We start from the raw sequence: 57423 nt of genomic DNA, 5'->3' as shown, positions 1-57423 counted from the left end.
ATGCGGCTTGGAACGATTTTGCCGGTCTCGGATACGTAGGCTTTCAGAGTGTTGAGATCTTTGTAATCGATCTCCTTCACGTCTTCAGCGGTGAAGCGGCAGAATTTACGACGACGGAAGAAACGTGCCATGTAATAGGCTCCTCAAAAGATCCGTGGATTACTCGTCAGCGTTATCGCTGTTGTCGCTGTCGCTATCGCTGTCGTCGCCGTCGGCGTTGACATCGTGCTCAGGACGCTCGCGACGCTCACGGCGCTCACTGCGGTTTTCTTCAGCCTTGAGCATCTCGGACTGGCCGGTGATGGCTTCGTCGCGACGGATGACCAGGTTACGGATCACAGCATCGTTGTAGCGGAAGTTGTCTTCCAGCTCGGCCAGGGCCTTGCCGGTGCACTCAACGTTCAGCATCACGTAGTGAGCCTTGTGAACATTGTTGATTGCGTAGGCCAGTTGACGACGGCCCCAGTCTTCCAGACGGTGGATTTTGCCGCCGTCTTCTTCGATCAGCTTGGTGTAACGCTCAACCATGCCGCCGACTTGCTCGCTCTGGTCAGGGTGGACCAGAAAGATGATTTCGTAATGACGCATGAATGCTCCTTACGGGTTGTAGCCTGCCGCTTGAAAACGGTCAGACAAGGAGTGAATGACACTAGTGGACTTGCCGGCGCGGGGCACATGCGTGCCTGCCGTCACAGCAAGGGGCGCAATTGTAGAGAAGGGGCTGCGCAGGCGCAAGGCAATTGGTGATTATTTGAACAACCCCTGCCCGGCGGCGCAATCACCGGCGACTCCCACAGGGCTGTGGGGCGAATGCAGAATCCGCGGTCACCGAAAAACCTGTGGGAGCGGGCTTGCCCGCGAAAGCGGTCTGTCAGCGACGTGTTTGTCGACTGAACCAACGCATTCGCAGGCAAGCCCGCTCCCACATTTATGGCCGAGTGGCTTAAGGCTTCTTGCCGACCGCCTTGGCCCGGCGCTGGCGCTGGGCCTCGAACAGGCACACGCCGGTGGCCACGGACACGTTGAGGCTGCTGACGCTGCCGGCCATCGGCAGGTTCACCAGATAGTCGCAGTGCTCGCGGGTCAGGCGACGCATGCCCTTGCCTTCGGCGCCCATGATCAGGATGGTCGGGCCGGTCAGGTCCTGGTCATACAGGCTGGTTTCAGCCTCGCCCGCCGTGCCGACGATCCACAGGCCGCGCTGCTGGAGCTTCTCCAGGGTGCGCGCCAGGTTGGTCACGGCCACCAGCGGAATCACTTCCGCCGCACCGCAGGCGACCTTGCGCACGACAGGGGTCAGGGTCGCGGACTTGTCCTTGGGCACGATCACCGCCAGCGCGCCGGCGGCATCCGCCGAACGCAGGCAGGCGCCGAGGTTGTGCGGATCGGTCACGCCGTCGAGCACCAGCAACAGCGGCGCGCCTTCGGTGCGGTCGAGCAGCTCGTCGAGCATCGCCTCGCCCCAGACCTGGCTCGGGCTGACTTCCGCCACCACGCCTTGGTGAACGCCCTCGACCCAGGCGTCCATTTCGCGGCGTTCGGCCTGGCCGACCGGAACGCGGCTCTCGTTGGCCAGCTCGATCAGCGGCTGCACCCGCGGATCATTGCGGCTTTCGGCCAGCCAGATCTGCTTGACGCGCTTGGGATGGTGACGCAGCAGGGCTTCCACCGCGTGCACACCGTAGATTTTTTCCAGCTGACTCATGACTTGGCCTTGGGTTTACGCGCCCCGCCGCTTTTGGCCGGAGCGGAGCCCGACTTCGGCGGACCCTTGCGGTGTTTGCTTGGCTTGCTGCCCGGTGCCGACCGTCCGGCCCTGCCCCCGGCTGGCGCCTTGCCGCCGCTCTTGGCTTCGGCCAGCAGCGCTTTCTTCATTTCGCGGCTTTTGCGCACTTCGGCGTTCTTGGCCACCGCATCGCTCGGACGGTAGGCATCGGAAGCCTTTTCCTTGGCCGGACGGCGGCTGGCGGTTTTCGCCGGGGCCGGAGCCGGTTCGGCGGCGGCCTTGGCGGCCGGCGCTGCGGTTTCGGTGCTGCGTTTCTTGCGGCCGACCGGTGCGTTGACGGTTTTCTCCGCCATTTCGAAATCGATCTTGCGCTCGTCGAGGTCGACGCGCATGACCCGCACTTCCACGGTGTCGCCCAAGCGGAAGCTGCGACCGGTGCGCTCACCGGCCAGGCGGTGGTGAACAGGGTCGAAGTGGTAGTAGTCGCCCGGCAGCGCGGTGACGTGCACCAGGCCTTCGACGTAGATGTCGGTCAGTTCGACGAACAGGCCGAAACCGGTCACGGCGGTGATCACCCCCGGGAACGATTCGCCCACGCGATCCTTCATGAACTCGCACTTGAGCCAGTTCACCACGTCGCGGGTCGCCTCGTCGGCACGGCGCTCGCTCATCGAGCACTGCTCGCCGAGCTGCTCCAGCGCCGCCTCGTCGTACGGATAGATGCGTGCCTTCGGAATGCTCATCGCACCGGCGCGGCGTACGTGCGGGGTGTTCTGCTTCGAATGGATCACGCTGCGGATGGCCCGGTGCGTGAGCAGGTCCGGGTAACGGCGGATCGGCGACGTGAAGTGGGTGTAGGCTTCGTAGTTCAGGCCGAAGTGGCCGTCGTTCTCGGCGCTGTACACCGCCTGGCTCAGGGAGCGCAGCATCACGGTCTGGATCAGGTGGAAATCCGGACGGTCCTTGATTCCCGCCAACAGGGCCTGGTAGTCCTTCGGCGTCGGGCCTTCCTTGCCTTTGTGCAGGGACAGGCCGAGCTCGCCGAGGAACGCGCGCAGCTTTTCCAGACGCTCCGGCGGCGGGCCGTCGTGGACGCGGTACAGTGCAGGGATCTCATGTTTCTGCAGGAATTCGGCGGTGGCCACGTTGGCCGCCAGCATGCATTCCTCGATCAGCTTGTGCGCGTCGTTGCGGGTGGTCGGACGGATTTCGGCGATCTTGCGCTCGGAACCGAAGATGATCCGGGTTTCCTGGGTCTCGAAATCGATCGCGCCGCGCACGTGACGGGCGGCCAGCAGCACCTTGTACAGCGCATAGAGCTGCTTGAGGTGCGGCACGATGTCGGTGTACTCGCCGCGCAGCTTGCGGCCTTCGGCGGCTTTCGGCGTTTCGAGCATCGCGCTGACCTTGTTGTAGGTCAGGCGCGCGTGGGAGTGGATCACCGCTTCATAGAAGCAGTAGTCGGTCATTTCGCCGGACTTGGAGATGGTCATCTCGCAGACCATGGCCAGGCGGTCGACGTGCGGGTTCAGCGAGCACAGGCCGTTGGACAGTTCTTCCGGCAGCATCGGAACCACGCGCTCGGGGAAGTACACCGAGTTGCCGCGCACCTGGGCCTCGGCGTCCAGCGCCGAGCCGATCTTCACGTAGCTGGAAACGTCGGCGATCGCCACGTACAGCTTCCAGCCGCCGGAGAACAGGCGCAGCTTGCCGGGCTTGGCTTCGCAGTAGACCGCGTCGTCGAAGTCCCGGGCGTCTTCGCCGTCGATGGTGACGAACGGCAGATGGCGCAGGTCGATGCGCTTCTCTTTGTCCTTCTCTTCGACTTCAGGCTTGAGCTTGCGGGCTTCCTTGACCACGGCCTCGGGCCAGACGTGCGGAATGTCGTAGGTGCGCAGGGCGACATCGATCTCCATGCCCGGCGCCATGTAGTTGCCGACGACTTCGATCACATCGCCCTGGGGCTGGAAGCGCGGGGTCGGCCAGTGGGTGATCTTCACCTCGACGAACTGACCGATCTGGGCATTGGCGTTGCGGCCCGGCGTCACCAGCACTTCCTGCTGGATCTTCGGGTTGTCGGCCACGACGAAACCGATGCCGCCTTCTTCGAAGTAACGGCCGACGATGCTTTCGTGGGCGCGGGAGACCACTTCGACGACCACGCCTTCACGGCGGCCGCGACGGTCGACGCCGGACACCCGTGCCAGCGCACGGTCGCCGTCGAACACCAGGCGCATCTGCGCCGGGCTCATGAACAGGTCTTCGGAGCCGTCGTCCGGCACCAGGAAGCCGAAACCGTCGCGGTGACCGCTGATGCGGCCCAGGATCAGGTCGAGCTTGTCCACCGGCGCATAGGTGCCGCGGCGGGTGTAGATCAGCTGGGCGTCGCGCTCCATCGCACGCAGGCGGCGGCGCAGGGCTTCGATCTGGTCTTCGGTGGTCAGACCGAACTCTTCGACCAGCTCTTCGCGGGCAGCGGGCGAACCCCGGTCAGCAAGGTGCTGCAGGATCAGTTCGCGGCTGGGAATGGGGTTTTCGTATTTTTCCGCTTCACGAGCGGCCTCGGGATCGAGGGACTGCCAATCGGCCATTAGAGAGTTTTCACCTTGTCTATATGCGGGCTAGTTTGGCATAGGCGCCATGAAACGGGAAATTTCACGCTATATATGGCCCATCTGAAGCCTTGTATCGACGCCGCCCAAGCGTTTTGAACGCCGCCGGTAAAAAAAACCATTTTTTTGCGCGCCAGGGGTTTACAGTTAAAAAGACGCTCCGTATAGTGCGCGCCATCGACAACGCAGACACGTTGACGAAGCTGCCCAGGTGGTGAAATTGGTAGACACGCCAGCTTCAGGTGCTGGTGACCTTACGGTCGTGGAAGTTCGAGTCTTCTCCTGGGCACCAATTTCGAGTCTCGTGACTCACACAAAAAACCCGCGAAAGCGGGTTTTTTGCATTCTGCCCTCCCGATTCGCAAAAGAAGATTTATTAAAATCAAATCAGGGGTTTACAGATCAAAATGCGCTCCGTATAGTGCGCGACATCAACAGCGACATCGCTGATTGAGAAGCCCAGGTGGTGAAATTGGTAGACACGCCAGCTTCAGGTGCTGGTGACCTTACGGTCGTGGAAGTTCGAGTCTTCTCCTGGGCACCAATTCAGATAAAACCCGCGAAAGCGGGTTTTTTCGTTTCCGGCGTTTGAAAATTCCTGTGACGAGGGCGCTAGGCTCCCGCTGGCGGACAACCCCCGCCTCGGTTTAGCCACAACGCCGAATGGCGACGGCTTCGCAGCCGAGCGGGAGCAAGCCCCTCACACCGGAATCTGCCCCCTCCCCCGCGCATAGCAAACCCTCGCTCCAACCTCAAGGCGCATTTGAGAACCAAACTCGTTTATCATTGTTGCAAGTTTTTGCAATGCGACAGTGAGGAACCCTGCGAATGATGCTTCGAAATACCCTGCGCCGCGGCTTGACCTTCACCCTGCTCGGCCTGGCGCTCGCCACTCCCCTCACCCAGGCTGCCGACCCAGTCGCCCTGACGCTCTATAACGGCCAACACAAGGAAGTCGGCGACGCGGTCGCCAAGGCTTTCGAAGCCAAGACCGGCATTCACGTCAACGTGCGCAAAGGCAGCAGCAACCAGCTCGCCAGCCAGGTCATCGAAGAAGGCGACCGCTCCCCCGCCGACGTGATCTACACCGAAGAGTCCCCGCCCCTGAACAACCTCGGCGAACTGGGCCTGCTGGCCAAGGCCGACGACACCACCCTGGCGGTGCTGCCCAAAGAATACGTGGCCGGCAACGGCACCTGGATCGGCATCACCGCGCGGGTGCGTGTCGTGGCGTTCAACCCCAAGCTGATCGATGAGAAAGACCTGCCCAAGTCAGTGCTGGACTTCGCCGATCCGCAGTGGCAAGGCAAGGTCGGCTTCGTCCCGACCAGCGGCGCCTTCCAGGAACAGGCCGTGGCGATCATCAAAAAGCACGGCCGCGACGCCGCCGAAGAATGGCTGACCGGCCTGCGCGCCTTCGGCAAGACCTACAGCAACAATATGGTCGCCCTCAAGGCGGTGGAAAACGGCGAAGTGGCCACCGTGCTGGTGAACAACTACTACTGGTTCGCCCTGCAGCGCGAAAAAGGCAAACTGGATTCGAAACTGCACTACTTCACCGGCGGCGACGTCGGCGGGCTGATCACCGTATCCAGCGCCGCGGTCCTCAAATCCAGCAAGCACCCCAAGGAAGCCCAGCAACTGCTCGCCTACATGGCCAGCGAAGAAGGCCAGCGCGTGATTACCCAGACCACTGCCGAATACCCGCTGCACAAAGGCATGGAATCGGACCGCGGGCTCAAGCCGTTCAGCGAGCTGGAAGCGCCGGACGTGACCCCGGCCGACCTCGGCAACGCCGAAGAGGCGCTGGACCTGGAACGTGAAGTCGGCCTGAACTGATGGCCGCCCCGCTCTCCGCCCCCGCCCGCGGCGGTTACTTGCCGCGGCGCAAACGGCCGTCGGTCTGGCTGTTGCTGCCGGTCTTGCTGCTGGCGGTGCTGAGCCTGCTGCCGCTGGCCTACGTCGGCCTGAAGGCCTGGCAGGCCGGCTGGGCCCAGGCGCTGCACTTGTTGTGGCGCCCCTACGTGTTCGGCCTGCTGCGCAATACCCTGGCGCTGATGGTCGGCGTGACGCTGGCCTGCGGCGTGATCGGCCTGTCGCTGGCCTGGCTGCTGGAACGCAGCAACCTGTCGGGGCGGCGCCTGTGGGGCGTGATCCTGTGCCTGCCGTTCGCGGTGCCGGCGTTCGTCAGCAGCTTCACCTGGGTGTCCCTCAGCGCGCAGTTCGAAGGCCTGGGCGGGGCGATCCTGGTGATGAGCCTGTCCAAGTATCCGCTGATCTTCCTGCCGGTCGCGGCGACACTGCGCAACCTCGACCCGTCCCTGGAAGAGTCGGCCCGCACGCTGGGACAGAGCCGCTGGGGTGTGTTCTTTCGCGTCACCCTGCCGCTGCTCTGGCCGTCGCTGCTGGCGGGTTCACTGTTGATCGCGCTGCACATGCTGGTGGAGTTCGGCGCGCTGTCGATCATCGGCCTGCAAACCTTCACCACCGCGATCTATCAGCAGTTCGAACTGGAATTCAGCAACGCCAACGCGGCCATGCTGTCGGCGGTGCTGCTTGCCCTGTGCCTGACCCTGCTTTGGCTGGAACTGCGCATGCGCGGCAAGGGCCGCCACGTACGCACCGGCCAGGGCGCCGCGCGCCGGGCCGAACAGGTGCGCCTCGGCGCCTGGGCGATCGCCGGCCAGTCGTACTGCCTGTTGCTGGCGGTCGTGGGCAGCGGCATTCCTCTCGGCATGCTGGGCTACTGGCTCGCCGTGGGGTCTTCGGCCGCGTTCCCGGTCGCCGCCATCAGCGAAGCGCTGCTGTCGTCGCTGGCGCTGTCACTGGGCGGCGCAGCGTTGTGCCTGGTGCTGGCGGTGCCGGTCGGGTTGCTGGTGGTGCGCCACAAGGGCCGCCTGGCGATCTGGGCCGAGCGCCTGCCGTACCTGCTGCATGCGCTGCCGGGACTGGTGATCGCGCTCACGCTGGTGTATTTCGCCCTGCATTACGTGCCTGCGCTGTACCAGACTTCGGCGCTGCTGCTGATCGCCTATGCCTTGCTGTTCCTGCCGCTGGCCCAAGCGCCGATCCGCACCGCGCTGAACAAGGCCGCGCCGCAGCTGGAAGAAGCGGCGCGCACGCTGGGCGCGTCGTCCTTCACTGCGTTTTGCCGGGTGACCCTGCCGATCATCTTCCCGGCGCTGGGCGCAGCGTTCGCGCTGGTCTTCCTGGATGCGATGAAGGAACTGACCGCGACGCTGCTGCTCAGTCCGACCGGACTCAACACCCTGGCGACCGAAGTCTGGGCCCATACGGCGAACGTGGAGTTTGCGGCGGCGGCGCCTTATGCGGCGCTGCTGATCGTGGTGTCGGGGTTGCCGGTCTATCTGCTGACCACCCGGATGTACCTGAGCCGCTGAGACCGCTCCCACATGGATTGGCGCCGGGCGCACAGCCTGTGGGAGCGGGCTTGCCCGCGAAAGGGCCCGCCCAGACAACCGCTAGGCCCGGAACTGCCCCAGACTCGCCTTGAGCTGCGCCGCCAACCCGTCCAGCACCTTGCCGCTGGCCGTGGTCTCCTGAACCGCCTGAGCCGCTTTCTCGGCCTGGGCATGGATCGTCTCGACCCGCCCGCGCACCGCCTGCGCGCCCTGCGCCTGATGCGCCGCCGCCTGGGTGGCCAGACCGATGGCCGCATGCACCTGCTCGACCGACGCCTGCACCGACTGCTGCAGCCGCGCGCTGTCGCGCAACACCAGCAAGCCTTCGCTGGCCTGGCGTCCGGCCTGGCCGATGGCGTCCACCGCCTCGCGCGCGCCCTGCTGCAAGGCCACGATGTGCGCCTGGATGTCGCCGGTGGAGCTTTGGGTCTTGCTCGCCAGCGCCCGCACTTCGTCCGCCACCACCGCGAACCCGCGTCCGGTCTCGCCGGCCCGCGCCGCCTCGATGGCCGCGTTGAGCGCCAGCAGATTGGTCTGCTCGGCGATGCCGTGGATCACGGTCAGCACCACTTCGATCTGCTCGCTCTGCTGGGCCAGCCGCTCGATGACCTTCGCCCCGGTGTCGACCTGCCCCGCCAACGCTTCGATCAGGCTGCCGACCTTGGCCGAGGTGCGGGTGTTCTCGTCGGTGGCCTGACGGATGTCGACCACCTGCTGCAGCGCCGCCTGCATCGCCTGGCTTTCCGACTGCGCCTCGTCGGCCATCTGCGACAGCGCCCGCAGGCTTTCGGCGACCTCATCGCGCTGCATGCCGGCCGCCGCGTCGGCCCCGGCATTGCGCAGGGTCATCGCGCCGATTTCCACGCCCGTGCGCTGGGCCACATCCCCCGCTTCGCGCACGATCGGCTGCAACTTATCCACAAAGCGGTTGACCGCCGAGGCCATGTCGCCGATCTCGTCCTTGCTGTTGATCTGCACACGCTTGGTCAGGTCGCCCTCGCCTGCCGCCAGGTCGTCCATCGCCGTATTGAGCATCTTCAGGCGGTTGACCACCCGGTGTCCCAGCACCACCGCCAGCAACAGCAGCACACCGCAACCGACCAACGCCAGGCCCATACCGATGCGCCAGCGCAGCGTCGCGGCGGCGTCCTGCACGGTGCTGGCGGTGTTGGCCTTCATTTCCGCGGCCGTGGTCTGCGCCGATTGCAGGCGCGCGCGCATGGCCGCGGCGCTGTCGGCGGCGGCGCCCTTGAGGCTGTCGCCGACCAACTGGTCGCTGCTGGCGATCAGAGCCGAGAAGCGCTGGTCGAGGGCGGCCAGGTCGGCATCCACCGACGCCGTCGAGACACCCATCAGCACCTTGCCGATCTCCACACCGTTGGGGTTGATCGAGGCTTCGAGGTAAAAGACCGACGGATCGCGCTTGGCCGCATCCAGCAGCTTGTCCAGCGCCCGCTCGCCCTGGCCTTTCTCCAGCAATGCCTTGTTGATCGGGTTTTCGCGGTTGAGGTAACGGGTCAGGTGCTGGCCGGTGGCGTCGTCGTAGACCACGAACAGCACGTTGGGATTGCGCTGGGCCCGGCGGGCGAACTCGGACAGGGTCGGCACGTCGCTGTCCCACATGGCGCGGGGCGCGACCGAGGCCAGCAACTGGGCCATGTCGTTGGCCGAGTCCTTCAGGTCCTTTTCCAGGGTCGCACGCAGCTGGGCCTGTTCGTCCTTCAGGCGCGAGGACAGGCCGGCGGTGAGCCGCTGACGGGTATTGGTCGAGAGCGTATCGAGACTGGAGGTGACTTCGCGCCCGGCCTGCTCCAGCTCGCCGGAGAGTTTCTGGCTGTCGGCGCCCAGGCGTGTGCCGAGGTCGGCCTCCAGCGCCGTGACGGTGCTCCGTGTCAGGGCGACGGCCACCAGCACTTGCACCAAAAGGGCGATACCGAGGGTAACGAACACAGGCCGCAGCAAACGGCTTTGTAACAGTGAGAGAACAGCCGACACTTTGAATCCCTCTACTTTGACGCCATTAAATTGATGGCACTTCTTGTGGGGATATTTGCAGCAAAGGTCATGCCGTCCAACAGGCATAAACGACAAAGGCCCCGATCAAGGGGCCTTTGTGTTTTTACATCAACGACTTATCAAGCGAACGGATGGCGCAGAACGATGGTTTCGTTGCGGTCCGGACCCGTCGAAATAATGTCGATCGGCGCGCCGACCAGCTCTTCGATGCGCTTGATGTAGTTGCGCGCAGCCTGCGGCAGCTCTTCCAGGGTCTTGGCGCCCAGGGTCGATTCGCTCCAGCCCGGCATCTGCTCGTACACCGGCTCCAGGCCGATGTAGCTGTCGGCGTCGGTCGGCGCGTCGATCACTGCACCGTCCTGGTTCTTGTAGCCGACGCAGATGTTGATGGTTTCCAGGCCGTCCAGCACGTCCAGCTTGGTCAGGCACAGGCCCGAGATGCTGTTGACGTCGATGGCGCGACGCAGGATCACGGCATCGAACCAGCCGCAGCGGCGGGCACGGCCGGTGGTGGCGCCGAACTCATGGCCGCGCTTGGCCAGGAACGCGCCGACGTCGTCGAACAGTTCAGTCGGGAACGGGCCCGAACCGACGCGGGTGGTGTACGCCTTGGTGATGCCCAGGATGTAGTCCAGGAACATCGGGCCGACGCCGGAACCGGTGGCGATGCCGCCGGCGGTGGTGTTGGAGCTGGTGACGTACGGGTAGGTGCCGTGGTCGATGTCCAGCAGCGAACCCTGGGCGCCTTCGAACATGATGTCCTTGCCGTCGCGGCGCAGGCTGTGCAGCTCGGCGGTGACGTCGAGCATCATCGGCTTGAGCAGCTCGGCGTACTCCATGCACTCGTCCAGGGTCTTCTGGAAGTCGATGGCCGGCTCTTTGTAGTAATTGACCAGCACGAAGTTGTGGTAGTCCAGCAGCTCGCCCAGCTTGGCGGCGAAACGCTCGCGGTGGAACAGGTCACCGATGCGCAGGCCGCGGCGCGCGACCTTGTCTTCGTAGGCCGGGCCGATGCCGCGGCCGGTGGTGCCGATCTTCAGCTCGCCGCGGGCCTTTTCACGGGCCTGGTCCAGCGCCACGTGGTAGGACAGGATCAGCGGGCAGGAAGGGCTGATGCGCAGGCGCTCGCGCACCGGCACGCCTTTTTCTTCCAGCTTGTTGATTTCCCGCAGCAGGGCGTCGGGTGCAACCACCACGCCGTTGCCGATCAGGCACTGCACGCCTTCGCGCAGCACGCCCGACGGAATCAGGTGCAAGACGGTTTTCTCGCCGTCGATCACCAGGGTGTGGCCAGCGTTGTGGCCACCTTGGTAGCGCACTACGGCGGCAGCATGTTCGGTCAGCAGATCAACGATCTTGCCTTTGCCCTCATCACCCCACTGGGTGCCCAGGACTACGACATTCTTACCCATAACACTTGTCCTCATTCGCGCAAACTTGGTGCCGGCACCTGCCGGCAGGAAAACTCAAGAAGCCAGTGGCGATACTTGCCAAAGCCCGTTCTGCTGGATCAATTGACGGTCGCAGTCCGCTTCACGGGCGGCGGCCAAAGGTTGCCCAGGCAAGGCCTGGACGACACGCTGACCCTCACTGCGCAACTGGCAGACCTGCTGCCAGAGTGCCGCATCCGTACTGTCAGGCATCCAGATACCGCCGGACGGTAGCTCGATCTCAGCACGCCCCAGGGTCACCAGGGTTTTCAAATCGGTGGAGAAGCCGGTGGCCGGACGGGCGCGGCCGAAGTCGGCGCCGATGTCGTCGTAGCGGCCGCCCTGGGCGATGGACTGACCCACGCCCGGCACGAACGCCGCGAACACCACACCGGTGTGGTAGTGGTAGCCGCGCAGCTCGCCCAGGTCGAAATACAGCGGCAGCTGCGGGAAGCGCGCCGCCAGGCGCTCGGCGATCGCCAGCAGATCCTCCAGCGCCGCCAGCACCGGCGCCGGCGCGTTGGCCAGGCGCTCGCGGGCGGCGGTCAGCACTTCACGGCCGCCGCACAGGTCCACCAGCGCGCGCAGCATGCCCGCCAGCTCCGCCGGCAGGCCTTCGGTCAAGGCTGTGACCTCGTCGATGGCCTTGCGTTGCAACGCGTCGAACAGCTGTTGCTCGACCTCGCCGGACAGTCCGGCAGCACGGGCCAGGCCGCGGTAGATGCCGACATGCCCCAGATCCATGTGCACGTCCGGCACATCGGCCAGCTGCAGCATGGCCAGCAGCAGGCTGATGACTTCGACGTCGCTGCTCGGGCTGGCGTCGCCGTAGAGCTCGGCGCCCAACTGGATCGGGCTGCGCGAGGACGACAGCGCACGCGGCTGGGCGTGCAGCACGCTGCCGGCGTAGCAGAGGCGGTTTGGGCCTTCGCGGCGCAGGGTGTGCGCGTCGATGCGCGCCACCTGCGGGGTGATGTCGGCACGGAAGCCCATCTGCCGGCCCGACTGCGGGTCGATGACCTTGAAGGTACGCAGATCCAGGTCCTGGCCCGCGCCGGTCAGCAAGGATTCCAGGTACTCGATATGGGGAGTCACGACGAACTCGTAACCCCAGCTCTGGAACAGATCCAACACCTGACGACGCGCCACTTCAATGCGCGCCGCTTCCGGTGGCAGCACTTCTTCGATGCCATCTGGCAGCAGCCAGCGGTCTACCGTTGCCATTACGCCATTCCCCTTTGATCCGGGCGGCCAGCCCGAGGGCGAGCCTTGAGTGAAGCAGAAAATGACTGGCCTGCGCAAAAGACACGCGCATGGGCGACGAAGCGAAAAGCCCTGTCACCGGCTTCGCCAATCACTTTCCTCGAAAAACCGTCGGGCCCTCGGGCCCGCGCCCTGCACCAAAAACAGCAATCAAACGTGCAGACGCAAAAAAGCCGGGAATTTCCCGGCTGCCGCATCATACACACGTTTTCCAAAAGGATCACCCCGCCCGAGGTTTTAGCCGCCGGGCGGAATGACGCAGGTCAACGTCGAATCAAGGCTTGGCCTTCTCCAGGTACTTGAAGAAGTCGCTGCTCGGGTCGAGCACCATGACGTCGGACTTGTTCGCGAAGCTTTCACGGTAGGCGCGCAGGCTACGGTAGAACGCGTAGAAATCCTGGTCCTGGCCGTAGGCCTTGGAGTAGATCGCAGCGGCCTGGGCGTCGCCGTCACCGCGAACCTCTTCGGACTCGCGATAGGCTTCGGCCAGCAGCACGCGGCGTTGGCGATCGGCGTCGGCACGGATGCCTTCGGCCAGCTCGTTACCCTTGGCACGGTGCTCGCGGGCTTCACGCTCGCGCTCTGTGCTCATCCGCTCGAACACGCTGCGGTTGACTTCCTTCGGCAGGTCGATGGCCTTGACCCGGACGTCGACCACTTCGATGCCCAGTTCCTTCTCCGCCATCTTGTTCAGCGACGCGGTGATGTCGGCCATCAGCGCATCGCGCTCGCCCGACACCACTTCGTGCAGGGTGCGCTTGCCGAACTGGTCACGCAGGCCCGACTCCAGACGACGGGACAGACGCTCGTCGGCGATCTGCTTGAGGCCGGAGGTCGCGGTGTAGAAACGCTCGGCGTCCTTCACCCGCCATTTGGCGTAGGCATCGACCATGACGGCTTTCTTTTCCAGGGTCAGGAAGCGCTGCGTCGGTGCGTCCAGCGTCATCAGGCGGGCGTCGAACTTGCGCACCTGGTTGACGTACGGCACCTTCACATGCAGGCCCGGCTGGACATCGGCCTGGACCACGCGACCGAATTGCAGCAACACCGCACGCTCGGTCTGAGCCACGATGTAGAAGCAGTTCCAGGCAGCGATCGCCACGACCACGCCGACGATAAGGGCGATCAGCGATTTATTGCTCATCAGCGACTCTCCCGGGTACGTGCCTGCTGTTGCTGCAGATCCGCTGCGGCACGCACATTGGCTTCATTGCTGGTGGCTGCCGCACCGCCGCTCACCGGAGCGCTGGTGTTGCGGCCACTTTCGACCATCTTGTCCAGCGGCAGGTAAAGCAGGTTGCTCTGGCCGTTCTTGTTGCCGGTCACGAGCACCTTGCTGGTGCTGCTGAAGACTTCCTGCATGGTGTCCAGGTACAGGCGCTGACGGGTGACCTCAGGTGCCTTGCGGTACTCGGCGACCAGCTTGGTGAAGCGGTCGGCCTCACCCTTGGCGCGGGAGATCGTCTCGTCGCGGTAGCCGTTGGCGTCCTCGATGATGCGCTGGGCCTGGCCACGGGCTTCCGGCACCACGCCGTTGGCGTAGGTCTCGGCCTGGTTGCGGGAACGCTGCTCGTCTTCACGGGCACGGATCACGTCGTCGAAGGCTTCCTGGACTTCGCGCGGCGCCGCGGCGCTCTGCACGTTGACCTGGGTGACGGTGATGCCGGTGCGGTAGGTGTCGAGGAAGCGTTGCAGGCGCTCCTTGATCTCGCTGGCCATCAGCTCACGGCCTTCGGTCAGCACCTGGTCCATGGCGGTGGAACCCACCACGTGGCGCAGGGCGCTGTCGGTCGCATGCTGCAGGCTGATTTCCGGCTGGTCGACGTTCAGCACGAAGTCCTGCAGGTTGCTGATCTTGTACTGCACGGTCAGCGGCACTTCGACGATGTTCTCGTCTTCGGTCAGCATCTGACCCTGCTTGGTATACGCACGCTCACGCGTGACGTTTTCCATGTACTTCTTGTCGATCGGCGGGAAATAGATGTTCAGGCCCGGGCCGACGGTCTCGTAGTACTTGCCGAAGCGCAGCACCACGGCCTGCTCCTGCTCGTCCACCACGTACACCGCGCTGTACAGCCACACGGCCGCCAGCACGACCAGACCGATGCCGAGCAGGCCGCCGAAGCCGCCGCCCTTGCCCGATCCGCCCCCGTCGTCACCCCGTTTCTTGCCACCACCGAACAACCCGTTAAGGCTTTCCTGCAGCTTGCGGAAGGCCTCGTCGAGATCCGGCGGGCCCTTGCGGTCGCCATTGTTGCGACGCTTGCCACCCCAAGGATCCTGATTGTTCGAGTTGCCACCCGGCTCATTCCAAGCCATAGCGCTCTCCATCTGATAAAGCAAAGACGCGCCCACGGCGCGCCGCCCCATGCTACAGAATGCCTGTCACCGCGGCACAACCGCTTTTTCAGGCTTTTATTGCAAAGTGTGTTGCTCGATGAAGTCCACCGGCTGCAATCCTTCGCGGCTCACCAGCCGGTTCAGCTCGATCCGCGGCAACCGGACGGCCAGCAGGCTGGCGCCTTCGTCGTCGTGTTCTTCTTTCTGCACTGCGCCCAGTTCGAAGAACTGCGCGCGCAACCTGGCGAAACGTTGCGGCAAGCGCAGCGTGCCGACGAACAGGTCATCGCCGAGCAGCTCGGCCACCGCCTGCTTGAGCAGGTCCAGGCCGGAGCCGTCCCGCGCCGACAGCCAGACCCGCTGCGGCCGGCCATCGGCGTCGCGCTGGATCTGCGGCTCAACGCCCTCGAGCAAATCGAGTTTGTTGTATACCTCCAGGATCGGCAAGTCTTGCGCCCCGATCTCGTCGAGCACCACCATCACCTGCTCGATCTGCTCCATCCGGTCCGGCTCGTGGGCGTCGATCACGTGCAGCAGCAGGTCGGAGTTGCTCGACTCTTCGAGCGTAGCCCGAAACGCCTCGACCAGTTTGTGCGGCAGGTGACGGATGAAGCCCACGGTGTCGGCCAGCACGATCGGCCCGAGGTCTTCCAGATCCAGACGGCGCAGGGTCGGGTCGAGGGTGGCGAACAGTTGGTCCGCCGCATACACCTCGGACTCCGTCACCGCGTTGAACAGCGTCGATTTGCCGGCGTTGGTGTAGCCCACCAGCGACACCGTCGGGATGTCCGCGCGCTTGCGTCCGCGCCGCGACTGCTCGCGCTGGCTGCGCACTTTCTCCAGCCGGGACTTGATCTGCCGCAGACGAACCCGCAGCAGGCGCCGGTCGGTCTCGAGCTGGGTCTCGCCCGGGCCGCGCAGGCCGATGCCGCCCTTCTGCCGCTCAAGGTGGGTCCAGCCGCGCACCAGCCGCGTGCTCATGTACTCAAGCTGGGCCAGTTCAACCTGGAGCTTGCCTTCATGGGTGCGGGCGCGTTGGGCGAAAATATCGAGAATCAGACCCGTGCGGTCGATCACGCGGCACTCGAACTCGCGCTCGAGGTTGCGTTCCTGACTGGGTGAGAGGGTGTGATTGAAAATCACCAGGTCGACCTGTTCGGCCTTGACCAGGTCGCGCAACTCCTCGACCTTGCCACTGCCAATCAGGGTCTTGGCGGTTGGCCGATGACGCGGCACGCTGAAAAACGCGACGGTCTCGGCGCCAGCCGAAAGTGCCAACTCCTGAAACTCCTGCGGATCTTCGCGCGCCTCAGGGTCCTGACCATCCAAGTGAACGAGAATGGTTCGTTCACCACCACCGTGGCGCTCAAAGAACAAAGGAGACTCCTATCAGGCGTTACCAGGCTCTGCGTCACCTGCATCGGATTCGGTTGCGCTTGGCAGACGAATTGGACGGACCGGCACGACGGTAGAGATAGCGTGTTTGTAGACCATCTGGCTGACGGTGTTCTTCAGCAGGATGACGAACTGGTCGAACGACTCGATCGTACCTTGCAGCTTGATGCCGTTGACCAGGTAGATGGAAACCCCCACTTTCTCTTTACGTAAAGTATTCAGGTAAGGGTCTTGTAGCGAATGCCCTTTTGACATGTGCCGCACTCCTTTAAGGATTCAATAATAAAAAAATAGGTAAACGGGTGGCTTTTGCCGCCACACCCCCAAGGATAGACGGCAATTGCAGGGACTCAGCTCAATATGGAGATCGTCCCAAGGTATTTCAAGGCGCGTGGCAGATTGTCGCAATCCAGACTGTCGAGCCAATGCAAACCATCCCAGCTGCGCAGCCAGGTGAACTGGCGTTTGGCCAATTGGCGCGTGGCGATGATGCCCCGCTCCTGCATTTCGGCCGACGTCAGCTTGCCGTCCAGATAATCCCAGACCTGGCGGTAACCCACCGCACGTATAGACGGCAACCCGGCATGCAGGTCACTTCTATTGCGCAGGGCTACGACCTCGTCGATGAATCCCTGTTCCAGCATATTTGTGAATCTTTGTTTAATGCGCTCGTGCAGTACCTGGCGATTTGCCGGAGCGATCGCCAGATTCGCGACAGTATAGGGCAATTGTTGCCGCCCCGATGCGGCTGCGTCGGCACTTTGCGCAGATTGTTGCTGGCGCAGCGCGGTCATGCTCTGACCGCTGACCCGGTAGACCTCCAGCGCACGACTCAGGCGCTGCGGATCGTTCGGGTGAATCCGCGCCGCCGACACCGGGTCGATGGCCGCCAACTGCTCGTGCAGGGCCTGCCAGCCAAGGCGCGCCGCCTCTTCTTCGATCTGCGCACGCACTTCGGGATCGGCCGCCGGCATGTCGGCCAGGCCCTCGACCAGCGCCTTGTAGTAGAGCATGGTGCCGCCCACCAGCAGCGGGATCTTGCCCCGGGCGGTGATGTCGGCCATGGCGATCAGCGCATCACGGCGGAAATCCGCAGCCGAGTACGCCTCGGCCGGATCGAGGATGTCGATCAGGCGGTGGGGAAACTCGGCCAACAGTTCCTTGGACGGCTTGGCGGTGCCGATGTCCATGCCGCGGTAGACCAGCGCCGAGTCGACGCTGATCAGCTCGCACGGCAGCACCTTGGTCAGCTCGATGGCCAGGTCGGTCTTGCCCGCAGCGGTCGGGCCCATCAGGAATATCGCTGGAGGAAGCTGGCTCATCAACGACCGCGCAAAAACAGTTTGTCCAGGTCGTCCAGGCCCAATTGGGTCCAGGTCGGCCGGCCATGGTTGCATTGACCGCTGCGCTCGGTGTTTTCCATGTCGCGCAGCAGGCCGTTCATTTCCGGCAGGGCCAGGCGCCGGTTGGCGCGGACCGCGCCGTGGCAGGCCATGGTGCCCAGCAGTTCGTTCAGGTGCGCCTGGATCCGGTCGCTGGTGCCGTACTCCATCAGGTCGGCCAGCACGTCGCCGACCAGCCGGTTGGCCTCGGCCTGTTTGAGCAGCGCCGGAATCTGCCGGATCGCCAGGGTTTCCGGGCCCAGGCGCTGCAGTTCGAAGCCCAGGCGCTGGAACCACGCCGCGTGCTCTTCGGCGCAGTCGGCCTCGCGCTGGCTCACCGCCAGCGACTCCGGCACCAGCAGCGGCTGGCCGCTCAGGCCTTCACTGGCCATGGCGATCTTCAGGCGCTCGTACATGATTCGCTCATGGGCGGCGTGCATGTCCACCAGCACCAGTCCCTGGGCGTTCTCGGACAGGATGTAGATGCCCTTGAGCTGCGCCAGCGCGTAGCCCAGCGGCGGGATGTCGCCCTGACCGCTCGGCAGCGCATTGCCGCCGGCCGGGGTTGCGGTTTCCGGCAGCGGCGCGAAGAACTCGCGGTAGGCGGCCTGGGCTTCGGCGGCCGGCACGGCGGACTGCGGACGCGGCGTGTACTGGTACTGGTAGCCCGCCCCGCTGCCGCCGCCGGCCGGCGCGTTGAACGACGGCTGCGCCTGGGGTTGCTCCAGCAGGGTGTTGGACGCCAGGCGCATCTCGCCCTGGGGGCCGAACTCGCCGGCTTCGAGGCCGGTCGGGCGGACGAATCCGCTGGAGGCGACCGGCGCCGCCACCTGATCCTCCGGACGCACATCGCCCAGCGCCCGGTGCAGGGTGCCGTAGAGGAAGTCGTGCACCATGCGCCCGTCGCGGAAGCGCACTTCGTGCTTGGTCGGGTGCACGTTGACGTCCACCGCCGCCGGATCGACCTCGAAGAACAGCGCGAAGGTCGGATGACGGCCATTGAACAGCACGTCGCGGTAGGCCTGGCGCACCGCGTGGGCCACCAGCTTGTCGCGCACCGCGCGGCCGTTCACGAAGAAATACTGCAGATCCGCCTGGCTGCGGTTGAACGTCGGCAGGCCGACCCAACCCCACAGGCGCAGGCCGTTGCGCTCGATCTCGATCGGCAGCGCCTGCTCCAGGAAGCCCGAGCCGCAGATCGCCGCCACACGCCGGGCGCGGGCCGCGTCGTCGCGGGCCTCATGCAGGCTGAGGATGGTCTTGCCGTTGTGACGCAAATGGAAAGCCACGTCGAAGCGCGCCAGCGCCAGACGCTTGATCACTTCTTGCAGGTGATCGAATTCGGTCTTTTCGGTCTTGAGGAACTTGCGCCGCGCCGGTGTATTGAAGAACAGGTCGCGCACCTCCACCGAGGTGCCCACCGGATGCGCCGCCGGCTGCACCCGGGGCGCCATGTCGCGGCCTTCGGTCTCCACCTGCCAGGCCTGGTCGGCGTCGCGGGTGCGCGAGGTCAGGGTCAGGCGCGCCACGGAGCTGATCGACGCCAGCGCCTCGCCCCGGAAGCCCAGGCTCATCACCTGTTCGAGGTCTTCGAGGTTGCGGATCTTGCTGGTGGCGTGCCGGGCCAGCGCCAGCGGCAGGTCATCGGCGGAAATGCCGCTGCCGTCGTCGCGCACCCGCAGCAGCTTGACGCCGCCCTGCTCGACGTCGACATCGATGCGCCGGGCGCCGGAGTCCAGGCTGTTTTCCAACAGTTCCTTGATCACCGACGCCGGGCGCTCGACCACCTCGCCGGCGGCGATCTGGTTCGCCAGCCGGGGGCTGAGCAGTTCAATGCGGGCCGAACTCAACACTTGGTTCATTCCTTGGACGCCAGTTCAGTGCCGGGAATGGTCAGGTGCTGACCGACCTTGAGCTCATCGCTGCTCAGGTTGTTGGCGCTGCGCAGCGTGGCCGGCGACACCTGATAGCGCACGGCGATCATCGCCAGGGTTTCGCCCGGGCTCACCCGGTGGTCGCGCGGCCCCTGGGCGATCTTGCCCGAGTCACGCAGCCAGGCGATGTAGGTGCCCGGCGGCGGGTTCTGCTGGAAGAACTGACGCACGCCGCTGCTGATCGACCGCGCCAGCGCCTGCTGGTGGCTCGATGCCGCCAGCTTGGAGGCCTCGTTGGCGTTGGAGATGAAGCCGGTCTCGACCAGGATCGACGGGATGTCCGGCGACTTCAGCACCATGAACCCGGCCTGTTCCACCCGTTGCTTGTGCAGCGGCGTGACCCGGCCGATGTTGCTCAGCACCTTCTGGCCGACGTTGAGACTGGAGGTCAGCGAGGCGGTCATCGACAGGTCGAGCAGCACGCCGGCGAGCATTCGGTCCTTGTCGTCGAGGCTGACGTTGCCGGCACCGCCGATCAGGTCGGAACGGTTTTCGCTGTCGGCCAGCCAACGGGCGGTCTCCGAGGTGGCGCCACGGTCGGACAGGGCGAACACCGACGCGCCGAACGCGGCGGCCGAAGGTGCGGCGTCGGCGTGGATCGAGACGAACAGGTCGGCGCCCTTCTTGCGGGCGATCTCGGTGCGGCCGCGCAGCGGGATGAAGTAGTCGCCGGTGCGGGTCAGCTCGGCGCGAAAGCCCTTCATGCCGTTGACCTGACGCTGCAGCTCGCGGGCGATCTGCAGCACCACGTCTTTTTCACGCTGGCCGCGCGAGCCCGAGGCGCCGGGGTCTTCGCCGCCGTGGCCGGCGTCGATCACCACGATGATGTCGCGTTTGCCGGCCGGGGCCGGCGGCAGCTTGATCGCCGGTTCCGCCGGGGTCACCGGCACGGCCGGCACGGTGGCCACCGACGGCGTCGGCGCAGGCGGCGGCGCGGCGTCGGCCGGGTTGTCGAACAGGTCGACCACCAGACGGTTGCCGTACTGCGCATTCGGCGCCAGGGAGAAGCTTTTCGGGGTGACGGCCTTCTTCAGGTCGATGACCACCCGCAGGTCGGTCGGCGTACGCTGGGCCGAGCGCATGGCGGTGATCGGCGTGTTGGCGGTCTGTACGTTCAGCGGCGCACCGAGGGTGGCGCCGTTGATGTCGATCACCAGCCGGTCCGGCGCGGTCAGGGTGAACACGCTGTGCTGCACCGGGCCGCTCAGGTCGAACACCAGACGCGTGTTGTCCGGCGCCCGCCACAGGCGCACGCTGTTGACCTTTGTGTCGGCCACAGCGCTGACGGTCACTGCCATCAACATCAGCCCAGCGGCAGCCACCAACGCGCGAAAGCGCATACCTAACCCCATCATTTATTTGGATTCCAACGCCAAAGCGGCACACCAGGCCTCGCCGCGCGAGCCCTGGGACAAAATGGTCAGCGAACGCCCGCTGTCTTGCGGGCTAATGGTAATGGTCAGGTCAGGCTTTGGCAAAAAGCCTGCACCTTTGTCGGGCCACTCGATCAGGCACAGGGCATCGTCTTCGAAGTAGTCGCGGATGCCGAGGAATTCCAGCTCCTCCGGGTCGACCAGCCGGTACAGGTCGAAGTGGAAGGCGCGGATGTCGCCGATCTCGTAGGGCTCGACCAGCGTGAAGGTCGGACTCTTCACCGCGCCCTGGTGGCCCAGGCCCCGGATCAGCCCGCGGGACAGGGTGGTCTTGCCCATGCCCAGGTCACCCACCAGGAAAATCAGGCCATGCCCCCCGGTGATGCGGGCGATCCGTGCGCCAAAGTCGGTCATGGCCTGTTCATCGGCCAGGTACAGGGTTACTTCAGACACGGTGCATGCTCCTCCAACAACTGACGAATGGCTGGAATCAGATCACTGGCCGCCAGCCCACGGCCGAATTCACCTTGTTGCAGACCCGCATTGGCATGCAGCCAGACCGCCAGGCAGGCGGCCTGGAAACTGTCCATGCCTTGGGCCATCAGTGCGCCGAGCAACCCGGCCAGCACATCGCCGAGGCCGGCGGTCGCCATCGCGGGGTGGCCCTGATGGCACACGGCCAACCTGCCGTCGGGATGGGCGATCAGGCTGCCGGCGCCCTTGAGCACCACTACCGCTGTATATTTTTTGCTCAACGCCAAGGCCGCCGCCGGCCGGTCGGCCTGCACTTGCGCGGTGCCGATCCCGAGCAAACGGGCCGCCTCCCCCGGATGCGGCGTGATCACGCAATCCTTCGGCAAGCTCACCCGGCCTGCGGCCAGCTGGTTCAGCGCGTCGGCGTCCCACACCTGGGGCAACGGCGCATTGGCCGCCGCCGACAGCAGGCTGCGCGCCCAACCGGCCTGGCCCAGCCCCGGCCCGACCACCAGCACCGAAGCCTTCTCCAGAAGCCCCATCAACTGATTGGCCGACGATACGCCCAGGGCCATGGCTTCCGGCACCCGGGCCAGCGCCGCCGGCACATGCTCTGCCCGGGTCGCCAGCGACACCATGCCCGCACCGCTGCGCAGCGCGCTTTCGGTGCTGAGCACGATCGCCCCGCCGAAGCCGTGGTCGCCGCCGATCAGCAGCACATGACCGAACCGGCCCTTGTGCGCCGTCGCTGCGCGAGGGACCGGCCGCGGCAGGTTAGCGACCTCGAGACGACGGGCGGCAACGGGAATGTCACTGAAGGTTTCGGCCGGCGCCTGAAGATCGTTGAACGCCAGTTCACCGACATGGTCGGCGGCATCGCCGGTGAACAGCCCCAACTTGAGGCCGATGAACGTCACGGTGAGGTCGGCACGCACCGCCACGCCCAGCACCCGCCCGGTGTCGGCGCACAATCCGGACGGCACATCCACCGCCGCCACCGACAGGCCGCTGGCGTTGATCCCGTGGATGGCCGAGGCATACGGCTCGCGCACCTCGCCGCTCAGGCCGGTGCCGAGCAGCGCATCGAGGATCACGCCGCGCAGTTCGCTCTGCGCATTCCAGCCCTGCACGGCCACCCCTTCGGCCAGGGCCTGCCCATGGGCCTGCGCCGCATCCCCCTGCAAACGCTGCGGATCGCCGACAGCCAGCACCCGCACATGCCAGCCGGCACGGTGCGCCAGCGCCGCCACCAGATAACCGTCGCCGGCGTTGTTGCCGTGGCCGGCCAGCACCGTCAGTTCGTTGGCCGCCGGCCAGCGGCGCACCAGCGCGCGCCAGGTCGCCCGGGCGGCGCGGTGCATCAGTTCCAGGCCCGGCGTGCCGGCAGCGATCAGCCGCGCGTCGATGTCCCGCACCTGCGCGGCGCGGTACAGCGCGTCGGGTAAATGATCTTTCGTGTGCGGCATGCGTCTTCGGGCTCCGATGTCTGGCAGAATTATACGCACCTCAGTTCCGGTTTCTCTCGCCTCATGTCCGCCATCACCACAGACCTCCCCGCCCTGGCCCAATCCATCAAGGACTGGGGCCGCGAGCTGGGCTTTCAGCAAGTCGGCATCAGCGGTCTGGACCTGGCCGAGCACGAGGGGCACCTGCAGCGCTGGCTCGAGGCCGGCTACCACGGCGAAATGGACTACATGGGCGCCCACGGCAGCAAGCGCTCGCACCCCGAAGAGCTGGTGCCGGGCACGCTGCGCGTGGTCTCGCTGCGCATGGACTACCTGCCGGGCGACACGCACATGGCGCATCTGCTCGCCCAACCGGAAAAGGCCTACATCTCCCGCTACGCCCTGGGCCGCGACTACCACAAGCTGATCCGCAAGCGCGTGCAGCAACTGGCGGACCGGATCCAGGCGCAGATCGGCCCGTTCGGCTTCCGCGCCTTCGTCGACAGCGCCCCGGTGCTGGAGAAGGCCATCGCCGAACAGGCCGGCCTGGGATGGATCGGCAAGAACACCCTGGTCCTGAACCGCAAGGCCGGCAGCTATTTCTTCCTCAGCGAACTGTTCGTCGACCTGCCGCTGCCGGTCGACCCGCCCCACGCCACCGAACACTGCGGCCGGTGCAGCGCCTGCCTGGACATCTGCCCGACCAACGCCTTCGTCGGCCCCTATGTGCTGGACGCCCGGCGCTGCATTTCCTACCTCACCATCGAGCTGAAGAACGCCATCCCCGAAGACCTGCGGCCGCTGATCGGCAACCGGGTGTTCGGCTGCGACGATTGCCAGATCGTCTGCCCGTGGAACCGCTTCGCCCGCGCGTCCGGGGAAAGCGACTTCAAGCCCCGGCACAACCTGGACAACGCCGAACTGGCCGAACTGTTCCTGTGGGACGAAGACACGTTCCTCAGCAGCACCGAAGGCTCACCGCTGCGCCGCGCCGGCTACGAGCGCTGGCTGCGCAACCTGGCAGTGGGGCTGGGCAACGCCCCGTCGAGCATTCCGGTGCTGCAAGCGCTGAAGGCACGCCGCGACCATCCGTCGGAACTGGTGCGCGAACATGTCGAGTGGGCCCTCAGGCAGCATGCCGCACGCAGCGCATGAAATCCTTAAAGCTTTTTCCACTTGGCGCTGCGTCCCTTCCCTGTCGACTCGATCAATCCCTCAGCCTTCAGCGAACGTAAAACCATCCGCACGGTATCGCGACTGATGCCAGGGCAGGACACCTCTATCTCTGTGATGGAGAACGGCAGACTGCGCTTCAAGGCTTCGCCCCTGACTCTATCGCTCTTACCCCCACGACGCTTTTCTATCGTACCGACACGTTCTTCGAGTTCCTTATATGCCCTGAGCAGCGTCCCCCAGAAGTAGTCAATCCATGGCCGAACGTCGTGCGTTGCGTCGTGCCACCCCTGGGAACTCAATTCGAGCGTTGAGTAATAGCTTTCCTTCGAATCTTCGAATATTCGCTCAAGGCTTATGAAGCGCCCGACGCGGTAATCAAATTGGTAAAGCAGCAACAATGTCAGCAACCGGGCAACCCGCCCGTTGCCGTCGGAAAAGGGATGAATGCAAAGGAAATCGAGGATGGTCAGCGGAACCAGCACCAAGGGATCCGTCAGATTCAGCTCCAGCGCCTGGCGATAACGCACCATCATTTCGCTCATGGCGATGGGCACCATGTGTGCGGAAACCGGCTGAAAGCGGATACGTGACGATCCGTCCGTGCGGCGCTCGATGATGTCGTTGTTCGTTGCCTTCCAGTCACCCCCGTCCTGCGGCAGGTAACGGTAAAGCAAGCTGTGCAACTGCCTGACCACACCTTCGGAAAACGGCATACCCTCAGCCGCTTCATGGATCAGTGCGAGGGCGTCTCGATAGCCCGCGATTTCCTGCTCGGATCGACTTTTCGGTTCAGAGTGTTTGCTCATCAAGGACTTCAAGCGAGCGGGCGCCACGGTCACGCCCTCAAGCCTGTTGGACGACTCGGCTGATTCGATCACTGCGATCTGCCTCAAGCCATGCAGCACTTGAGGCGATTGCGCAATGAACAACTGTTGCTTGCCCCGGAACTCACCTAGCGTCCGAAGCGTTGAAATCTGTAATCCGTCGTAGCGCAAATCGCTGAGGTACCGGGGCGTCAGTGAGTGCATCTCAAGGCATCCTGCAAAATAGGGCACAGAAGACAAATAGGGTAATGAAGAGTCAATTAACCCCCTTTAAGCTTCTTTTTACCCCATTCGATCAGCCCCAACTATTCAACAAGTCCGACAGGATGTTTCCGCCGGCCAAGCGATACCGCCCTCAATGCTCGTCGTTATAGACGAACTTCGGCATTTCCCAATGAAACCGGATAGCCAGCAGCCGCAGCAGGAAGCCGCCGAACAGGGTGATCAGGATCGCCTGCTCGCTCGGTACGTTCAGGAACAGGCAGAGCATGTAGCACCATGCGGCGGCGAAAGAGACGCTGGCGTACAGTTCGCGCCGGAAGATCAGCGGGATGTCGTTGCAGAAGATGTCCCGCAGGATGCCGCCGAACACCCCGGTGATCACGCCGCTGACCGAAGCCACGAGCATGCCGTGGCCCATTTCCAGGGCGGTCATGCAGCCGATCAGGGTGAACGCCACCAGGCCGACAGCGTCGAGCACCAGGAACAGTGAGCGCAGGTGGCGCATCCAGCGTGCGGTGAACACGGTCAGCATCGCGGCGGCCGAGGTCAGCACCAGGTATTCGGGATGCTTCACCCAGGTCAGCGGATAGTGCCCCAGCAGCACATCGCGCACCGAACCGCCGCCGAGCGCCGTGACGCAGGCGATCAGCACCACGCCGAACCAGTCCATGCCGCGTCGGCCGGCGGACAGGGCGCCGGTCATGGCTTCGGCGGTGATGGCGATCAGGTAGAGCATCAGCAGCATGGTGGCGGTCCTGGCAGGAAGGCGCGCAGTCTAGCCATTTCGCGGCCGCACCAGAAGGGGGCGGATGCGCCGTGGCGAGGGAGCTTGCTCCCGTCGGAGGGCGGAGCACTCCCATGCACCCTTTCAAGCAGGACGCGCCCGCGGGGACTGCGGCGGCTGCGCAGCCGAGCGGGAGCAAGCTCCCTCGCCACAGGGGCCCGCTGCGGCGGATCAGAACTTGATGAAGTGCTCGCGGTAGTGGCGCAGCTCGGCGATGGACTCGCGGATGTCGTCCAGCGCCAGGTGGGTGCTGCCTTTCTTGAAGCTGTCGCGCACGTCCGGCGCCCAGCGGGCGGCCAGTTCCTTGAGGGTCGAGACGTCGAGGTTGCGGTAGTGGAAGTAGCTTTCCAGCGCCTTCATGTGGGCGAACAGGAAGCGCCGGTCCTGGCAGATGCTGTTGCCGCAGATCGGCGACTTGCCCTTCGGCACCCACTTCTCCAGGAAGGCGATGGTTTCGGCTTCGGCCTCGGCCATGCTCACGCGGCTTTCGCGCACACGTTGGGTAAGGCCCGAATTGCCGTGGGTGCGGGTGTTCCATTCGTCCATGCGGGCGAGGACATCGTCGCTGTGGTGGATGGCGATCACCGGGCCTTCGGCCAGGGTGTTCAGGTCGCTGTCGGTGACGATGGTGGCCATCTCGATGATGACGTCGGTGTCCGGGTTCAGACCGGTCATTTCCAGGTCGATCCAGATCAGGTTCTGCGGGTTCTGCATGATTCGTCTCCTAAGCAATGGTGCGCAGTTTAGCCTAGGCGGGTGGCCGGGCGTGCTAAACTCGCCGCCGTTTTACCCATTCGCTGCATTCTTTTTATTACGGAACACCCATGGCCAAACGCCAACTCAACCGCCGCCAGAGCTGGCGCATCGAAAAGATTCAGGGCGAGCGCGCCGCCCGCGCCGCCAAACGCGAGTCCTCGGCCGTCGAGGCCCTGGAGGGCGGCGACCTGGGCCCGGAACAGCACGGCCTGGTGATCGCCCACTTCGGTGTGCAGGTCGAGGTCGAGGCGACCGACGGCGACCAGGCCGGTCAGGTGTTCCGCTGCTACCTGCGCGCCAACCTGCCGGCGCTGGTGACCGGCGACCGGGTGGTCTGGCGCGCCGGCAACCAGGGCATCGGCGTGATCGTCGCGCAGCTGCCGCGCAGCACCGAGCTGTGCCGCCCGGACAGCCGCGGCCAGCTCAAGCCGGTGGCGGCCAACGTCGACATGATCGTCATCGTCTTCGCCCCGCTGCCCGAGCCCCACGCCAACCTGATCGACCGCTACCTGGTGGCGGCCGAGCACGCCGGCATCCGTCCGCTGCTGCTGCTCAACAAGTTCGACCTGATCGACGAGCAGAACGCCCCGGCGCTCAATGCGCTGCTGGCGGTGTACCGCACCCTCGGCTATCCGGTGCTGGAAGTCTCGGCCCACCACGGCAACGGCATGGAACAGCTGCAGCAGTTGCTCGACGGCCGCATCAGCGTGTTCGTCGGCCAGTCCGGCGTCGGCAAGTCGTCGCTGGTCAACAGCCTGCTGCCGGAGGTGGAGACCCGCGTCGGCCCGCTGTCGGAATGGTCCGGCCAGGGCCAGCACACCACAACCACCGCGCGCCTGTTCCACTTCCCCGGCGGCGGTGAGCTGATCGACTCGCCGGGCATCCGCGAATTCGGCCTGGGCCACGTCAGCCGCGCCGACGTCGAAGCCGGCTTCATCGAGTTCGAAGACCTGCTCGGCACCTGCCGCTTCCGCGACTGCAAGCACGATCGCGAACCCGGCTGCGCCCTGCTCAAGGCCCTGGAAGACGGGCGCATCCAGCAGCAACGGATGAACAGCTACCGCTCGATCATCGCCAGCCTGCCCGATAACGGCTACTGAACCGCCGGACACAAAAAAGCCGCGAGATCATCGCGGCTTTTTTGTGGGTCACTGCTTCGGCGCGGGGGCTGCGGGAGCCGCCGGTGCCGGAGCGGGCGCCGGAGCCGGAGTCGGCGCATGGGTGCCCGGCTCGGCTGGTTTCGGCAACGGATCGTCGAACAGGTTCAGCCGTTCGCGCAACTCGTGCGGCGCCACCGGTTGCTGATCCGCCGGCAAGGCGTTCGGATCGGCCGGGGTGGCCGGCGCGGCGCCTTCCTGGCCGTCGGCCGGCTTCGCCGGGTCGGCGCCCTGAGAGCCTTCGATGGCGGCCTGGGCCTTCTTGGTCAGCACCACGATGTCGATGCGGCGGTTGACCGGGTTGAACGGGTTTTCCTTGTCGAACAGCGCCGACGAGGCATAACCCACCACCCGCGCCACCTGCGACTCCGGATAGCTGCCCGCCACCAGTGCACGCCGGGCGGCGTTGGCGCGGTTGGCGGAAAGCTCCCAGTTGCCGAACTCGCCGCTGCCGGTGTACGGCTTGGCGTCGGTGTGGCCGCTGATGCTGATCTTGTTCGGCACCGCCTTGATGGTGTCGGCCATGGCCAGCAGGATGTCCTCGAAGTACGGCTTCAGGCGCGCGGAGCCCGAGTCGAACATCGGCCGGTTCTCGGCGTCCATGATCTGGATGCGCAAGCCGTTCGGGGTGATCTCGAACAGGATCTGATCCTTGAACTTCTGCAGCTGCGGGTTCTCTTCGACCTTGTTCTGCAGTTCCTGCAGCAACAGTTCCAGGCGTTCCTTCTCGACCTGCTCGGCCATGCCCTCGACCTGCTCGGTGTCGACCGTGACCTTGTCCGGCTGCGGCTGCGACTTCACCTCAGGGTTGAGGGTGTTTTCCGGCGCCAGGGTCGGCGTGCCGCCCAGGTCGATGATGTACGGCGTGCCGCTTTCGGAGAAGCCGACCGGATCCTTGAAGTAACCGGCGATGGCGATCTTCTGCTCGGGCGTGGCGGTGGACAGCAGCCACAGCACCAGGAAGAACGCCATCATCGCCGTGGCGAAGTCGGCGAAGGCGATTTTCCAGGCGCCGCCGTGATGTCCGCCACCGTAGCGCTTGACGCGCTTGATGATTATCGGCTGGTTGTTTTCCATGGCTTAACGACCGCGAACCGCTTGTTCCAGCTCGGCGAAGCTCGGACGGTGCGCCGGGTACAGGACCTTGCGGCCGAACTCCACGGCCAGCGACGGCGGCATGCCGGAAGCCGAAGCCACCAGCGAGGCCTTGATGGCTTCGTAGACGTTCAGCTCTTCCTTGGCGTCATGGGCCAGGGAGTGGGCCAGCGGGCCGAAGAAGCCGTAGGCCGCGAGAATACCGAAGAAGGTACCGACCAGCGCCGCACCCACGTGCAGGCCGATGGATTTCTGATCGCCTTCGCCCAGGGAGGCCATGGTCACCACGATACCCAACACCGCCGCGACGATACCGAAGCCGGGCATGCCGTCGGCGATGCCGTTGACCGCGTGGGACGGGTGCTCCAGTTCTTCCTTGAGGCTGAACAGTTCCATGTCGAACAGGCCTTCGAGCTCGTGCGGGGCCATGTTGCCGGAGGACATGATGCGCAGGTAGTCGCAGATGAACGCGGTCATGCGCTCGTCTTTGAGCACGGCCGGGTACTTGGCGAAGATCGGGCTCGCGGCGGCGTCTTCGATGTCGCCTTCGATGGCCATCATGCCTTCGCGGCGGCTCTTGTTGAGGATCTCGTAGATCAGGCCGAGCACTTCCAGGTAGAAAGTGTGGCTGAAGCGCGAACTGAACATGCCCAAGGCTTTCTTGAACACGTGCATCGTCATGTAGCCGGGGTTGGCCTGAAGGAAGGCGCCGAGGGCCGCGCCGCCGATGATCATCACCTCGAAGGGCTGGATCAGGGCCGCGATCTTGCCGTGGGAGAGCACGTATCCGCCGAGCACGCTCGCGAATACGACGATGATGCCGATAATTTTAGCCATAGATAGAAAGTACTTGTTTAAGTCGGGTTCAAGGTCATATTCGGAAGTTAAAAAATCTCTTCTTCTACTTATCGGCAAAACTGCGCCAGACTATAGGCAGTTCAGGCGAAAAGCCAATTTAGCCCATGCCGGGCGCGTCTTTCGAAGATCAAGATCCCGTCCCGACATGGCTAATGAAACGAACGTCCCACACGCAACACCGAACACCCTGGAAGGCTGGGTCAAGCTGCTCGACGGCGTCCGCCTGCCGGTGCCGCAGTCGGCCCACGACCGCGTCTGCCGGGCGATCCGCGACAACCGCAGCTCGCTGCGCGACATCGCCGGCCTGATGCAGGACAGCCCGGCGCTGGCCCTGAGCATCATCCGCGAAGCCAACCGCCACACCCAGGGCAGCATGGCGGAGCCGGCGGAAAACCTCGAAGTCGCCATCAACCGCCTGGGCCTGGCCCGCACCGAAGAACTGCTCGCGCGCCTGCCCGCCGAGCCTGACGGGCAGATCCCCCAGGCCCTGCGCCAGCTGCAGATGATCAGCCAGCACGCCACGCAGCAAGCCAACGGCTTCTTCGCCGGCCGCCTGGCGCGGCTGTGGCAGGACATCCACTGGGGCAGCCTGCTGTTCCTGTCGCCGCTGTGGCCCCTGGCGCTGACCCACCCCAAACTGCTTGAGGAATGGGAACTGCGGGTGATCCACAAGGGCGAATCGGCCCGCGACGTGGAACGGCAACTGTTCGGCGTGCGCCTGCTGAAGATCGGCCAGGCGCTGGTCGATGCCTGGCGCTTGCCGATCTGGGTGCAGCAAGGCTACCGGCTGTTGCTCAACGAGCGGCGCGAACTGGTCAAGGTGCTGCGCATCGCCCGCGACAGCGAGCATCCGCTGCGCCAGCAGAACCGCCTCGACGACGACCCGACCCTGCGCCATTGGCTCAACCAGCCGGCCAACACGGTGCTGCTGGCCAACGGCCTGGCGCTGTCGGCACAACAGGCTTGGGACTGCCCCCACAGCGAGCGCTGGCAGTACCTGACCAGCCTCTATCTGCAGATCCCCATGGACGAGGTGCAGCAACAACTGCACCAGCAGGCCGCCATCAGTGCGCGCCAGCACTTCATGCCGGACCTGTGGCACCCCGCGGTATCCCTGCTCTGGCCCTCGGGCACCCGCCGTGTCCCGGCCGGCCTGCTGCCGCCCGCCGCCCCCAGCGCCGAGGACCTGGCCAAGTGGCGCCGGCAATGCGCCGAGCTGCTGGCCGAGCCGAGCCGCTTCACCAACGCCATGCACCTGACCATCGCCGCCCGCGACGCCCTGGTCGCCAGCGGCCTGCGCCGGGTGATGATCCTGATGGCCGACCGCACCCATTCCAACCTGCGCGTGCACCAGACGGCCGGGCTGCCGCCGGAGGCCGCCGCGCTGAATGTCGCGGTCAGCCAGAGCACCGTGCTGCAGCGCCTGCTGGCCCAGCAGGCGCAGGTGCGCATCACCCCGGACAACAACGCGCAGTTCTCCGCCCTGCTGCCGCCGGCCCTGCGCGCGCTGTTCCGCGGCGAGCACCTGTTCCTGCGTTCGCTGGTGAACAACGGCCGGGTGATCATGATCGTGGTCGCCGACCAGGGCGGCGGGCCGTTCGCCGACGTCACCGTGCAGGCCTTCGGCAAAACCGCGCAGTGCATCGAGAAAGCCCTGCACAGCTTTAGCCACCGCCGCCAATGACGGCTACAATCGTTTCCCTTTGTGCTCTGGAGACCTCACATGTCTGACTTCTCTGGCCTGGCGCTGGTGATCGAGCCGAGCGACCTGCTCCCGCGCCTCGATGCCCCCAACCTGATCCTGGTGGATCTGACCAGCCCTGCCCGCTATGCCGAGGGGCACATTCCCGGCGCACGCTTCGTCGACCCCAAGCGCACCCAGCTCGGCCAGTTGCCGGCGCCGGGGCTGCTGCCGTCCAAGGACAAGCTCGAAGAGCTGTTCGGCGAGCTGGGCCACCGCCCGGACGCGGTCTACGTGGTCTACGACGACGAAGGCGGCGGCTGGGCCGGGCGCTTCATCTGGATGCTCGACGTGATCGGCCACCGCCACTACCACTACCTGGACGGCGGCCTGCCGGCCTGGCTGGCGGAGGGCTCGCCGATGTCGATCCAGGTGCCGCAGCCGGGAGACGGCCCGGTGACCCTGACCCTGCACGAAGAGCCCACCGCCACCCGCGAATACCTGCAAAGCCGCCTCGGCGCCGCCGACCTGGCGATCTGGGACGCCCGCGGGCCGCTGGAATACTCCGGCGAGAAAGTGCTGGCGGCCAAGGGCGGGCACATCCCCGGCGCGGTCAATTTCGAATGGACCGCCGGCATGGATCGGGCGCGCCAGCTGCGCATCCGCACCGACATGCCGCAAATCCTGGAACGCCTCGGGATCACCAAGGACAAAGAAATCATCACCCACTGCCAGACCCATCACCGGTCGGGCTTCACTTATCTGGTGGCCAAGTCCCTCGGTTATCCGCGGGTCAAGGGCTACGCCGGTTCCTGGGGCGAATGGGGCAACCACCCCGACACGCCCGTCGAGCTTTAAAGGTTTTTAAGGACAGTCAATGAAAGAGCGTTTGTTCATCCTCAGCCAGTACCTGCTGCCCCATCACCTGCTGTCGCGCCTGGCCGGCTGCATCGCCGAGTGCCGTGTGCGCTGGTTCAAGAATGCCTTCACCACCTGGTTCGCCAAGCGTTATCAGGTGGACATGTCCCAGGCGCTGGTGGAGGACGTGACGGCCTACGAGCACTTCAACGCCTTCTTCACCCGGGCTTTGAAAGACGGCGCACGTCCGCTGGACACCACACCAGGCGCGATCCTCAGCCCTGCCGACGGCGCCGTCAGCCAGCTCGGCCCGATCGAGCACGGCCGCGTGTTCCAGGCCAAGGGCCACAGTTTCAGCGTGCTGGAACTGCTGGGCGGCGACGCGGCCAACGCCGCGCCGTTCATGGGCGGCGACTTCGCCACCATCTACCTGTCGCCGAAGGACTACCACCGCGTGCACATGCCGCTGGCCGGCACCCTGCGCGAAATGGTCTACATCCCCGGGCGCATCTTCTCGGTCAACCAGACCACCGCCGAGAACGTGCCTGAGCTGTTCGCCCGCAACGAGCGCGTGGCGTGCATCTTCGACACCGAGCGCGGCCCGATGGCCGTGGTGCTGGTGGGCGCGATGATCGTCGCGTCGATCGAAACCGTCTGGGCCGGCCTGGTGACCCCGCCCAAGCGCGAGCTGAAGACCTTCCGCTACGACGAAGCCGCCCGTGCGCCAATCTACCTGGAAAAAGGTGCGGAACTTGGGCGCTTCAAGCTGGGTTCCACCGCGATCGTGCTGTTCGGCCCGGATCAGGTGAAATGGGTCGAATCCCTGTCCGCCGGTTCCCCGGTGCAGATGGGTCAGGCCCTCGCCCTGCCGTCCGCCTGAGCCTGACGCCGCGCCCTTTCGCACCGTTGCGAAGGGGCGCGGCGCACCTTGCCTTCCCGCCTGCCGGCTCGCCTCCCGAGCGCAAAAAACCTTCCGCACACCGGCGAAGCAGAACACACCTGCTAGAGTTCTGGGCATTGCCCCATTCGCCGCCGGAGGCCGTCACGGCATGAGCGAACCTCGACTCCAACCGCAGTTGCAGGCCCCAGTCCCGACCCAATTGCGCCTGACCTTCTGCGCCCCCGCCCCACGCGACCTCAAGCGCTGGATCGCCGCCCTGCCCAAGGCCAACATCGGCGAGTCCGCACGCCAGCTCTACCAAGGGCTGGGCGAGCTCAACCAGTTGCTCACCCCCAGCGACAACCGCCTGCAACTGCTGGAACTGCTGCGCCCTGAGGTGTATTTCGTCTGTCAGCACCTGGAGCGGCACTTTCTGCACCAGGCGATCATGCTCGACGACCGCTCGCGCAAGATCAGCAACCTGTGCCAGGCCCTCCAGGGCCAACTGGCGACCGGCTACAAACAGATCGTCCTGCGGATCGCGCCGAAATACGCCAGCCCTCGCGCCGCCCTGCTCAGCGCCGCGCTGCAGCGGGCCACCCATGCGCTCAAGGGCCAACTGCTGCGCGCGACGCAGCTCTACAGCCCCGCGCCCGAGGGCCTGTGGTTCGAGCTGCATCAGCTGTTCCTCACCGCTGCGCGGCTGCAACTGCAGCATCGGCGGGTGCGCGACGACCTGGCCAGCCTCACGGCGGAGCTGAGCGTCGAACAGACCTACATCGCCGCCCTGCTGCTGGGCAGCGCCCGCTGCAACCAACTGCGCCAGAACCAGATCGCCCGGCTCGCAGAAGTGCTGGAGCCGTGGGCCGCCTGGCTCAAGCTGCATCCCGGGGTGACGGGCGAAGGCCTGTTCGCCGTTTCGGCCGAACTCGACACAGGGCCGCGCTACCGCAGCATGTTCCGCAGCGAGCAGCAGGCCGGCCTGCTCGGCTTCGACCCGCAGCCCCTGGTGAACGCCATCGAAGCCCATCTGCTGCACCAGGACACGCCGAACCCGCTGCCGGTGCCGTCGGGCCTGAGCCACGACAGCCTGCAACACCTGCACGCCACTTGGGGCCAGACGGCCGAACGCAGCTTCCAGCGCACCGTCGGCCAGGGCAACCTGACCGTGTGCATCGGCATGAGTGCGCTGCATTTCTATTTAGGGGGCGAGCGCACGTTCAGCGAGTTGCTCAGGCATCCCGGCGCCCGCACGGCGAACTTCAGCCAGGCGGTGGCCCGGAGCGAAAAGGACAGTTGGAGCCAGGCGTTCGACGCAGCGCCCCAGAGCCCGTCCGACGAATTGCTGCCGTATGAGGAAATCAACTACGAACCGCTGGCCGACGACAGTGACGACGCCGACAACCCGCCGCATTACCCGACCTACGCCTTGCCGGTGATCAACCACAGCCCCGGCGGCTATTGCCTGGCGTGGCCCAAGGAAGTGCCCGCCGAATTGCAGGCGGGTGAAATGGTCGGCATCCAGGACAGCGCGAACCAGGGCTGGAGCATCGCCGTGGTGCGCTGGATCCGCCAGGTGCGCGACGGCGGCACGCAGATGGGCATCGAACTGGTGGCGCCCCATGCCCAGCCCTGCGGGCTGCAACTGGTGCGCACCCGGGACGACCACAGCCATTACCTGCGCGGCCTCTTGCTGCCGCAGATCAGCGCGATCGACCTGCCGGCGACGCTGCTGGCGCCGCGCCTGCCGTTTCAGGAGGGCAACAAGGTGCTGATCAATACGTTGGGGGAAGAGCACCGCGCCGGGCTGGACCGGCGGGTGGCCAGCACCCACAGCTTCAACCAGTTCGCCTACCGCTCGCTGGAAGCCGCGCAGAACGGCGGGAGCGAGGAGGATTTCGATTCGTTGTGGAAGTCGCTGTGAGGCGGCAAGGCCTTGGGGCGAGGGAGCAGGCTCCCCCGCCACAGGCCCTTCCGGACACCGTGCCCGTCAGAGCTGCCCGTCGCGGTCGCGGAAACCCAACAGGTACAGCACGCCGTCCAGGCCCAGGGTGGAGATCGCCTGCTTGGCCGACTGCTTGACCAGCGGCTTGGCGCGGAACGCCACGCCCAGGCCGGCGATCGCCAGCATCGGCAGGTCGTTGGCGCCGTCGCCCACCGCAATGGTCTGCTCCAGGCGCAGGCCTTCCTTCTGCGCCAGCTCCTTGAGCAGGTCGGCCTTGCGCTGGGCGTCGACGATCGGCTCGACCGCCACGCCGGTGCACTTGCCGTCGACCACTTGCAGTTCGTTGGCGAACACGTAGTCGATGCCGAGCTTGGCCTGCAGTTGCTTGGCGAAGTAGGTGAAGCCGCCGGACAGGATCGCGGTCTTGTAGCCCAGGCGCTTGAGCTCGGCGAACAGGGTTTCGGCGCCTTCGGTCAGGCGCAGCGAGGCGCCGATGGCGTCCAGCACGCTGACGTCCAGGCCCTTGAGCAGCGCCAGGCGCTCCTTGAAGCTTGCCCGGAAGTCCAGTTCGCCGGCCATCGCCCGCTCGGTGATCGCCGACACTTGTTCGCCGACGCCGGCGGCCTTGGCCAGCTCATCGATGACTTCGGCCTCGATCAGGGTCGAGTCCATGTCGAACACCGCCAGGCGGCGGTTGCGGCGGAACAGCGAGTCTTCCTGGAAGGCGATGTCGACGTTCAGTTCCTGCGCCACGCTGAGGAACTCGGCGCGCAGCGCCTGCGGATCCGCGGCCTCGCCGCGCACGGAGAACTCGATGCAGCCCTTGCCCTTGTCGTCCGGGGTGTCCAGCGGCATGCGCCCGGACAGGCGGTCGATGTGGTCGATGTTCAGGCCATATTTGGCGGTGATCGAGCTCACGGCCTGCAGCTGGCCGGCGGTCACCTTGCGGGTCAGCAGGGTGACGATGTGGCGCTGCTTGCCCTGGTTGCCCACCCACTGCTGGTAGTCCGCTTCGGACACCGGGGTGAAGCGCACCTGCTGGTCCAGCTCGTAGCCCTTGAACAGGATGTCCTTGAGCACGGACTTGCCCTGCTCGCTGTCGGGGATCTCGACCAGGATGCCGAACGACAGGGTGTCGTGGATCACCGCCTGACCGATGTCGAGGATGTTAACGCCACCCTGGGCCAGAACGCCGGTAATGGCCGCGGTCAGACCCGGACGGTCGGACCCTGTGATGTTAATCAGGACGATTTCGCGCAACGCGCACCCCCGCAACTGGAAAAAAACCGCATTCTACCCATTTTCAGTGACCATCGGGCACCGCAGGCGCTTTGCCGGTCTGGGGCCTGTCGCTATACTGCGCGTCAACTTCACGGACTAAAGAGCCGAGCTCAGTGAACCGGCCCACGCCAGTAAAAACCGACAACTTCTTCCTGCTGATCTTCCGTGCGCTGCGCCACCGCCGTGTGCCGATCGCATTGCGCATCGCCAGCCATAACGTGATCCTGGTCGCCCTGGCCCTGGTGATCTACGCCTGCGTGATGGGCCTGCAGTTCAAGCAGGCCATGCACGAGCAGGCCGACGCCCTGGGCGAGAGCCTGACCACGCAGACCGCCACCTCCGCCACCGAGCTGCTGGTGTCCAACGACATCCTCAGCCTCAATGTGCTGCTCAACAACCTGACCAAGAACAAGCTGGTGGCCCACGCCGCCATCTACAGCGTGGACAACCGCATCCTCGCCGAGTCCGGCCAGCGGCCCAAGCACGGCCTGCTGGGCGAAGCCGAGGGCATGTACCAGAGCAAGATCACCTTCCAGGACGTGACCGCCGGCCAGTTGCGCATCAGCCTGGACATGGATCAGTTCCAGCAGCCGATGACCATCAGCCTGCAGAGCATGGGCATCCTCAGCGCAATCCTGCTGGCGCTGTCCCTGGCCCTGAGCCTGCGCCTGGGCCGCCACCTGTCCACGCCGCTGCTGCAGCTGCGGGTGTGGCTGCGCAACATCGACGAATACACGCCGGGCACCGACCGCCAGGACGAGATCGGCGACCTGGCCCGCCAGCTGCACGCCAACTTCGCCCCGGAGCCGGCCGCGCCGCCGCCCGAGCCGGAACCCGAGTTCGAGGACGACGACGTCGACCCGGCCTTCGAGGTGCGCAACCTGCGTGATCCGAGCTTCGACGAAAGCCGCCCGGTGGAGGCCCGCAAGCCGGCGCCCCGGCAGGTGGTCAGCACCGTGGAAGACGACGAGGACGACGAAGACCCGTTCGCCGACCTGCGCAACGACTCGCTGAACGGTTCGGCCCAGCCGGCCACCCGCAAGGCCACGCCGAGCGTGCCCCAGCACAGCGCGGTGCTGGCGGTGCAGCTGGGTTCGCAGGAACAACTGCGCCGCCTGCCCCGGGCCCGCCTGGAAGAACTGCTGGACCGCTACCGCGATTGCCTGGACCAGGCCGCTTCGCTGTACCAGGGCGAGATCGAAACCCTGAACGACGGCAGCACGCTGATGCTGTTCCACACCGAAGACAGCGGCGACGATTACCTGACCAACGCCATCTGCTGCGGTGAGCTGCTGCGGGCCTTGAGCCATCAGTTGCAGATCGAAGTCGCCGACAGCGGCATCACCCTGCAATTGCAGCTGGGCCTGACCCTGGGCGACGAGCTGTTCGGCCTGAGCCAGATCGACCTGCTGCTGACCGACTCGGCCCAGGACGCCCTGGCCCTGTCGCAGCACAGCCGCAACCTGCTGCTGGTGGAGCGCAAGATCAGCGATGACGCGCTGATCCGCCAGCGCGCACGGATCCGCCCGATCGCCAGCCCCGAAGGCGCCTGCTGCGTCGAACGGCTGATGGAGCCTTACCCGTCGATGCTGGAGCGGCAACTGGCGCGGATGCACGAACGCCGGGCGTAAGCCTCAGGCCCGATGCAAAAAGCCCGCAGGCAAGTCATTGCCTGCGGGCTTTTTGTTGCCCCACAAAAGGTGAGGTCGGCACTGCCGAATTCTGTGGAGGCCGATCCACCGCTATCGCCAGCAGGCTGGCTCCCACGGGGATCCGGGGTGATGACAGGTTCTGTGCCCACCCCAAAAACCTGTGGGAGCTTGCCTGCAAGCGATGAGGCCGGCACTGCCGACATCCCTGTTGCCTGACCCACCGCCATCGCTGGCAGGCCAGCTCCCACGGGGAATTGCGGCGTCATCAGAACTGAACCGACAGGCAAGAAAAAGCCCGCACTTGGCGGGCTTTTTATCGGAGCGGGGCGACCTCAGAAGCGGAACACTTCCATGTCGGTGCGGATCGGCGAAGCCATCGGGATCTTCGGCTGCTTCTCGGCTTCCGCCGCCGGCGCTGCCGGTTTGGGGGCCGGCTTGCGTGGCACTTCAGCCACCGGAGGCTGGTTGGCCAGCGGCTTGAGCGCCACCGACAACTGCTCCGCCAGGCGCTGCAGCAAGATGCCCTGGGCCTGGACCTGCGAAGCGGTGCTGCCGGCGTGCAGCTCTTGCAGATGGACGATGCGGTTGTCCCGCACCTGGCCACGGCGGTCGAGCAGACGCCATTGCGCATCGAGGATCGCCGGCTGCGAAGTGCCGGAATCCAGCCGGGTGATGGTCAGCAGCACCTGCACGTCCGGGGTGAAGCCCTGGGTGGCGGGCGCCAGCACCACACGCTGGCTGTCCAGATGGCCGGCGACCTGGCGCAGCAGCAACTGGTCGATATCCGACGAAAGGCTACCGGCCCAGCGGCCGTCGGTGGCGGCCTGCAGGCTGCCGTCGGGCTGACGCTGCAGCAGGGTTTCGCGTTGCAGGTAGTCGGCGACCACCACAGGGCCCAGCAAAACCGCCATGCCCGCGCTTTGCGCAGGCTGAGCCGGACTTCCGCTGTCCAGCTGATACAGCGACACCGGTTGGTGAACGCTGCAGCCCGCCAGGCCGAGAACGCCGGCGAGCAACAAAATTAGAGGAAGGCGCAGAGCAGTCATCGTCCCGTCCAGGTGGCCGCCACAAGGCTGACCACAGTGAAAATACTCAATAAACATGAAGAACGCGCGGCCACGCCGGCGCTTGAAAGGCCATATCATCCGTGAATATGCGTTCCGACTCCAGCGCCAAAGCGTCGATCCACGCGTTAAATCGTGGATCGGGCGCTCTGGGACGCCTCATTGAGTTATTCGACGAGCAGCGCATCCACCCGCTGGAAGCCACGCGGCAACTTGTTGCCCCGCCGGCCGCGCTCACCTTTGTAGTGTTCGAGGTCGTCGGCCTTCAGCGACAAGGTCCGTTTTCCGGCCTGCAGCACCAAGGTGGCGCCTTCCGGAAGGACGGCGATGTCCGTGACGTATTCTTCGCGGCTGGCCACGCGCTCACCGGGGATGCCGATGATCTTGTTGCCCTTGCCCTTACCCAATTGTGGCAGATCGCTGATCTTGAAGATCAGCAGGCGACCCTCGGTCGTCACCGACGCCAGCCAGTTCTGCTCGCGGTCGGCCACCGGACGCGGCGCGATCACCTTGGCGTTGTTCGGCAGGCTCAGCAGGGCCTTGCCGGCCTTGTTCTTGGCCTGCAGGTCCTCACCCTTGACCACAAAACCGTAGCCGGCGTCGGACGCGATCACGTACATCGCATCGTCTTCAGGCATCAGCACGCATTCGAAGGTGGCGCCGGGCGGCGGCGTCAGACGGCCGGTCAGCGGTTCGCCCTGGCCCCGGGCCGACGGCAGCGTGTGCGCGGCCAGCGAGTAGCTGCGACCGGTGGAGTCAATGAGCACGGCGAACTGGTTGGAACGCCCCGCCGCCGAGGTCTTGAAGCCGTCGCCGGCCTTGTACGACAGGCCGGTGGCGTCGATCTCGTGGCCCTTGGCCGAGCGGATCCAGCCCTTTTCCGACAGCACAACGGTCACTTTCTCGTTCGGCAGCAGGTCGTGCTCGGTCAGCGCCTTGGCCTCGGCGCGCTCGACGATCGGCGAGCGGCGGTCGTCGCCGTAGGTCTCGGCGTCCTTGAGCAGTTCGCTGCGCACCAGTTTCTTCAGCTTGGCTTCGCTGCCCAGCAGGGCTTGCAGCTTGGCCTGCTCCTTGAGCAGTTCGTCCTGCTCGTCGCGCAGCTTCATCTCTTCCAGCCGCGCCAACTGGCGCAGGCGGGTGTCGAGGATGTAGTCGGCCTGGATCTCGCTGAGGGCGAAACGCTCGATCAGCTTGGCCTTGGGCTGATCCTCGGTGCGGATGATGTGGATCACTTCATCCAGGTTGAGGTAGGCGATCAGCAAACCGTCCAACAGGTGCAGGCGGCGCTCGACCTTGTCGAGGCGGAACTGCAGGCGGCGACGGACGGTCTGCACGCGGAATTCCAGCCACTCCACCAGCAGCGCGCGCAGGTTCTTCAACTGCGGCCTGCCGTCCAGACCGATGATGTTGACGTTGACCCGGTAGGTCGATTCCAGCTCGGTGCTGGCGAACAGGTGCTGCATCAGCGCTTCGTGGTCGACGCGGCTGTTGACCGGGATGATCACGATGCGGCACGGGTTCTCGTGGTCGGATTCGTCGCGCAGGTCGGCGATCTGCGGCGCCTTCGACGGCTTGGCCTGCATCAGCGCGGCGATCTGCTCCAGCACCTTGGCCCCGGAGACCTGGTGCGGCAGCGCGGTGATGACGATGTCGCCGTCCTCGACGTGGTACACGGCGCGCATGCGCACCGAGCCCTTGCCGGTCTCGTACATCTTCACCAGGTCGGCGCGCGGCGTGATGATTTCCGCTTCGGTCGGGTAGTCCGGGCCCTGGATGTGCTCGCAGAGTTGCTCGACCGTGGCCTTCGGCTCATCGAGCAGTCGCACGCAGGCGCTGGCGACTTCGCGCAGGTTGTGCGGCGGCACGTCGGTGGCCATGCCCACGGCGATGCCGGTGGTGCCGTTGAGCAGGATGTTCGGCAGGCGCGCCGGCAGCACCAGCGGTTCCTGCAGGGTGCCGTCGAAGTTCGGGCCCCAGTCCGCCGTGCCCTGGCCCAGTTCGCTGAGCAGCACCTCGGAGTAGCGCGACAGGCGGGCTTCGGTGTAGCGCATGGCGGCGAAGGACTTCGGATCGTCCGGCGCACCCCAGTTGCCCTGGCCGTCCACCAGCGTGTAGCGGTAGCTGAACGGCTGGGCCATCAGCACCATCGCTTCGTAGCACGCCGAGTCGCCGTGGGGGTGGAACTTGCCGAGCACGTCGCCGACGGTGCGCGCCGACTTCTTGTGCTTGGCGTCGGCATCCAGCCCCAGCTCGCTCATGGCGTAGACGATACGCCGCTGCACGGGTTTCAGGCCGTCGCCGATATGCGGCAGGGCACGGTCCATGATCACGTACATGGAGTAGTTGAGGTAGGCATTTTCGGTGAAGTCAGCCAGCGACCGGCGTTCCACACCGTCCAGGCTGAGATCAAGGGAGTCGCTCATGCGGGCCTCATCGGTTCGTTGTCTGGCGCAGCAGCATGGTGCCGCCGCGCTGGGTGAATTCAAGTTTGTTCAGGGCGCTCATGCCGAGCAGCACCTGTTCGCCGTGCAGGCCGGGCGCCACCAGTGCGCGGACGTCCCGCAGCACGATGTCGCCCAGTTGCAGGCGGTCGATCCGGGTACGGTAGCCCTGGCTCAGGCCGTTGGCCGTGCTCAGGGTCACGCCGAACCCCTCTTCCAGTTTCAGGCGCGCGGCCAGGTCCGCCGGGATCGACACGTCGGTCGCGCCGGTGTCGAGCATGAACTCCACCGTCTGACCGTTGATCTGGCCGCTGGCGACGAAATGCCCTTGGGCATTGCCGGCCAGTTTCACCTCGATGTAGCCGTCGCCCTGTTCAGAGCTGACCACCACGTTGGGGTTCTGCTGACGCTCTTCCCACTGGCCGAAGAACCGCGTGGCCAGAAACAGCGCCGCGCACCAGGCCAGGATCATCATCACCCGGCCGGCGCGCTTGCCCGGCGGCTGCGGGCTCATGGCTTGGCGCTCCAGCCGCCGTCGGGGGCGGCAAAGCGCCAGACGATCGGACGCTTCTCGCCGTCGGCGCGGGCGCCGTCGTTGTTGTCGAGGCCGATCCAGGCGCCCTGGGCGTCGATCACCAGCGCCTCCGCCAGCCCGTAGGGCTGCGGATAACGGCGTTTTTCCTGCAAGGCGTCTTCGGCGAACGACCAGCAGCGCTCGACCTTGGCCGTCTCCAGGTCGCGCCGGCAGATCTGGAACGCATTGCGCTCCAGGGTGAACAGCTTGCCGTCGAACAGCGACAGGTCGGCGAAGTCACGGGTGACCGCCCGGGCCTTGGGAAACTGCGGCGGCTGCATCTCGACGCCGGCTTCGCTGAGCAGCACGCAGCCGCCGTCGCAGTCCCACACCGTCTGCTGGCGCTTGATCCGCAGCAGGCCGCGGCGCTCACGCTCGGCGGCCAGCCACATCCGGTCGCCCGCCGGGTTGATCGCCAACCCTTCGAACAGGGCGTTGAAGTGCAGCAGCATGCCGCTGGCCCGGGCCTCGCGCACCAGCAGCGGCGAGATCTTCAGCCACGCGGCCTGCCCTTGCGCCGGCACTTGCAGCACCGCCGCATGGGCCTCGCTGACGACGTAGCGGTTGCCCGCGCCGTCGCAGGCGATGCCTTCGAAGTCCAGGTCGCCGCCGCGCACGAACGAAGCCGCCCAGGTGCGCGAACTGATGCCCCACGGCAGGCCGCTGTCCGGCACCGGCGGAGGGTCGATGCGCACGGTTTCCGCGCGCCAGACCGGGTCGCGGGTGTCGAGGCGGTAGATCTGGTCATCGTCGCGGTCCGACACGGTCCACAGCTCGTTGCCGCACAGCGCGAGCCCCGACAGGTTGCCGCCGCGCATGCCTTCGACCGGGTGCTCGGCCAGCAGCCGCAGCTGCGGCGCCGGCTCGGCGGACGCCATTGTCCAGGCAAACGTCGAAGCCAGCAGCAACGCACCCGCCAGGATCCCGCCAAACCGCATCAGGCCTGCACCTCGGCAAGGTTGCCCTTGGACTCCAGCCAGGTCTTGCGGTCGCCGGCGCGTTTCTTCGCCAGCAGCATGTCCATGATTTCCGAGGTCTGGGCGTAGTCTTCGCCCAGCGTCAGCTGCACCAGGCGCCGGGTGTTCGGATCCATGGTGGTTTCACGCAGCTGCGGCGGGTTCATCTCGCCCAGGCCCTTGAATCGGGTGACCTGCGGCTTGCCGCGCTTCTTCTCGGCCACAAAGCGGTCGAGGATCCCGTCGCGCTCGGGTTCGTCCAGGGCGTAGTAGATCTCTTTGCCCAGGTCGATGCGGAACAGCGGCGGCATCGCGACATAGACGTGGCCGGCATCCACCAACGGGCGGAAGTGCTGGACGAACAGCGCGCACAGCAGGGTCGCGATATGCAGGCCGTCGGAGTCGGCGTCGGCGAGGATGCAGATCTTGCCGTAGCGCAGCTGGCTCATGTCCTCGGCGCCCGGGTCGACGCCGATGGCCACCGCGATGTTGTGCACTTCCTGACTGGCCAGCACTTCGCTGCCGTCGACTTCCCAGGTGTTGAGGATCTTGCCGCGCAGCGGCAGGATCGCCTGGAATTCCTTGTCCCGCGCCTGCTTGGCCGAGCCGCCGGCGGAGTCGCCCTCCACCAGGAACAGTTCGGAACGCATCGGGTCCTGGCCTGCGCAGTCCGCCAGCTTGCCCGGCAGCGCCGGGCCCTGGGTGACGCGCTTGCGCTCGACCTTCTTGCTCGCCTTCAGGCGGCGGCCGGCGTTGTTGATCGCCAGTTCCGCCAGGGCCAGGCCGGTCTCCGGGTTGGCGTTGAGCCACAGGCTGAACGCGTCCTTGACCACGCCGGAGACGAACGCCGCCGCCTCGCGGGACGACAGGCGCTCCTTGGTCTGGCCTGAGAACTGCGGCTCCTGCATCTTCATCGACAGCACGAAGGCGATGCGCTCCCAGACGTCTTCCGGCGCCAGCTTCACGCCGCGCGGCAGCAGGCTGCGGAATTCGCAGAACTCGCGCATCGCGTCGAGCAGGCCCTGGCGCAGGCCGTTGACGTGGGTGCCGCCCTGGGCCGTGGGGATCAGGTTGACGTAGCTTTCCTGCACCGCGTCGCCACCCTCGGGCAGCCACAGCAGCGCCCAGTCCACGGCTTCCTTGTTGCCGGCCAGGTTGCCGCAGAACGGCTCGTTCGGCAGGCGCTCGAATTCGCTGACCGCGTCCACCAGGTAGGAGCGCAGGCCGTCTTCGTAGTGCCACTCGACCTTCTCGCCGGTGCTCTTGTCCTCAAACGTCACCGACAGGCCCGGGCACAGGACGGCCTTGGCCTTGAGCACGTGCTTGAGGCGGCTGATGGAGAACTTGGCGGAGTCGAAATACTTCGGGTCCGGCGAGAAGAACACGCTGGTGCCGGTGTTGCGCTTGCCGACGGTGCCGACGATCTCAAGCTCGGACGCCTTGAAGCCGTCCTTGAACGTCATCTGGTATTCGTTGCCGTCGCGCTTGACCCGCACGCGGACTTCGGTCGACAGGGCGTTGACCACCGAGATGCCCACGCCGTGCAGGCCGCCGGAGAACTGGTAGTTCTTGTTGGAGAACTTGCCGCCGGCATGGAGCTTGGTGAGGATCAGCTCGACGCCCGACACGCCCTCTTCCGGGTGGATGTCCACCGGCATGCCGCGGCCGTCGTCGCAGACCTCCAGCGAGTGGTCGGGGTGGAGGATGACCTGCACCGACTTGGCGTGGCCGGCCAGGGCTTCGTCGACGCTGTTGTCGATGACTTCCTGGGCGAGGTGGTTCGGCCGACTGGTGTCGGTGTACATGCCGGGGCGCTTGCGCACCGGGTCGAGGCCCGAGAGGACTTCGATGGCGTCGGCGTTATAGGAGCTAGCGCTGGGAGTGGCCATAGGGTCTCGTCGTCAGTGATTCAGTGAAAATGGGGCAAGGTTTCACAGTGCGGTGAAATCGATTGCCTGATACATATCGGCGCCGATGCCGGCAAACCCGAGCAGCGCCGGCAATTGCGCGGCAAAACCTTGATAGCCGTGGTCGCCGCCGGCCTGGATGCGCAACGCACAGGCCCGGTAATACCGCTGGGCGAGGCGATAGTCCAGCGTTTCGTCGCCGGTCTGCAGCCACACCTGATAGCGCTGCGGATCCTGGGGCGCCGGCACTTCCAGTTCGGCCAGGGCCGTGACGTGGTCGTGGGTCAGCTCCCAGGTTTCGTCGGTGTACAGGTTTTTCTGCGTGCCCAGGAACCCGTCGAACATCCGGTGCGGGCTGACGGCCGGGTTGACCAGCAAGGCCTTCAGGCCATGGCGCTCGGCCAAGTGAGTCGCATAGTAGCCGCCGAGCGAGCTTCCCACCAGCAGCGGCCGGCCCAGCTCGGCGATCGCCTGTTCCAACTGACCGATGGCTTCGCGGGGATGGTGATGCAGCGCCGGAACCCGCAATTGGCCGCCCAGGCCCAGCCGCTCCATCACTTCGACCAGCTGACAGGCCTTTTTCGAGGCCGGAGCGCTGTTGAAACCGTGGATGTAGAGGATCGAACCGGACATTTGAGCTCCCTGGGCGTCGGCGAAGAAATGCGGAGTCTACAGGGAGTCAGCCGGTTCGGGGACGTTTGTGCGGACGCCTTCGCGGGCATGCCCGCTCCCGCAGGGAGCAGCGCTGCCGTTGGAGGGCTCAGTAGCCGTTGGAGCCGTAGTCGATGGTGAAGTCGAACCCGGTCACGCGCTCCACGCCGGTCTCCAGCCGCCCGTCCGGCAACAGCCGCAGCCAGCGGTAGCCCGGCGCCTGTTCGCCGACCTTGAAGTCGTCGCTGCCCGGCTCGAACTGGATGCAGGTCGAGGGCGAGGCGATCAGCCGCACGCCGTTGCGCTCGCGGTCTATTTCCTGGTGCACGTGCCCCCACAGCACCGCCCGAACCTGGGGAAAGCGGTCCAGCACCTCGAAGAACGCCTCGGGGTTGCGCAGGCCGATCGGCGCCATCCACGCGCACCCGATGGGCACCGGGTGATGATGGAAGCACACCAGATGATGGCGCTCGGGCGCCTCGCTCAGGGCGCGGGCGAGCAATTGCAGCTGCTCGTCCTGCAAGTACCCCGGCACCGAGCCGGGCACCGCCGAATCGAGCAGCGTCACCCGCCAGTTGCCGATGTCCACCACCGGTTCAAGCAACGCGCTCTGCACGGCCGCCTCGGCCATGACCTGCGGTTCGTCGTGGTTGCCGGGGATCCACCGCGAAGGGGCGTCGATCTGTTCGGCCAGGCGGCGAAACGCCTGGTAGGACGCCAGCGTGCCGTCCTGGGACAGGTCGCCGGTGGCGATCATCAGGTCGATCCGCGGCTGCTGGCCGAGCACCAGTTCGATGACCTTCTGCAGGCTGTCGCGGGTGTTCATGCCCAGCAGGGTGCCGTCCGCTTCGGCAAACAGGTGGCTGTCGGACAACTGCACCAGCAACGCCGCATCGGCGGTGGTCAACGTGGATACGCTCGGCAAGGCGTTCTCCCAGGCGGAATCACAAAGGGTGCGGCAATTATGCTGGGGGATCGGCAAAAGGGGAAACCGGCGAACCGGACGCAGTTCACAACTCGCCGCTATCGGACCGCCGCGTACTCGTGGCCGCAGGCCAGGCAGTGGCTCAGCCATTCGCCGAGGAACAGGTTGAGCTGGGCCTTTTCGTCCGGCTGGTGCATGGCCGCGTTCGGATAAGGGTAGATACCGCGAAAGCGCCGCGAGTGCTCGGCGCTGATGACTTCGGCCATGCGCGCGTCGTGGTAGACCTGCACCTCCAGCTGCGGCACCGGCAGCCACGGCAGGCTGTGCTCCTGGCGCACCTGCAGGGTCGTGGTGTACGGGCAGGCCTGCAGCACTTCCAGGGTCAGCACGCCAAGCATCTGGTCGCCCTGGGTCATGGCGATGCGCCGCGCCTGGGGTTCGTGGCGCATGTCCGGCAGCAGGCGCATCAGACGCGCGTAGTTCGCCTCGCAGGCCGCCTGCAGCCCCGCCAGGTCGACCCGGTAGCGGTCGCGCTGCAGGCTTACGACCATAGCCCCCTCACTTCGGCGCGGTTCAGCGCCAGCCAGTGCAGGGCGATGATGCTCGCCGCATTGGCGATGCGACCGTCGCGCACCGCCTGCAGGGCATCTTCGAAGGCCCAGACCGTGACGCGAATGTCCTCGGCCTCCTCGACCAGCCCGTGCAAGCCGCCGACGCCTTCGGTGCTGCAGCGCCCCAGGTACAGGTGGACGAATTCGTCGCTGCCCCCCGGCGACGGGAAATAGCGGGTCATCGGCCACAGGGCCTTGATGTCCAGCCCGGCCTCTTCCTGGGCCTCGCGGCGGGCGACCTCTTCCGGCTCCTCGTCCTTGTCGATCAGGCCGGCGACCAGTTCCACCAGCCAAGGGTTGTCGGTCTTGTCCAGCGCGCCGATGCGGAATTGCTCGATCAGCACCACTTCATCGCGCTGCGGATCGTAAGGCAGCATGCACACCGCGTCGTGGCGCACGAACAGCTCGCGGTCGATCTCACGGCTCATGCCGCCGTCGAACAGCTCATGGCGCAGGTAGAGCCGGTCGAGCCGGTAGAAGCCCTTGTAGCACTGCTCGCGCCGCACGATATCAACGGCGCTCGGAGTGGTTTTGGCGAAATCGGTCATGAGCATCCTCTTTACTGCGAATCCGACACGAGGCGCCTCTTGGTCACTTGCGGCCTCGACTTCGCGCCATCCTAACGCGCCCGTACGGTTTGATGCAGCCCCTTTACCGTCAGCGGGATGGACGGTGGAGGCGAAACCCACTCTAATTAGCTTAGTGGCGAACTGACTGCTCCGTTGAGAGTCGAAGCCGTAACTTTTTCGCCTTCCCCTGCTTTCGAAAGGACGTCCATGTCGCTTTTCAAAATCGCTTCCGTGGCTGCCGTCGCCCTGACCCTGGGCGCCTGCGCCAGCCTGTTCCAGCCCAACTACCGCACGCCGCTGGAAACCGTCCGCGACGCGTCCGAACAGCTCAAGCCCGGCTGCGCCAACGCCGACTGCCCGCTGGTGAACATCGACACCCTGCGCTTCCCGGCCGAGCCTGCGCTGGACGGCATCATCGAAAAACGCCTGCTGCAGATGACCCGCACCGAACCGGGCGCCCCGAGCGCGCCGACCCTGGCGGCCTACCGCGAGCAGTTCCTGCGCGACGCCGGCCCGCGCAACAGCAGCTACCTGCAGGCCAAGGTACGCGAGCAGCATGACGGACTGGTGATCGTCGAACTGTCGAGCTACCTCGACACCGGCGGCGCCCACGGCACGCCAGGGCGCGGCTTCATCAACTATTCGCGCCAGCAGCACAAGGTGCTGACCCTTTCGGACATGCTGCTGCCGGGCCAGGAAGAGGCGTTCTGGAAGGCTGCGCAAGTGGCGCACAACAGCTGGCTGATCAGCACCAAGCTCGATCAGGAAGCGGATTTCGTGAAGAACTGGCCGTTCGTGAAGACCCCGAACGTGGCGCTGACCTACGGCGGCGTCATCCTCAAGTACGACGTGACCACCATCGCGCCTTACGCGCTGGGCCACGTCGAACTGAAGATCCCCTACCCGCGCCTGAACGGCATCCTCAAGCCTGAGCTGTTTCCCGGCCGTAACTGAAGGCCCGGCCAAGCACCAGCTGCAGCAGCCCTGCCAGCACCAGCGCCGGCAGGGTCGCGCCCACGTCCGGATACAGGTTGGCCAGCAGGTGATAGGTGCTGATGCCGCCCAGCCAGGCCAACAGCGCCGGCCAGCGCAGCGCGGTTGAAGCGGTCTGGCCGCTGCGCTTGCGCAGGATGAAGTGATCCACCAGCACCACGCCGAACAGCGGCGCGAACACCGAACCGATCAGCAGCAGGAAATTCTGGTACTGGGCCAACGGCGCCAGCAGCGCGATCAGGGTGCAGACCACGCCGATGGCCAGCGCCAGATGCTCCACCTTCAGCCGCAGCAGGATCCCGCTGGACACCGCCGCCGAGTGGATGTCGGCGAAAGCGTTCTCCGACTCGTCCAGCAGGATCAGCAGCAGCGGAATCCCCAGCCCCGCCCCGGCCAATGCCAGCAGCAGCGCGTTGACTTCACCGCTCGGCGCGAACGCCAGGGTGTAGGCCACGCCCAGGCTCATCAGCCAGAAGTTGCCGATGAAGAAACCGACGGCGGTGCCGCCGAACACGTTCTTCGCCCGCTTGCCGAAACGCGAGTAGTCGGCGATCAGCGGCAGCCACGACAGCGGCATGGCGATGGCGATGTCGAAGCCCACGGCGAACGGCATCGAACCGTCGCCCGAACGCGCCCACAGGGCCGCCAGGTCAGCCTTGGCGAACAGGTTCCAGGTCAGCCAGACGCACGCGGCCAACAGCAGCCAGATACCCCACTTGCGCAGGATCTTGCGCACGAACGTCAGCGGCCCGCTCACGGCCAGGAGCGTGGCCAGCGCACCGAAGAACAGCGTCCACAGCACCGGGTTCGCCCACAGTGAACCCTCGCTGAATGCGCGGGTGCCGAGCAGGCTGGCGGCGTCGCGCATGACGATGATCTCGAACGAGCCCCAGCCGATCAGTTGCAGCAGGTTGAGCAGCGCCGGCAGGCTCGCGCCCTGGCGGCCGAGGCTGAGCTTGAGCGCCGCCATCGACGACAGGCCCGTGTCGCTGCCGATCACGCCGACGGCGGCCAACAGCAGGACACCCACCAGCGTGCCGAGGAAGATCGCCAGCAACGCGCCCGACAGGCCCAGGCCCGGCGCCAGCAGCGCACCGGTCTGCAGCACCATCAGGCCGATGCCGAGGGAGAACCACAGGGAAAACAGATCACGGCCGCCGAACACGCGCTTGTCGGCGGGCACGGCGAGGTCGGGGGAATAGGTGCTGGGTTGAATGCTCAAGGGTGTTATCTCAGAGGGACATGTGTTGTTGTGTCGATCGCTATCGCCGGCAGGCTGGCTCCCACACAGAACTCGCGAACGCCGCAAATCCTTTGTGGGAGCCAGCCTGCCGGCGATGGGGCCTGTGCAGGCCCCTTTTTTACGGCCGGATCAAACCTTCTTGTACAGCTGGCTGCCTTCCTTCTTGAACCGCTCGGCCTGCTCGGCCATGCCCTGGGCGACGTCCACGTCCACCGCGTCGATCCGCTGGTTGGCCGCGTATTCGCGCACTTCCTGGGTGATCTTCATCGAGCAGAACTTCGGCCCGCACATCGAACAGAAATGCGCGACCTTGGCCGAGTCCTTCGGCAGGGTCTCGTCGTGGAACGAACGGGCGGTGTCCGGATCCAGGCCGAGGTTGAACTGGTCTTCCCAGCGGAACTCGAACCGTGCCTTGCTCAAGGCGTTGTCGCGGATCTGCGCGCCCGGGTGCCCCTTGGCCAGGTCGGCGGCGTGGGCCGCGATCTTGTAGGTGATGATCCCGGTCTTCACGTCATCCTTGTTCGGCAGGCCCAGGTGCTCCTTCGGCGTCACGTAGCAGAGCATGGCGCAGCCGAACCAGCCGATCATCGCCGCACCGATGCCGGAGGTGATGTGGTCGTAGCCCGGCGCGATGTCGGTGGTCAGGGGGCCGAGGGTGTAGAACGGCGCCTCGTCGCAGCATTCCAGCTGCTTGTCCATGTTCTCCTTGATCAACTGCATCGGCACGTGGCCCGGGCCTTCGATCATGCACTGCACGTCGTGCTTCCAGGCGATCTTGGTCAGCTCGCCCAGGGTCTCCAGTTCGCCGAACTGCGCTTCGTCGTTGGCGTCGGCGATGGAGCCCGGACGCAGGCCGTCGCCCAGCGAGAAGCTGACGTCGTAGGCCTTCATGATTTCGCAGATTTCTTCGAAGTGGGTGTAGAGGAAGTTTTCCTTGTGGTGCGCCAGGCACCACTTGGCCATGATCGAACCGCCGCGGGACACGATGCCGGTCACCCGCTTGGCGGTCAGCGGCACGTAGCGCAGCAGCACGCCGGCGTGGATGGTGAAGTAGTCCACGCCCTGCTCCGCCTGCTCGATCAGCGTGTCGCGGAACAGCTCCCAGGTCAGGTCTTCGGCCACGCCGTTGACCTTCTCCAGCGCCTGGTAGATCGGCACCGTGCCGATCGGCACCGGCGAGTTGCGGATGATCCACTCGCGGGTCTCGTGGATGTGCTTGCCGGTGGACAGATCCATCACGGTGTCCGAGCCCCAGCGGATGCCCCAGGTCAGTTTCGCCACTTCTTCTTCGATGGACGAACCCAGGGCGCTGTTGCCGATGTTGCCGTTGATCTTCACCAGGAAGTTGCGGCCGATGATCATCGGTTCCAGTTCGGTGTGGTTGATGTTGGCCGGAATGATCGCGCGGCCCCGGGCGATCTCTTCGCGCACGAACTCAGGGGTGATTTCCTTGGGGATGCTCGCGCCGAAGCTGTGGCCGGCGTGCTGCTGCTTCAGGAGGCCGGCGGCGCGGGCCTCCTGCAGCTTCATGTTTTCGCGGATGGCGACGTATTCCATCTCGGCGGTGATGATGCCCTTGCGCGCGTAGTGCATCTGGCTGACGTTGGCCCCGGCCTTGGCGCGGCGCGGGTTGTTCACGTGGGCGAAGCGCAGCTTGGTCAGCTCGGGGTCGGCGAGGCGCTGCTGGCCGAAGTCCGAGCTCAGGCCGGCCAGGCGCTCGGTGTCGCCGCGGTCTTCGATCCAGGCCGAACGCACGTCGCCCAGGCCCTTGCGCACGTCGATCACCACATTCGGGTCGGTGTACGGGCCCGAGGTGTCGTAGACGGTGACGGGGGCGTTGATCTCGCCGCCGAAGTCGGTGGGGGTCACATCGAGGGTGATTTCGCGCATCGGCACGCGGATGTCCGGGCGCGAGCCCTGAACGTAGACTTTTTGCGAACGGGTGAACGGCTGAACCGACTGCTCATCGACCTTGGCCGAATCACTGAGGTTGATCGCGCTTTTTTCTTTTGTCGTCATCACGGGCTCTCCAGACAGCATCCAGGCAGTGGATTGTCGGGGCAGAACCTGAAAGGCACGGACGCACCGGGGGCGGTGCTGTGCATCGTCGTCGAGCGTTCGATTGTCGAACAATTTCCCGGACGAAGCACAAGAGGACTCGCCGGGCTGACGAGAAATCTTGTTCCCTACGCAGGCGCTAACCTGATCAGGTTCAACGGGATCCGAAATGATTCGATCTCAGCCTCACAGCAAGGCACCCCGACAAGAACCCGGCCAGTCTAGACACAACCGCCGAAGAACGCCAACGCCACGGCAAACACCATGATGAATGGCGCAATCGCACGGCTCGCCAGGATTGTGAGGGGCCCGAAGCGCTACTACACTCGCCTTGCCCCGCTGCGCCTTGACGCTGCGCAGGCCGCGCCTTACCTTTGGCGCCCGGATTATTCTCATAATATTCAAGCTAGGGATCGCCTCATGCTGCGCAAACTCTCACTGGCTGTCGCCGTGTCCTGTGCGTCCAATGCCATGGCCTGGGCAGCGGAAGCGCCGTTGTCGACCAAGACCGATCTGGTCAGCGTCTACCAGGAAGCGGTCGACAACAACGCCGACCTGGCCGCCGCCCGCGCGCAGTACGGCGCCCAGAAGGAAGTGGTGCCCCAGGCCCGCGCCGGGCTGCTGCCCAACCTCTCCGGCGGCGCCGAAGTGGCCAACGTGCGCACCAGCATCGATCAGCCGTCGGCCACCGCCAACCGCAGCGCCCATTCCTATCAGGCGACCCTGGCCCAGCCGCTGTTCCGCGCCGACCGCTGGTTCCAGTACCAGGCCGCCAAGGACGTCAACGAGCAGGCCGCCCTGCAACTGTCCGCCACCGAGCAGAACCTGATCCTGCAATCGGCGGAAAGCTACTTCAACGTGCTGCGCAGCCAGGACAACCTGGCCTCGACCAAGGCCGAGGAAGCCGCGTTCAAGCGCCAGCTCGACCAGTCCAACGAACGCTTCGACGTGGGCCTGTCGGACAAGACCGACGTGCTCCAGTCCCAGGCCAGCTACGACACCGCCCGGGCCAACCGGATCGTCGCCCAGCGCCAGGTGGATGACGCCTTCGAGGCGCTGATCACCCTGACCAACCGTCAGTACAACTCGATCCAGGGCATCGTGCACACATTGCCGATCCTGCCGCCGGCGCCGAACGACGCCAAGGCCTGGGTCGACACCGCCGCCCGGCAGAACCTCAACCTGCTGGCCAGCAACTACGCGGTCAGCTCGGCGGAAGAGACCCTCAAGCAACGCAAGGCCGGCCACTTGCCGACCCTCGATGCGGTGGCCAAATACGAAAAGGGCGACAACGATGCCCTCGGTTTCTCCAACCCGAACGCCTTCGGCACGCCCTACCGCGGCAACGTCGAGCAGAGCACCGTGGGCCTGCAGCTGAACATCCCGATCTACAGCGGCGGGCTGACCAGCTCCCAGGTGCGCCAGTCCTATGCGCAACTGGACCAGAGCGAGCAGCAGCGCGAATCCCTGCGCCGGCAGATCGTCGAAAGCACCCGCAACCTGCACCGCGCGGTCAACACCGACGTCGAGCAGGTGCAGGCGCGCCGCCAGTCGATCATCTCCAACCAGAGCGCGGTGGAAGCCACCGAAATCGGTTATCAGGTGGGCACGCGCAACATCGTCGACGTGCTCGACGCCCAGCGCCAGCTCTACACCTCGGTGCGCAACTACAACAACACCCGCTACGACTACATCCTCGACAACCTGCGCCTGAAGCAGGCGGCCGGCACGCTCAACCCCGGCGACCTGCAGGATCTGACCCGCTACCTCAAGCCCGACTACAACCCGGACAAGGACTTCCTGCCGCCGGACCTGGCCAAGGCGGCCGAAGAGCAGCTCAAGGCCCGTCCTTGAGGGCAGCAGAAACCCGCAGAAATGCGGGTTTTTTGTGGTTGCGCAACGGCAACGGCGCCAGATAGTCATTGCGCGAAAACATCCCTTTTTTCGTGGTGCCGGCCGTTGGCGCGCTCATGCCGACGCCTCGGCTTGAGCCGCCAATTCCGCTTCGCGCTGGGCGATGGCGGCTGCAAGCGCCGGGGAGCGTTGGGCCCATTGCTCGGGCGGCAGGGGTTTTGACCATTCGAGGATGTCGGGGTGGGACAGGTCGGGCGGCGGCGATAATTTCCAGGTTTGCAACATCATCGCCAGGGGGCCATTCAAGAGGATGCCGCCTATCACCAGCCACACCGCCTTGCCGAACTCCTGCGCCACCCAGTATTGCCGGATACCATCCAGATACGCACAAGTAGTACCCCAGAAAACGCCCCGGCCCCGCAGCTTTTCCCGGCCGCCCTCAAAGTCGTTGGTCTGCGGCAAAACCTGCGGCCCGATCTCCATGTAACTGCGCATGCACTCCCACAACGCCATCGCCGTGGTGCCGCCGCCGCAAGGGAAGCCCAGCGAAAAATGCCTGTTGTCCTCGCCGGCGGTCGGGTCGGGGTTTTCGAAGCCGATGACCAGCAGGCCCATCGTAACCCTGCCGCCTTGACTGACCGATGAATGCTGGGTGGCGGCGGCGGTCACGGTTTCCCAGGGGACGATCCAGTATTCGCCGTTGTCGCGGGGCACGCAGACTTCGCGGCGCTGGCGGTTGAAGCGGACGGGCAAGGGGACTTCGCGGAAGAGGCCTCGGATGAACCAAAAAATTGGGAGGGCCATGATGCATGCGCCGAGGATCAGAACATCTTGACTGAAATCAGAATTCAGATTTCGAGTAAAAAATGACATGGCTAAAAACAACATCACCATGGGCCACATCACCATCACCGCCGAACCGATACTGTAGTTGCCGATGTCAATAAAGACATCGTTCTTGCGCCAGATGGTATTGAGCACGTCACAGGGTTTTTCCCCCGTAGGGATCGGCAACGGCGCCAGATAGTCATTGCGCGAAAACATCCCTTTTCTCGTGGTGCCGGCCGGCGGCTTGCTCATGCCGGCGCCTCGGCTTGAGCGGCCAATTCCGCTTCGCGCTGGGCGATGGCGGCTGTAAGCGCCGGGGAGCGTTGGGCCCATTGTTCGGGGGGCAGGGGTTTTGACCATTCGAGGATGTCGGGATGGAGCAGGTCGGGGGGTGGCGATAACTTCCAGGCTTGCAGCATCATCGCCAAGGGCACGTTCATGAAGATCGCACCTATCACCAACCACACCGCCTTGCCGAACTCCTGCGCCACCCAGTATTGCCGGATGCCATCCAGGTATTCACAAGTGATGCCCCAGATAACGCCTCGACCCCGCAGCTTTTCCCGGCCGCCCTCAAAGTCGTTGGTCTGCGGCAAAACCTGCGGCCCGATCTCCATGTAACTGCGCATGCACTCCCACAACGCCATCGCCGTGGTGCCGCCGCCGCAAGGGAAGCCCAGCGAAAAATGCCTGTTGTCCTCGCTGGCGGTCGGGTCGGGGTTTTCGAAGCCGATGACCAACAGGCCCATCGTGGCCCTGCCGCCCTGACTGACCGATGAATGCTGGGTGGCGGCGGCGGTCACGGTTTCCCAGGGGACGATCCAGTATTCGCCGTTGTCGCGGGGCACGCAGACTTCGCGGCGCTGGCGGTTGAAGCGGACGGGCAAGGGGACTTCGCGGAAGAGGCCTCGGATGAACCAAAAAATTGGGAGGGCCATGATGCATGCGCCGAGGATCAGAACATCTTGACTGAAATCAGAATTCAGATTTCGAGTAAAAAATGACATGGCTAAAAACAACATCACCATGGGCCACATCACCATCACCGCCGAACCGATACTGTAGTTGCCGATGTCAATAAAGACATCGTTCTTGCGCCAGATGGTATTGAGCATGTCACAGGGGTTTTCCCCCGTAGGGATCGGCAATGGCGCCAGATAGTCATTGCGCGAAAACATCCCTTTTTTCGTGGTGCCGGCCGTTGGCGTACTCATCGTTTGTCCTTGGGTTGCAGGTAAATGGCGCCGGGGTGATCGTCGCCGAGCGGGTAGTTCGGCACGCGATCCAGCTCGGGGGTCGGGTCGCCCCGCAGCGCGACGACGCCGGTGTCGTTGTTCAGGGTAAACGCCAGCCCTCGCTCCCCGCCGATGAACGTGCGGGCACCGAGCATTCCGGTGAGGGGCGTGCGGTAACGCAAGCGGAACAACACCGTGCTCGGCGGGGAACCGAGCACGTTCGGCAGTTCCTTGAACGGCCCGCTGAGGCGCAGCCCCTGGCCTTCCTTGACCGGTATCCACCCGCACCGGCTGCCGGACAGCCAGTGCGGCGCCAGGTCTCGCCAGGGCCGTGGCGCCTTGTAGCCGTTGGCCGGGCTGTTCTTGATCAGGTGCCTGTAGCCCTGGGTGTCGATGGGATCGCCGACCATGCTCAGCTCCAGGTAGGCACTGCCGGGTTCGGCGCCCGGCAGGTCGATGGTCAGCGCGTCAACGGCGCTGACGTGTTTCAGGCCGGCGAAGCTGTCGTCACGGGCCGGCCTTGCGCTGCTCTTCATGCTGACCCTAGGGGTGTAGAGGATCAGGTACAGGCGGTCGAGCTCGTCCTGCTGGGCTTTCGGCGCGATGGGCGCCAAATCGCCCGCCCGCGCCTTGGACCAGCAGCAGGTGCTCAGGAAATGCTGCAGCGGCGTTTTCTCGAAGAGCCAGGCCGTCAGGTACAGCACGCCCAGTGCGGCGATGACCCAGTTCACCGGGCCCATGTACAGTGTGTAGCGCAGGATGGCGACGTCCACTGTTATAGAACCGGCCAAGGCTCTCATTGTGTAAGAAGCGCCCAACAATGCCTGGGTGCCGAAAGCCGCTATCTGTCCTCCGACTACGAGCTGACGCATTTCCAGCCATGGATCGACGGCGTTTTGGGCTTTTTCAATTTGCTCCTGTAGAGACTTGAATTCGGCCGATGCTGCACCCGCCGACAACCCACCAATCACCCCACCAAACAACGTAAGCATTGGTGCACTTCCCACCCTGCCATTAGGCAGTTTAAAGGCCATTTCCTTGATCCCCAGCCCCACCCTAACCTGACTATCCACCACCGCCACCAACGCCGCCGCCCCATACAAACTCGCCGAAACCGTGTCATTCACCCGCCGGCTTCCCATCCCCTCCAGCACCGCAGCCTCGCGCAAGTAGTTCTGCACATTCACCACGTTCACCAGCAACGCCGCCAACGGCACCACGCCGCCGCTGTTGACCACCGCCGGCGAGTTCAGGATCCGCTCTCCCCGCCCAGCCCCGATCGCCTTGCCGGTCTTGCGCACCCATTCATCCAGGGCTTCGGCCCGTTGACCCAGCAGCTTCCACACCTGCCGCGCGCCCTCGTTCACGCGCTGCAAGCGGCTTTCGCCGCCCAGCCTCGCGGCGATGAAGAGGCTCATCCACGACGCACTGAAACTGCTGTCGCCCTTGAGCAACAGCAGCGCGGCGCCCAGCCGGTTGACCAGCACGTTCCATTGGCTGGCGGTGTCCCGGGCCATGCCGGCGATGTCGTCG

Annotated in this window: 47 protein-coding genes, 2 tRNA genes, 1 pseudogene and 1 riboswitch (1 of these 51 only partly in view); of the genes and pseudogenes, 13 read left to right on the top strand and 37 right to left on the bottom strand. The window is 65.4% G+C overall.

Annotated elements, in window-relative coordinates:
- From rpsR to rnr, 4 genes are all read right to left on the bottom strand, one after another.
- Nucleotides 1-131, bottom strand: partial view of a 30S ribosomal protein S18 gene (gene rpsR / locus CAG41_RS26345; RefSeq protein WP_002551829.1) — the 5' portion only. 100 nt of this gene lie to the left of the window's left edge; 131 of the gene's 231 nt are visible here — the first part of the coding sequence; it begins with the start codon at nucleotides 129-131; the stop codon falls past the left edge of the window.
- A gap of 28 nt (nucleotides 132-159) precedes the next feature.
- Nucleotides 160-588 carry a 30S ribosomal protein S6 gene (gene rpsF, locus CAG41_RS26340; RefSeq protein ID WP_085582873.1) on the bottom strand — a complete coding sequence of 143 codons (429 nt, stop codon included), beginning with the start codon at nucleotides 586-588 and terminating at the stop codon, nucleotides 160-162.
- Between the two features lie 355 nt (nucleotides 589-943).
- Nucleotides 944-1705, bottom strand: a complete 762-nt coding sequence (gene rlmB, locus CAG41_RS26335; protein WP_085707677.1) for a 23S rRNA (guanosine(2251)-2'-O)-methyltransferase RlmB — start codon at nucleotides 1703-1705, stop codon at nucleotides 944-946.
- Nucleotides 1702-4317, bottom strand: coding sequence for a ribonuclease R (rnr, locus tag CAG41_RS26330; RefSeq protein WP_085707676.1), 2616 nt, complete (start codon nucleotides 4315-4317; stop codon nucleotides 1702-1704). Before rnr ends, rlmB begins: the two co-directional genes overlap by 4 nt.
- Nucleotides 4318-4543: 226 nt before the next feature.
- Between rnr and CAG41_RS26325 the strand changes: the two genes are divergently transcribed.
- The 4 genes from CAG41_RS26325 (at nucleotide 4544) to CAG41_RS26310 (ending at nucleotide 7739) form a co-directional block, all read left to right on the top strand.
- Nucleotides 4544-4630: transfer RNA gene (locus CAG41_RS26325), tRNA-Leu, on the top strand.
- A gap of 165 nt (nucleotides 4631-4795) precedes the next feature.
- Nucleotides 4796-4882: transfer RNA gene (locus CAG41_RS26320), tRNA-Leu, on the top strand.
- 284 nt (nucleotides 4883-5166) lie between these two features.
- Complete coding sequence (locus tag CAG41_RS26315; protein WP_085640603.1) at nucleotides 5167-6177, top strand: extracellular solute-binding protein; 1011 nt, start codon at nucleotides 5167-5169, stop codon at nucleotides 6175-6177.
- Nucleotides 6177-7739 carry an iron ABC transporter permease gene (locus CAG41_RS26310; protein WP_085707675.1) on the top strand — a complete coding sequence of 521 codons (1563 nt, stop codon included), beginning with the start codon at nucleotides 6177-6179 and terminating at the stop codon, nucleotides 7737-7739. Before CAG41_RS26315 ends, CAG41_RS26310 begins: the two co-directional genes overlap by 1 nt.
- 81 nt (nucleotides 7740-7820) lie before the next feature.
- Here the strand turns inward: CAG41_RS26310 and CAG41_RS26305 are convergent, their stop codons facing one another.
- From CAG41_RS26305 to CAG41_RS26250, 12 genes are all read right to left on the bottom strand, one after another.
- Nucleotides 7821-9755, bottom strand: a complete 1935-nt coding sequence (locus CAG41_RS26305) for a methyl-accepting chemotaxis protein (RefSeq protein WP_085582883.1) — start codon at nucleotides 9753-9755, stop codon at nucleotides 7821-7823.
- A 140-nt stretch (nucleotides 9756-9895) separates the two neighbouring features.
- Nucleotides 9896-11188, bottom strand: a complete 1293-nt coding sequence (locus tag CAG41_RS26300) for an adenylosuccinate synthase (RefSeq protein ID WP_085582885.1) — start codon at nucleotides 11186-11188, stop codon at nucleotides 9896-9898.
- A 54-nt stretch (nucleotides 11189-11242) separates the two neighbouring features.
- Nucleotides 11243-12430: an ATP phosphoribosyltransferase regulatory subunit gene (locus CAG41_RS26295; protein WP_085582887.1), complete on the bottom strand. Its 1188-nt coding sequence runs from the start codon at nucleotides 12428-12430 to the stop codon at nucleotides 11243-11245.
- A gap of 313 nt (nucleotides 12431-12743) precedes the next feature.
- On the bottom strand, nucleotides 12744-13613 hold the full coding sequence (gene hflC, locus CAG41_RS26290) for a protease modulator HflC (RefSeq protein WP_085582889.1): 870 nt from the start codon (nucleotides 13611-13613) through the stop codon (nucleotides 12744-12746).
- Complete coding sequence (hflK, locus tag CAG41_RS26285) at nucleotides 13613-14788, bottom strand: FtsH protease activity modulator HflK (RefSeq protein ID WP_085582891.1); 1176 nt, start codon at nucleotides 14786-14788, stop codon at nucleotides 13613-13615. The genes hflC and hflK overlap by 1 nt, the downstream gene beginning before the upstream one ends.
- Nucleotides 14789-14884: 96 nt before the next feature.
- Nucleotides 14885-16186: a ribosome rescue GTPase HflX gene (gene hflX / locus CAG41_RS26280; RefSeq protein WP_085582893.1), complete on the bottom strand. Its 1302-nt coding sequence runs from the start codon at nucleotides 16184-16186 to the stop codon at nucleotides 14885-14887.
- A 12-nt stretch (nucleotides 16187-16198) separates the two neighbouring features.
- Entirely contained in the window at nucleotides 16199-16459 is a 261-nt protein-coding gene (gene hfq, locus CAG41_RS26275) for an RNA chaperone Hfq (protein WP_003221112.1), read from the bottom strand.
- Between the two features lie 95 nt (nucleotides 16460-16554).
- Nucleotides 16555-17526 (bottom strand): tRNA (adenosine(37)-N6)-dimethylallyltransferase MiaA, encoded by a 972-nt coding sequence (gene miaA, locus CAG41_RS26270; RefSeq protein ID WP_085582894.1) that lies wholly within the window; start codon nucleotides 17524-17526, stop codon nucleotides 16555-16557.
- Nucleotides 17526-19448 carry a DNA mismatch repair endonuclease MutL gene (mutL, locus tag CAG41_RS26265; protein ID WP_085640597.1) on the bottom strand — a complete coding sequence of 641 codons (1923 nt, stop codon included), beginning with the start codon at nucleotides 19446-19448 and terminating at the stop codon, nucleotides 17526-17528. Before mutL ends, miaA begins: the two co-directional genes overlap by 1 nt.
- Nucleotides 19445-20824 (bottom strand): N-acetylmuramoyl-L-alanine amidase, encoded by a 1380-nt coding sequence (locus tag CAG41_RS26260; protein WP_371856111.1) that lies wholly within the window; start codon nucleotides 20822-20824, stop codon nucleotides 19445-19447. Before CAG41_RS26260 ends, mutL begins: the two co-directional genes overlap by 4 nt.
- A gap of 51 nt (nucleotides 20825-20875) precedes the next feature.
- Nucleotides 20876-21346: a tRNA (adenosine(37)-N6)-threonylcarbamoyltransferase complex ATPase subunit type 1 TsaE gene (gene tsaE, locus CAG41_RS26255; RefSeq protein ID WP_085582900.1), complete on the bottom strand. Its 471-nt coding sequence runs from the start codon at nucleotides 21344-21346 to the stop codon at nucleotides 20876-20878.
- Entirely contained in the window at nucleotides 21334-22833 is a 1500-nt protein-coding gene (locus CAG41_RS26250; RefSeq protein ID WP_085640595.1) for an NAD(P)H-hydrate dehydratase, read from the bottom strand. The genes tsaE and CAG41_RS26250 overlap by 13 nt, the downstream gene beginning before the upstream one ends.
- Before the next feature lie 63 nt (nucleotides 22834-22896).
- On the opposite strand from CAG41_RS26250, the gene queG reads away from it, so the two are divergent.
- Nucleotides 22897-23967, top strand: coding sequence for a tRNA epoxyqueuosine(34) reductase QueG (queG, locus tag CAG41_RS26245; protein WP_085640593.1), 1071 nt, complete (start codon nucleotides 22897-22899; stop codon nucleotides 23965-23967).
- 5 nt (nucleotides 23968-23972) lie between these two features.
- Here the strand turns inward: queG and CAG41_RS26240 are convergent, their stop codons facing one another.
- The 3 genes from CAG41_RS26240 to orn all read right to left on the bottom strand — a co-directional run bounded on the left by CAG41_RS26240 (nucleotide 23973) and on the right by orn (nucleotide 26532).
- A complete protein-coding gene (locus tag CAG41_RS26240) occupies nucleotides 23973-25016 on the bottom strand; it encodes a Fic family protein (protein WP_085640591.1) in 1044 nt (347 codons plus the stop codon).
- 151 nt (nucleotides 25017-25167) lie between these two features.
- The gene (locus CAG41_RS26235; protein ID WP_085582906.1) at nucleotides 25168-25779 is read right to left on the bottom strand and encodes a trimeric intracellular cation channel family protein; all 612 of its coding nucleotides are present in this window, start codon (nucleotides 25777-25779) and stop codon (nucleotides 25168-25170) included.
- Nucleotides 25780-25989: 210 nt separating this feature from the next.
- Nucleotides 25990-26532: an oligoribonuclease gene (orn, locus tag CAG41_RS26230; RefSeq protein ID WP_085582908.1), complete on the bottom strand. Its 543-nt coding sequence runs from the start codon at nucleotides 26530-26532 to the stop codon at nucleotides 25990-25992.
- A gap of 110 nt (nucleotides 26533-26642) precedes the next feature.
- Here orn and rsgA point away from each other — a divergent pair, with 110 nt between their 5' ends.
- Complete coding sequence (gene rsgA, locus CAG41_RS26225; RefSeq protein WP_085582910.1) at nucleotides 26643-27674, top strand: small ribosomal subunit biogenesis GTPase RsgA; 1032 nt, start codon at nucleotides 26643-26645, stop codon at nucleotides 27672-27674.
- A gap of 48 nt (nucleotides 27675-27722) precedes the next feature.
- Here the strand turns inward: rsgA and motB are convergent, their stop codons facing one another.
- On the bottom strand, nucleotides 27723-28808 hold the full coding sequence (motB, locus tag CAG41_RS26220; RefSeq protein WP_085640589.1) for a flagellar motor protein MotB: 1086 nt from the start codon (nucleotides 28806-28808) through the stop codon (nucleotides 27723-27725).
- 3 nt (nucleotides 28809-28811) lie between these two features.
- Entirely contained in the window at nucleotides 28812-29663 is an 852-nt protein-coding gene (gene motA, locus CAG41_RS26215; protein WP_085582914.1) for a flagellar motor stator protein MotA, read from the bottom strand.
- A 166-nt stretch (nucleotides 29664-29829) separates the two neighbouring features.
- Between motA and CAG41_RS26210 the strand changes: the two genes are divergently transcribed.
- From CAG41_RS26210 to CAG41_RS26195, 4 genes are all read left to right on the top strand, one after another.
- Nucleotides 29830-31368, top strand: coding sequence for an HDOD domain-containing protein (locus tag CAG41_RS26210; protein ID WP_085640587.1), 1539 nt, complete (start codon nucleotides 29830-29832; stop codon nucleotides 31366-31368).
- Between the two features lie 39 nt (nucleotides 31369-31407).
- A complete protein-coding gene (locus CAG41_RS26205) occupies nucleotides 31408-32223 on the top strand; it encodes a rhodanese-like domain-containing protein (protein WP_085582918.1) in 816 nt (271 codons plus the stop codon).
- A gap of 19 nt (nucleotides 32224-32242) precedes the next feature.
- The gene (gene asd / locus CAG41_RS26200; protein WP_085640585.1) at nucleotides 32243-33103 is read left to right on the top strand and encodes an archaetidylserine decarboxylase; all 861 of its coding nucleotides are present in this window, start codon (nucleotides 32243-32245) and stop codon (nucleotides 33101-33103) included.
- Nucleotides 33104-33272: 169 nt separating this feature from the next.
- Nucleotides 33273-35027: a molecular chaperone gene (locus CAG41_RS26195; protein WP_085656586.1), complete on the top strand. Its 1755-nt coding sequence runs from the start codon at nucleotides 33273-33275 to the stop codon at nucleotides 35025-35027.
- 66 nt (nucleotides 35028-35093) lie between these two features.
- Here CAG41_RS26195 and serB read toward each other — a convergent pair whose 3' ends face one another.
- Nucleotides 35094-36308 (bottom strand): phosphoserine phosphatase SerB, encoded by a 1215-nt coding sequence (gene serB / locus CAG41_RS26190; RefSeq protein ID WP_085707674.1) that lies wholly within the window; start codon nucleotides 36306-36308, stop codon nucleotides 35094-35096.
- Nucleotides 36309-36442: 134 nt separating this feature from the next.
- On the opposite strand from serB, the gene CAG41_RS26185 reads away from it, so the two are divergent.
- Entirely contained in the window at nucleotides 36443-37960 is a 1518-nt protein-coding gene (locus tag CAG41_RS26185; RefSeq protein ID WP_085582926.1) for an AhpA/YtjB family protein, read from the top strand.
- Between the two features lie 353 nt (nucleotides 37961-38313).
- On the opposite strand, the gene CAG41_RS26180 is transcribed toward CAG41_RS26185, so the two are convergent.
- The 9 genes from CAG41_RS26180 to CAG41_RS26140 all read right to left on the bottom strand — a co-directional run bounded on the left by CAG41_RS26180 (nucleotide 38314) and on the right by CAG41_RS26140 (nucleotide 47658).
- Entirely contained in the window at nucleotides 38314-39027 is a 714-nt protein-coding gene (locus tag CAG41_RS26180) for a membrane integrity-associated transporter subunit PqiC (RefSeq protein WP_085582928.1), read from the bottom strand.
- A 185-nt stretch (nucleotides 39028-39212) separates the two neighbouring features.
- Entirely contained in the window at nucleotides 39213-41468 is a 2256-nt protein-coding gene (parC, locus tag CAG41_RS26175; RefSeq protein ID WP_085582930.1) for a DNA topoisomerase IV subunit A, read from the bottom strand.
- Nucleotides 41469-41475: 7 nt separating this feature from the next.
- Nucleotides 41476-42000 carry a TIGR02281 family clan AA aspartic protease gene (locus CAG41_RS26170; RefSeq protein ID WP_085582932.1) on the bottom strand — a complete coding sequence of 175 codons (525 nt, stop codon included), beginning with the start codon at nucleotides 41998-42000 and terminating at the stop codon, nucleotides 41476-41478.
- The gene (locus CAG41_RS26165) at nucleotides 41997-42998 is read right to left on the bottom strand and encodes an esterase-like activity of phytase family protein (protein ID WP_085640583.1); all 1002 of its coding nucleotides are present in this window, start codon (nucleotides 42996-42998) and stop codon (nucleotides 41997-41999) included. Before CAG41_RS26165 ends, CAG41_RS26170 begins: the two co-directional genes overlap by 4 nt.
- Nucleotides 42998-44905, bottom strand: coding sequence for a DNA topoisomerase IV subunit B (parE, locus tag CAG41_RS26160; protein ID WP_085582936.1), 1908 nt, complete (start codon nucleotides 44903-44905; stop codon nucleotides 42998-43000). The genes CAG41_RS26165 and parE overlap by 1 nt, the downstream gene beginning before the upstream one ends.
- Nucleotides 44906-44947: 42 nt before the next feature.
- Complete coding sequence (locus CAG41_RS26155) at nucleotides 44948-45556, bottom strand: YqiA/YcfP family alpha/beta fold hydrolase (RefSeq protein WP_085582938.1); 609 nt, start codon at nucleotides 45554-45556, stop codon at nucleotides 44948-44950.
- Between the two features lie 127 nt (nucleotides 45557-45683).
- A complete protein-coding gene (gene cpdA / locus CAG41_RS26150; RefSeq protein WP_085582940.1) occupies nucleotides 45684-46499 on the bottom strand; it encodes a 3',5'-cyclic-AMP phosphodiesterase in 816 nt (271 codons plus the stop codon).
- 98 nt (nucleotides 46500-46597) lie between these two features.
- Nucleotides 46598-47050 (bottom strand): DUF1249 domain-containing protein, encoded by a 453-nt coding sequence (locus tag CAG41_RS26145; RefSeq protein ID WP_085582942.1) that lies wholly within the window; start codon nucleotides 47048-47050, stop codon nucleotides 46598-46600.
- Nucleotides 47041-47658 carry an NUDIX domain-containing protein gene (locus tag CAG41_RS26140; RefSeq protein WP_085582944.1) on the bottom strand — a complete coding sequence of 206 codons (618 nt, stop codon included), beginning with the start codon at nucleotides 47656-47658 and terminating at the stop codon, nucleotides 47041-47043. The genes CAG41_RS26145 and CAG41_RS26140 overlap by 10 nt, the downstream gene beginning before the upstream one ends.
- Nucleotides 47659-47886: 228 nt before the next feature.
- On the opposite strand from CAG41_RS26140, the gene CAG41_RS26135 reads away from it, so the two are divergent.
- On the top strand, nucleotides 47887-48633 hold the full coding sequence (locus CAG41_RS26135) for an RsiV family protein (protein WP_085582946.1): 747 nt from the start codon (nucleotides 47887-47889) through the stop codon (nucleotides 48631-48633).
- Here the strand turns inward: CAG41_RS26135 and cytX are convergent.
- Together cytX and thiC are read right to left on the bottom strand one after the other, a co-directional pair.
- Nucleotides 48602-49894: a putative hydroxymethylpyrimidine transporter CytX gene (gene cytX, locus CAG41_RS26130; RefSeq protein WP_085582948.1), complete on the bottom strand. Its 1293-nt coding sequence runs from the start codon at nucleotides 49892-49894 to the stop codon at nucleotides 48602-48604. The genes CAG41_RS26135 and cytX overlap by 32 nt on opposite strands.
- 150 nt (nucleotides 49895-50044) lie before the next feature.
- Complete coding sequence (thiC, locus tag CAG41_RS26125; protein WP_085630982.1) at nucleotides 50045-51934, bottom strand: phosphomethylpyrimidine synthase ThiC; 1890 nt, start codon at nucleotides 51932-51934, stop codon at nucleotides 50045-50047.
- Between the two features lie 147 nt (nucleotides 51935-52081).
- Nucleotides 52082-52187, bottom strand: a riboswitch (TPP riboswitch).
- 206 nt (nucleotides 52188-52393) lie between these two features.
- Between thiC and CAG41_RS26120 the strand changes: the two genes are divergently transcribed.
- A complete protein-coding gene (locus CAG41_RS26120) occupies nucleotides 52394-53827 on the top strand; it encodes a TolC family outer membrane protein (RefSeq protein ID WP_085630984.1) in 1434 nt (477 codons plus the stop codon).
- On the opposite strand, the gene CAG41_RS28975 is transcribed toward CAG41_RS26120, so the two are convergent.
- From CAG41_RS28975 to CAG41_RS28970, 4 genes and pseudogenes are all read right to left on the bottom strand, one after another.
- Complete coding sequence (locus tag CAG41_RS28975) at nucleotides 53811-53945, bottom strand: hypothetical protein (protein ID WP_256575690.1); 135 nt, start codon at nucleotides 53943-53945, stop codon at nucleotides 53811-53813. The two genes, CAG41_RS26120 and CAG41_RS28975, sit on opposite strands and share 17 nt — an antisense overlap.
- Nucleotides 53942-54907 carry a hypothetical protein gene (locus CAG41_RS26115; RefSeq protein WP_085707673.1) on the bottom strand — a complete coding sequence of 322 codons (966 nt, stop codon included), beginning with the start codon at nucleotides 54905-54907 and terminating at the stop codon, nucleotides 53942-53944. Before CAG41_RS26115 ends, CAG41_RS28975 begins: the two co-directional genes overlap by 4 nt.
- Complete coding sequence (locus tag CAG41_RS26110; RefSeq protein ID WP_085657235.1) at nucleotides 54904-55869, bottom strand: hypothetical protein; 966 nt, start codon at nucleotides 55867-55869, stop codon at nucleotides 54904-54906. Before CAG41_RS26110 ends, CAG41_RS26115 begins: the two co-directional genes overlap by 4 nt.
- Nucleotides 55866-57423, bottom strand: a pseudogene (locus CAG41_RS28970) (hypothetical protein); the annotation flags it as partial. The pseudogene CAG41_RS28970 and the gene CAG41_RS26110, both read right to left, overlap by 4 nt.

Source organism: Pseudomonas sp. B35(2017) (genome assembly GCF_002113645.1).
GTDB classification, from domain to species: domain Bacteria; phylum Pseudomonadota; class Gammaproteobacteria; order Pseudomonadales; family Pseudomonadaceae; genus Aquipseudomonas; species Aquipseudomonas ekonensis.
Note: the sequence above shows the minus strand (reverse complement) of the source record. Positions and strands in the feature narration are given on the sequence as shown.

Excerpts from the sequence above, each read along its gene's own strand:
- CAG41_RS26155 (WP_085582938.1), bottom strand. The coding sequence starts at position 45,556 with ATGTCCGGTTCGATCCTCTACATCCACGGTTTCAACAGCGCTCCGGCC.
- CAG41_RS26210 (WP_085640587.1), top strand. The coding sequence starts at position 29,830 with ATGGCTAATGAAACGAACGTCCCACACGCAACACCGAACACCCTGGAA.
- CAG41_RS26260 (WP_371856111.1), bottom strand. The coding sequence starts at position 20,824 with ATGTTGATGGCAGTGACCGTCAGCGCTGTGGCCGACACAAAGGTCAAC.
- rpsF (WP_085582873.1), bottom strand. The coding sequence starts at position 588 with ATGCGTCATTACGAAATCATCTTTCTGGTCCACCCTGACCAGAGCGAG.
- CAG41_RS26250 (WP_085640595.1), bottom strand. The coding sequence starts at position 22,833 with ATGCCGCACACGAAAGATCATTTACCCGACGCGCTGTACCGCGCCGCG.
- CAG41_RS26310 (WP_085707675.1), top strand. The coding sequence starts at position 6,177 with ATGGCCGCCCCGCTCTCCGCCCCCGCCCGCGGCGGTTACTTGCCGCGG.
- motA (WP_085582914.1), bottom strand. The coding sequence starts at position 29,663 with ATGGCTAAAATTATCGGCATCATCGTCGTATTCGCGAGCGTGCTCGGC.
- CAG41_RS26300 (WP_085582885.1), bottom strand. The coding sequence starts at position 11,188 with ATGGGTAAGAATGTCGTAGTCCTGGGCACCCAGTGGGGTGATGAGGGC.
- rnr (WP_085707676.1), bottom strand. The coding sequence starts at position 4,317 with ATGGCCGATTGGCAGTCCCTCGATCCCGAGGCCGCTCGTGAAGCGGAA.
- CAG41_RS26240 (WP_085640591.1), bottom strand. The coding sequence starts at position 25,016 with ATGCACTCACTGACGCCCCGGTACCTCAGCGATTTGCGCTACGACGGA.
- CAG41_RS26205 (WP_085582918.1), top strand. The coding sequence starts at position 31,408 with ATGTCTGACTTCTCTGGCCTGGCGCTGGTGATCGAGCCGAGCGACCTG.
- queG (WP_085640593.1), top strand. The coding sequence starts at position 22,897 with ATGTCCGCCATCACCACAGACCTCCCCGCCCTGGCCCAATCCATCAAG.
- CAG41_RS26315 (WP_085640603.1), top strand. The coding sequence starts at position 5,167 with ATGATGCTTCGAAATACCCTGCGCCGCGGCTTGACCTTCACCCTGCTC.
- miaA (WP_085582894.1), bottom strand. The coding sequence starts at position 17,526 with ATGAGCCAGCTTCCTCCAGCGATATTCCTGATGGGCCCGACCGCTGCG.
- thiC (WP_085630982.1), bottom strand. The coding sequence starts at position 51,934 with ATGACGACAAAAGAAAAAAGCGCGATCAACCTCAGTGATTCGGCCAAG.
- hfq (WP_003221112.1), bottom strand. The coding sequence starts at position 16,459 with ATGTCAAAAGGGCATTCGCTACAAGACCCTTACCTGAATACTTTACGT.
- CAG41_RS26195 (WP_085656586.1), top strand. The coding sequence starts at position 33,273 with ATGAGCGAACCTCGACTCCAACCGCAGTTGCAGGCCCCAGTCCCGACC.
- orn (WP_085582908.1), bottom strand. The coding sequence starts at position 26,532 with ATGCAGAACCCGCAGAACCTGATCTGGATCGACCTGGAAATGACCGGT.
- rlmB (WP_085707677.1), bottom strand. The coding sequence starts at position 1,705 with ATGAGTCAGCTGGAAAAAATCTACGGTGTGCACGCGGTGGAAGCCCTG.
- CAG41_RS26115 (WP_085707673.1), bottom strand. The coding sequence starts at position 54,907 with ATGAGCAAGCCGCCGGCCGGCACCACGAGAAAAGGGATGTTTTCGCGC.
- CAG41_RS26295 (WP_085582887.1), bottom strand. The coding sequence starts at position 12,430 with ATGGCAACGGTAGACCGCTGGCTGCTGCCAGATGGCATCGAAGAAGTG.
- parE (WP_085582936.1), bottom strand. The coding sequence starts at position 44,905 with ATGGCCACTCCCAGCGCTAGCTCCTATAACGCCGACGCCATCGAAGTC.
- CAG41_RS26235 (WP_085582906.1), bottom strand. The coding sequence starts at position 25,779 with ATGCTGCTGATGCTCTACCTGATCGCCATCACCGCCGAAGCCATGACC.
- CAG41_RS28975 (WP_256575690.1), bottom strand. The coding sequence starts at position 53,945 with ATGAGCGCGCCAACGGCCGGCACCACGAAAAAAGGGATGTTTTCGCGC.
- CAG41_RS26110 (WP_085657235.1), bottom strand. The coding sequence starts at position 55,869 with ATGAGTACGCCAACGGCCGGCACCACGAAAAAAGGGATGTTTTCGCGC.
- CAG41_RS26135 (WP_085582946.1), top strand. The coding sequence starts at position 47,887 with ATGTCGCTTTTCAAAATCGCTTCCGTGGCTGCCGTCGCCCTGACCCTG.
- hflC (WP_085582889.1), bottom strand. The coding sequence starts at position 13,613 with ATGAGCAATAAATCGCTGATCGCCCTTATCGTCGGCGTGGTCGTGGCG.
- asd (WP_085640585.1), top strand. The coding sequence starts at position 32,243 with ATGAAAGAGCGTTTGTTCATCCTCAGCCAGTACCTGCTGCCCCATCAC.
- rsgA (WP_085582910.1), top strand. The coding sequence starts at position 26,643 with ATGGCCAAACGCCAACTCAACCGCCGCCAGAGCTGGCGCATCGAAAAG.
- CAG41_RS26165 (WP_085640583.1), bottom strand. The coding sequence starts at position 42,998 with ATGCGGTTTGGCGGGATCCTGGCGGGTGCGTTGCTGCTGGCTTCGACG.
- motB (WP_085640589.1), bottom strand. The coding sequence starts at position 28,808 with ATGGAAAACAACCAGCCGATAATCATCAAGCGCGTCAAGCGCTACGGT.
- CAG41_RS26120 (WP_085630984.1), top strand. The coding sequence starts at position 52,394 with ATGCTGCGCAAACTCTCACTGGCTGTCGCCGTGTCCTGTGCGTCCAAT.
- CAG41_RS26140 (WP_085582944.1), bottom strand. The coding sequence starts at position 47,658 with ATGACCGATTTCGCCAAAACCACTCCGAGCGCCGTTGATATCGTGCGG.
- CAG41_RS26170 (WP_085582932.1), bottom strand. The coding sequence starts at position 42,000 with ATGAGCCCGCAGCCGCCGGGCAAGCGCGCCGGCCGGGTGATGATGATC.
- CAG41_RS26180 (WP_085582928.1), bottom strand. The coding sequence starts at position 39,027 with ATGACTGCTCTGCGCCTTCCTCTAATTTTGTTGCTCGCCGGCGTTCTC.
- mutL (WP_085640597.1), bottom strand. The coding sequence starts at position 19,448 with ATGAACCAAGTGTTGAGTTCGGCCCGCATTGAACTGCTCAGCCCCCGG.
- hflK (WP_085582891.1), bottom strand. The coding sequence starts at position 14,788 with ATGGCTTGGAATGAGCCGGGTGGCAACTCGAACAATCAGGATCCTTGG.
- parC (WP_085582930.1), bottom strand. The coding sequence starts at position 41,468 with ATGAGCGACTCCCTTGATCTCAGCCTGGACGGTGTGGAACGCCGGTCG.
- CAG41_RS26145 (WP_085582942.1), bottom strand. The coding sequence starts at position 47,050 with ATGGTCGTAAGCCTGCAGCGCGACCGCTACCGGGTCGACCTGGCGGGG.